This is a genomic window from Nostoc sp., assembly GCF_036917515.1.
Taxonomy (GTDB): Bacteria; Cyanobacteriota; Cyanobacteriia; order Cyanobacteriales; family Nostocaceae; genus Nostoc.
In genome coordinates, this window is the sequence record NZ_JBALDE010000051.1 from 57,672 (window position 1) to 104,456 (window position 46,785).

Below are 46,785 nucleotides of genomic sequence, written 5' to 3' on the forward strand. Positions count from 1 at the left end.
CATACCAGCCTCTTATTTCAGAATGGTGACGTTTTCCCCTGCTACGGGAAGATTTTGCCTGGAAATAACCTGATCAATCAAACCGTAGTTTTTTGCCTCTTCTGCTGACATAAAAAAGTCGCGCTCAGTATCTGTTTCAATTCTTTCTAAGGGTTGACCAGTATGGTGAGCCATTAACTGATTCAACTTAGCTTTAACGTAAAGAATTTCTCTAGCTTGAATTTCAATGTCAATGGCTTGACCTTGAGCGCCACCAAGTGGTTGGTGAATCATAATCCGGGAGTCGGGCAGAGACATTCTCTTGCCGGCAGCTCCTGCTGTCAACAAAAATGCCCCCATGCTCGCGGCTAATCCAAAACAGATGGTAACAACATCAGGGCGAATTTGCTGTATTGTATCATAGATTGCCATCCCTGCGTAGACCGAGCCGCCTGGAGAATTAACATACAGTTGGATATCTTTTTCTGAGTCTTCAGCGTCTAGGAATAACAACTGAGCCACAATTGAGTTGGCTACGGCATCGTCTATTGGCGTTCCTAAAAAGATAATCCGCTCTCGCAGCAGGCGGGAGTAGATGTCGAAAGCTCTTTCTCCCATGCCGGATTGCTCTATCACCATCGGTACGATGTTGCTAGGGCTGCTTAACTGGGAGTTAATGTTTATTCGACTTAAGTTGCTGATTGGGGAATTTCCCGACTGCGATTCAAGCATACAAGCTTTCTTTGACAATTATTTAGGACTAATGTTTCAGCAGCAGATGCTGCCTTTTACCGAATGAAATTTTTATAAGCTACGTGTTAACCATTATGCCTCATATAATTTCCTCTCGTGTAACACAGTATCAAGCTTGAGTGATAACGGGTGTCACTATTTGCCAAAAATTCATTAATTCTTTAATTCTTTTGACTTCATCCCTGAGTTATGGGGCATTGGGGAGCCAATCACATGGGCGGGTTTCCCGACTTGTGCGAACTGGTGTCATGGGGCATGGGGCATTGGTTATTTCTCCCTCTAATTCCTTATCTCCCTTAACTTACCCATTTCACCAGTACTTTAACTCAGAACTGGTGAACTCATGGCTGTGGGATTTTTTATTATCCTTCTGTAACTTCTGTAGAAATTTCGCTTCCTTCCTCTGTCTGAGGTGCATCACCATCAGCATCTAATTCTGCATCTTCTGTTTCTTCCGTAGGACTCAAAGAACCTTCAGGTACAAGTTCAACTGATGAGTGTTCTAAAAGCCAATCGATGATTTTTTCGGTTAACAGTTCGTTTTCCACAATTGAGCGCAGTTTATCTTCATCAACGTCTTGTTCTTCTGAGTATTGCTCCAAAAGTTCTGTGACTCTGGCTGCAATTTCTTCTGGTGTTACCTCAATAGATTCGCGTTTGCCAATTTCTCGCAAGGATAAGGAGCGTTTGATGCGTTCAATTGCTTCAGTACGCGATCGCTCCCGCAATTGCGGAATAATATCTTGAGTAAACAGCTTTCTCACATCCAATCCCTGCTGAGACAGCCGGATAGCTGTTTGCGTTAGCATTGCATCCACTTCTTGCTCAATCAAAGTTGCTGGTAAGTCAACTTCTACGTGCTTGAGTAGTTCCGTTAACAAGGCTTCCTGTTTATTGGTTTTTGTTTTGTCGTCCGCCTCTTTTTGATATTGCTCTACCAAAGAAGCACGAAACTCTTCTAAAGTTTCAAAATCGCTGATTTCCTGGGCTAAATCGTCATTTATTTCTGGTAGTTCCTTTTCCTTCAGTTCTTTGAGCGTCACGGTGAAAGTTGCCGCTTTTCCAGCTAACTCTTCATTAGCATAAGGCTCTGGAAACTGCGCCGCAATTTCTTTGGTTTCTTCCGGATTCATCCCCACTATTCCCGAAATAAAGCCTGGAATAAACTTATCTTCTTGCAACTCGACTTGAAAATCAGTTGCTTCAGCTCCGGGAATCGGTTCTAGTTGATCTGTTTCATCCTCGCCCTCAACTTTGGCGAATGAACCTTTAAAATCGACTACGGCAATATCGCCGATTTGAGCGGCACGTCCTTCCACAGGAATCAATGTCGCCAATTCTTGACGTTCCTTATCCAGTGTGTTCTCCACTCGTTCTAGATCGAACTTGACTTCTTCGGCCTTGGCTTGCAAATTAGTGTACTGCACTAGATTCACTTCTGGTTCTACATCCACAGCAGCCGAAATCGTCAGCGGTTTTCCAGGTTCATAATTATTAATCAAATCCTCAAAGGAAGAGCGCAATTGCGGCTGACCGATTGCCGGGATGGCTTCTTGTTTAACCGCTTGCTCAATGCCATCTTGAATTAGTTCTTCTAGCGCCGCTGCTTTGATTCGAGTTGTACCCAGCCGTTGTAGTAATATCGGCCGAGGCACCTTGCCTTTGCGAAACCCAGGAATATTGGCAGTACTCGCTAAGTTTTTAATGACCTGTTCGTAAGTTTGTTTGGTAATTTCCGGCGTAATCTCTATTTCCAGGCCAATTTGGCTGGCGGGAAGTTTTTCCTGGGTGACTTTCATGCTTCGTCTCTAGTTTTCTGGTATTTTATACTCCTAGTACACACAAAACGCAATAAAATAATTGTTTGCGTTTATGGCTTGATGTCTCTTAGGGGTAACGAAAGTTTGCCAAAAGGTCTTGTGACATCCAAGGATGGATGTTTGTCCTAGGGCAAACATCCAGTTTACTGCCAAATATCAAGGACTTGACATTTTACCTTCATAACAATTTGGTTAATGAGGCATTGGGATTAGGGGGGAGGTGACAGGTGATAGGGAATAAATCTGTAACCCATACCATATTCACTTCTTCACTCCCGACTCACTCTAAAACTTGGGAATTAATTATTCAGTAGGCTAACGTCGTGATATCCTGGTTCTCAAAGGGTGGTTAGTACCCCCAGGTTAAAGTTATAGTATTGAGTCTAGCTATTATGTAAGTTGTGTGTGGTACGAGAGCGCATCTGTTACTTAACCGCATAGCTCAGTTTTAAGTTGTGCTGGCTTTATTTAGATCCTAGTTTATTCATCATCTTGGTAACTAAGTTTGCAACCAATACATTTGTTTATTTAAAGGTAGGATGCTTAGTTAAACGCCTAAGTGCAGATATCTACATTCTTATGAGAAATGGCGGTTTGTTGTATAATATATAGTATAGTTATGGTTAAAATTGATGAAAAAAATAAATTACCGTTATTTTAAAATGCAACATCACTTAACTTATTAAACAAAAAAAATAAATGTATTAAATATATCAAATATAGACTAAATTAAAGAAAAATATAAACCTATTTAAAAATGTATTTCCAGACTGTGATCGCTATTTAAATAGAACCAAATTGTCAATTGTTCCAAAAAATTGCAGATAAAGTCTATTAAAGGAGGAAACAAGTTTGTCGAAATCCTATCGTTTAGCTATTTTAGGAGCGACTGGTGCAGTTGGCACAGAGTTGCTGGAATTATTAGAAAGTCGTAATTTTCCGGTTGCTGACTTGAAGTTATTGGCATCAGAGCGGAGTATCGGGCGATCGCTACGGTTTAAAGAAGAAAATATACCAATAGAGCAAGTTTGCGATCGCGCCTTTGAAAATGTAGATATAGTACTAGCTAGTGCGGGTGGTTCCACATCCAAAACTTGGACAGCAATTGCTGTGGAAAAGGGCGCAGTGGTAATTGACAACTCCAGTGCCTTTCGGATGAACCCGAAAGTTCCCTTAGTAGTACCAGAGGTAAATCCCCAAGCTGCAGCGAATCACCAAGGCATTATCGCTAATCCCAACTGCACAACGATTTTGATGGCTGTGGCAGTCTGGCCATTGCATAAAGTTAAACCCGTGCAACGCATCGTCGCTGCAACCTACCAATCAGCTAGTGGTGCTGGGGCTAGGGCAATGGCAGAAGTCAAAACCCAAACAAGCGCTATACTACAAGGACAGCCACCAGTTGCTGAAATATTGCCTTACCCATTGGCATTTAATTTATTCCCACATAACTCCCCATTAAACGATTTGGGTTACTGTGAGGAAGAAATGAAAATGGTCAACGAAACCCGAAAAATATTTGGCACGCAACAAATCAGAATCACTGCGACTTGTATACGGGTTCCCGTACTCCGCGCCCACTCAGAAGCGATTAATTTAGAATTTGAGACTCCCTTTAGTGTGAAGGAAGCCAGAGAAATTTTAAATTCCTCCCCTGGAGTAAAATTGGTAGAAGATTGGGGAACGAATCATTTTCCGATGCCAATAGAAGCAACAGGTCGAGATGAAGTTCTAGTGGGAAGAATTCGTCAGGATATTTCTCATCCTTGTGGCTTGGAATTATGGTTATGTGGCGACCAAATTCGCAAAGGTGCAGCATTAAATGCAGTACAAATCGCCGAATTATTAGTAGAGAAAAATCTACTCAAACCATTAGCTATTAGTCATTAGTCATTGTTCATTGATCGTGGGTCATTGGGAAAGTGACAAAGGACAAATAACAAATGACTAATGACACTTGAAAGCAATTTGCAGATAGGTTATTACAATAGAGAACCACCAAGATATAAAAACATGGGTAATTAGGAGTGAAAAAAGGGTGGGAGATTTTGGTAATGTTTTAACCGCTATGATTACGCCATTTAAAGCAGATGGTAGTGTCAACTATGATGTAGCGGCAGAACTGGCGGTGTATCTAGCTAACAACGGTACAGATACATTGGTGATGTGCGGCACAACCGGAGAATCCCCGACACTAAGTTGGGATGAGGAATACCAGTTGTTTGTCGAAGTATTGCAGTCTGTGGCCGGAAAAGCCAAGGTAATCGCAGGTTGTGGATCAAATTCTACCAAAGAAGCGATCGCAGCTACCCAAAAAGCGTCTAAGATAGGAGTACATGGTTCCTTACAAGTTGTTCCTTATTACAACAAACCGCCGCAAGCGGGACTGGAAGCGCACTTTCAGGCAATAGCACAAGCCTGTCCTGACTTACCGTTATTGTTATATAATGTCCCCGGTCGTACCGGACAAAACCTCCAGCCAGAAACAGTTGCCCGGTTAGCTGAGGTTAGCAATATTGTCGGGATTAAAGAATCCACTGGTAATATAGATCAGGCAAGCGAAATTCGTCGCTTGACACCAAAAGAATTTCATATCTATTCTGGTGATGATTACATGACTTTGCCCTTGTTAGCGATCGGGGCAAAGGGTGTGGTAAGTGTAGCTTCTCATCTGGTAGGAAACCAACTACAGCAGATGATTCAAGCTTTTAGTGCCGGAAAAATTGAGGTGGCCAGCGAGATTCATCTCCAACTATTTCCGTTGTTTAAAGCTCTATTTCTCACTTCAAATCCCATTCCAGTGAAAAAAGCACTGAAACTTCAAGGTTGGGAGGTTGGTTCAACTCGTCCGCCGCTATGTGAAGCTGATTTAGAAGTCAGTCAAAAGTTAGAAGCGGTTCTGAAAGAACTTAGTTTAATCTAGCCACCAGCTATTTAAATGCTGGTAGTATTCTCCTTGCCAAAGATACATATAAACAACGATAGTAATTGTTCATAAGTTGCAATTTAAAAACCTGTGCTAGGACTGATAGATATACTATAAATCCTTGAGTTTTACAGTTGATTTTATTGAATAAAAAATTGAAATCTTCGATTAAAACTTGATTACTTTGGGACTGACTTAATAGACAGATGGTGTTGTCTTAAATACAAGGAAAGTGAACTATCAACTTAATTAATCAAAAGTAACAATCTAAGGAGAAAATGGCTAAAAACGAAGCTAATAATTCCGCCTTGAAAATTATTCCTTTAGGCGGTTTGCATGAAATTGGTAAAAATACCTGTCTTTTTGAGTATGACGATGAAATTATCCTGTTAGATGCAGGATTAGCATTTCCGACAGAGGCGATGCATGGTGTCAATATTGTTTTACCAGATACAACCTATCTGCGGGAAAATCGCCACAAAATTAAAGGGATGATCGTTACTCATGGTCATGAAGACCATATTGGCGGGATTGCTTTTCATCTCAAGCAATTTGATATCCCAGTGATTTATGGACCCAGACTAGCAATGGCAATGCTAGAGGGTAAATTAGAAGAAGCAGGAGTTCGCGATCGCACACAAATCAGAACAGTTTTACCACGTGATGTAGTGCGGATTGGCAAAAACTTTTTAGTTGAATATATCCGTAATACCCACTCCATCGCTGATAGTTTCACTGTTGCTATTCATACTCCTCTGGGTGTAGTCATTCACACAGGGGATTTTAAAATTGACCATACCCCAGTGGATGGTGAAAAGTTTGATTTGCAACGCCTAGCAGAACATGGTGAAAAAGGCGTTCTTTGCTTGCTAAGTGATTCTACTAACTCAGAAGTTCCAGGATTTACACCTTCGGAACGTTCTGTTTATCCCAATCTGGAGAGAGTGTTTAGTCAAGCTCCTGGGCGATTATTTGTCACTACCTTTGCTTCTAGCGTCCATCGCATTAACATGATTTTGGATATCGCCAAGAAGCAGAACCGTGTAGTGACAGTTGTTGGGCGTTCCATGCTGAATTTGATTGCTCATGCCCGCAATTTAGGTTACATCAAGTGTGAAGATAATCTGCTGCAACCATTGCACGCTGTCCGTAATCTACCTGATGAAAGAGTACTGATTTTAACTACAGGTTCTCAGGGTGAATTGATGGCAGCAATGACCCGCATTGCCAACAAAGAACATCCTCACATTAAAATTCGCGAAGGAGATACGGTAGTATTCTCTGCTAACCCAATTCCCGGAAATACAATCGCTGTAGTCAACACTATTGATAAGTTGATGATTCAAGGGGCGAAAGTAGTCTATGGTCGAGATAAAGGAATTCACGTCTCCGGTCACGGCTGTCAAGAAGAACAAAAGCTGATGATTGCCCTAACTCGACCCAAATTCTTTGTGCCATTTCACGGCGAACATCGGATGCTGGTGAAGCATGCAGAAACGGCTCAGAGTATGGGCGTTCCCGCAGAAAACACGATCATTATTCAGAATGGTGATATTGTCGAATTGACAGAAGATGCTATTGGGGTCACTGGTAAAGTGCCATCTGGTATAGAACTAGTTGATACTACTAGTTCAGGTATGGTAAGTGCCAAAGTGTTGCAAGAACGGCAGCGTATGGCTTCAGAAGGCATTATCACGATCGCAGCTGCCATTGATTGGAATGGTAAACTGTTAGCAAAACCAGAAATCCACCTCCGGGGTGTAGTGACAAGTGTAGAGCTATCGCTCCTACAAACCTGGGTAAAACAACGTATCGAAGAAATCCTCTCTGTGCGCTGGACAGAATTTGCTCCTAGCGAAGGTGAAGCAGCAGATATAGACTGGGATGGATTGCAAGGAACTTTAGAACGAGAATTACAACGTTCTATCCGTCGGGAATTGCAATGTCAGCCATCTGTGACTTTGTTGATGCAAATCCCTGATGAGCCACCTGTAAAAGTTGCTGATGGCAGAAGACGGCGGACTCGGACTGCTACTCAGGTAGCATCATAGAGAATTTAAGATAAAAATCTCATACACAGAGAAGTTTACAGCTATTTTCAGATAAATAGACCACGCGGTAGGAGCGCAAGGCCTTGCGCCCTTACAACAAATGTGGCTCAAATACATGAAAACTGCAGTAAGCAGCGGCTTTCCTTCACGGCTCAAACTTTGATGGGCGCGAAGACACAGAATTTTTCTGAATGTCTTTGCGCTTCTTTTATCATGGGCATAGAATTTGCCTATAGTTCAATACGCTTGGGTTAAGGCTATACTTCTTTGTCGTCAATTTTTTTAACAAACCTTTCTAGGCGCAGAGAACACACAGAGAGGGGAGAAATGCTTAATTAAACTGTATTGCTTGGTGTGTTTCGATAACATCTTCCAGGATTTCATTAATCTCTTCAGGCTCAATCTCAAAAAAGCGGAAAATACCGCAACCATAGGGGAAAAGAGAAACTACAAGGATGCTGAGTGCCTTTTCAATTTGAAGGCGTGCGTACAACATACTGTCAGGAGGAATTGGGCTGTAGAGTACATAAACACCCATATCATCTAATTTTAATGCTTCAGACTATATCATTCTCAAATCGCACTGCCAACCTAAGTTTTGTGAATCGCTACTTTTACAGTATTTAGCCAGCAATGAACAGGACACACTTATGTGAGAAAGTGGGAACACGGAGAGCAAAAATGTCTTCTAGAATATTATTGATGTTTATACTTAGCAAAAATACTTTTGGAAAGACCTTATATTAAGTTCTGTAAATGTTACACTAAAACCTATCCAATGATGGATGTCTTTATTAAAATTTAAACTGTGTCAAGTTATGAACAAGATCGTAATATTACACTACCGATCCCCAGAAATTTGCGATTAACTTGACGTAGTAATAAATTAGGTTCTGACTTAAGTGGCTAATCAGGTATTACATTATATCGTAGTCAGAACGCGATTTTTCCGGGAAAGTTCGTTGCCACGTTGTATATATTCATCAAAAAGATGAATAGCCTCAATAACACAGAGGGTTAACCATGAAGGTATTTGACAATACCACAAAAAAAATTTTTCTGGCTAGCTGGGTATCAATCAATCAAGCAGAGACTATTGACCATAAAGTAACCCAGTTAAACCATTCTGCTTCCAAGCCTCACTGGAATATTCTCCAACCCCTACGGCAACGAGTAGAAAACATTCAAGTCCGCGATCGCCAACTAGCTCACCGCTTGTGCAAATTGATTCCATCTCAGTGCCCCTTTGAGCGCGATGTCAAATTATTTGGGAAAACTTTGTTTCACATCCCACCCATGTGCAAGCTCAACCCCTTATATGAAGAAGTGGTTGGTTTACGTTTCCGAGCGCTGTGCTATCTAGCCGATGAATGCGGCGAAGATGTATCTCAGTACTGCTGAGTGCTGTACGCTGAGGTAAAAGTGAGGAGTAAGGAGTAATGAATGCTGAATTTAAAATATAACTCCTAACTGCCTGCTATTTTTTTACTATTTTTTTACTATTTCTTTTGCCATTTTTGGATGGCATCCTGAGCATCTTCATAAGCGCCTGTCTCCTCTGGCACTAAAGCTGCGGTCGCAATTGCAGCATTACGTTCTCCTTCGGCAGCACGACGCTTTGCCAGGTCTAAAATTTTCTCGCTCCAGTTATTGATCGATTTTTGGGCAGTATCGAAGCCTGGTTGATCGGCTGGTACTTTCTTGGCAACTTCAATCGCCCGATTGTAGGTAGATGCCTGTTCGGGCTTAATTAAGGCATTAGCTGCATCTAAAAGAGTTTTGTTACTCACATACTGCTTACCCTCTAACCGCCACAGGTTAATTGCTGCTTGGGCTTTGGCGTAGGGGGCTTCATCTTTGGTGATTAATCGAGCAGCAGCAATAGCGCTGGCATACTGTCTTTGTTTAGCACGACCCTCTGCTAAATCTAAAATCATCTGGCTCCAAATGTTAATATTCTCCTGAGCTTGTTCGTACAGTGGTTCACCCGATTGAATTTTCCGGGCTGTAGCGATCGCCATGCTCAAATCGCTAGCTTGAGTTTGTCTGAGCGACATTTTTGCTAGGTCTAATACTGCTTGATTTCGTTTTTTTGACTGAGAACTAGAGGCTATTTGAGCGCTAGATTGATTGTTAAGTTTAACTGGTGAAGTGCGTAGGCGTAGCCCGTCGGAGACATCGCTTGGTAAATTCTCGACCTGGCGATCGCTAACAGTAGCATTAGGTGATGTGCTTGATATTTGCTTAATTCTAAAAGTTTCTTGATTACGCAGAAAAACTACGGCGATTAAACCTGCTACCAGCAAGCTGCCACCGCCCCATAAGATAAACTGTTTCCAAAAAGGAATGCTTGGCTGATTTGCTGGCAATCGAGAGACGTAACCTTTGGAGGAATTAGGGATAAATCTTCCTTTGGTATTCATTCCCAAGGAAGTTTCCGCCATTGGCTGGGAAACTAAGCTGCCACCTGCCTTTTGGACTTTTTGACCTTTCAACTGTTGGGAGGAGTTCACACTAGCTTCTCCCCGAGCTGCTGAAGTTTTAGAGGAATCGTCAAGGGGAGGAGCTGCCAGGGCAACAGCAAAAGATTCTTCTGGATAAATCATCGGTTCTGGCTGAAAATCACTTTCCATTGCCAATTTTGGCAAGATTACTTGCTGCCTTGATGGGATGATAGTGGCAGGGTTTTGGATAGGACGCCAGTGGTGGTGACATAATTTTGGCACAATCAAGCTTAGATAGCTTTCTAAATCTGCCAAGTTGCTGCCATTACCAGAACGTAAAGCTTCTAACAAAGCTGCTGTAAAAAATCCGTGACCTAGTTCGCTACTCTCATGGGAAAATTGCTCTGGTTGGCAAGACAAAATTGTCGCCAGTTGTAGCTCTTGGGCTAGTTCTATTGTTTCTTCACCAACAGGAGCATCCGCTTGAGTGCCAAAGGCGCGGTTGATATCGAGTAGTAGCAATACATTCAGATTGGCAAGTTGCAGACTTTGCATTAGCGATCGCAATTCTATGCCAGTCTCTTGTACGAGTTCGGGGTTGCCCTCTGCTGGCATTAAGTAATCTTTGCCCTTGTAATTGACTCCATAGCCGCTAAAGAATAACCACAGATAGTCTTCCGGTTGCCAACTTGTTGCTGCCAAATCTTCAAGTAGCAGCAAAATATTCTCCTTCGTCGGGTAAGTTGACCTATCCCCAATCGGCGGCGAAGTATCTGTCATCACTAAACAGTGCTTGGGGATAAAACCTGCCTCAGTCACCAAAAAATCTTCTAGTGCCTCAGCATCTGCTTGGGCACAACTTAAAGGTTGAAATAACTGATATTGATTGATACCAATCGCGATCGCCCAGTAATTTGCCATCCCGCTCTTTGTCAGTTATTGTTGTTTGCTGGTCTTAAAATCGCGGTTAGCTTCGCCAAAAAACAAAGCTAACCAATGTCTTATAGTTTAGGTGATTCTGATTGAATCTTAAGTTAAAATGTAATTTTTATTACGTTAGTAAGCCGGAAAATACTTTTACCTAATTTCAATAACAGATCATTACTAAGGAGATAGAAGGTCATGAGCAAAATTTCTGCTCACCTACCATCATCGCTCGTTCCCTTTTCAGTTATTAGCCAAATTGCCAGAAGAATCCGGATAATTCCTTTAGTAGTTTTGCTTATATCTACTGTTCCTGCGTGGTTTTTGATGGAAGCGATCGCACCGCAGGTTGTGCGAGCTTACACCGCTAGAGTCGATCTAGCTATTGACCGTCTGCCGGAAGAAAACTATGAAACCGTTCTCAGAAGGGCGGAAGCGGTCGCTAGGGCAGCGGCTCAAAGGAGCTTCGACCAAGATATCTTGGTGACAGATGTTTCCATCATCGTATCCGTACAAAATTATGGAGCGATCGCACCAGTTATGACATTAGATGTCAGTCGTCCTCAATGGCGATCGCGCCCTGATGCTCAAAGTTGGGCTACTTACTTCAAAACTGCGCGATCTCTACTTTTCTTTGAAAATAACTCTAATCAAGTTCCAGCAGCTAGCGCTGTGTCAACCCCAAAATGAGGGATTGAACTAGAAGTCTGAGCCAAAGCTTTCTTGGCTCGGAACCTTGGGGGACTCGCGTTCTTACGTCAGTCTTAACTCAACTTACTTATTCCTGACTCAACTGTTGTCTTTGGCGTCAGTGGATGGCCTAGAATAAGAAGGTTGTCAAAAATCGCGATATCTGCTGACATGGCTGTTCCTAAGAAGAAAACTTCCAAATCAAAACGAGATAAACGTCGAGCTACCTGGAGGCATAAAGCCGTCGTTGAAGCTCAAAAAGCCCTATCTCTGGGTAAGTCAATTTTAACTGGACGTTCTACATTTGTTTATCCAGCTGCTGAAGAAGAGGAAGAAGAATCATAATTTCTCAGTCAGGAAAAGCATGAACAGCACCAATAGGTTTGATTGCCAAACTTAACAATCAAACTTCTGATCACTTGATAAATGCTTTTTCTAAGCTTTCTTGATTGCATTATGAATCATACACACTCTACATAAGCTCATTAGATCGAAAAAAATTGGTAGTGAGTAATTGGAAATATCCATTACCCATTACCTATCATTCAAGAGTTTATATAAAGAGTAAAACATCTAGTCTGTTGGTAACTCAGCAAAAAAAGCTCATACACATCTTGAGAAAACTTATTTTTCTCTAACTATGATAGGAAAATTTTTTCAGAAACCAGGTAAAGAAGAAAGCGATCGCGTTCCTCCTGGGCAACATTTAGCTAAAGGTTTCCCGGTATTAACTTACGGTGAAACTCCCCAAGTCAGCACTGAAGAATGGGAGTTTCGAGTTTGGGGTTTAGCAAAATCTGCTACCCTTAGTTGGTCAGACTTTATGGCGCTACCTCAACACGAATTCACAGCTGACTTCCACTGTGTAACGCGCTGGTCTAAACTTGATGTCAAATGGATTGGCATTAAAGTTACAGATTTCATGAATCTGATTGAATTAGACCCGAAAGTAGCCCACATTATGGAACACTGCTATGGCGGCTATACTACCAATATTTCTATAGAAGATTTTCTGCGCGAAGAAAACTTCTTTGCTTTTAAAGTCTTTGGTGAAGACCTTCCATCTGAACACGGTGGGCCGATGCGTTTAGTTGTACCTCACCTCTATGCTTGGAAAAGTGCTAAGTGGATTAATGGTTTGGAATTTTTAGCTGCTGAAGAACTTGGTTTTTGGGAACGCAATGGCTACCATCGCCGTGGTGAACCTTGGGCTGAGGAGCGTTACAGCAAAGCTTTTGGATTTTAAGAGTTCACAAGGGAATAGGTTACAGTCAAGAAAAACTATACGCTATGACCTGTACCCTTTAACCTTTTTAACCCAGAAGTTTCTTTATGAGTGGCAATTTGCCTTGATATGGAGCGTATCGCCATTTTAAATCGAGCCAGAAGGAGTTTCGCAATACACTTTTGTTATGGGAAAAGGTATCAAAGCTAGCTTTGCCGTGATAGTTGCCGATACCGCTATCTCCCACTCCACCAAATGGTAAAGACGAGACACCAACCTGCATAACTGTGTCGTTAATACAAACTCCACCAGAGGAAGTTTCCTGTAAAACTTGCTTTTGCAGGTTTTTGTCTTGAGAAAATAAGTATAGTGCCAAGGGTTTGGGTCTAGAGTTAATCAAAGCGATCGCTTCTGCAATGTCAGTGTACTCAATCATCGGTAAAATGGGCCCAAAGATTTCTTCCTGCATTACAGAATCTTCTAGCGAGACATTATCAATCAGTGTTGGGGCGATATAACGTTCTGAAGGTTGATTTTCTCCACCGATGACAACTTCACCATCTTTGAGAAAACTCACCAATCTATCAAAGTGTTTTTGACTGATAATCCGGGCATAATCAGGACTATCTACAGGATTCTCACCATAAAATTCTTTTAAAGATTTTTCCAGCCCATCTATTAAATCTTTCTTGATTGTTTTATTAACTAAAAGATAGTCGGGAGCAATACAAGTTTGTCCAGCATTAATAAATTTGCCCCAAGTAATTCGTCTAACAGTGTGTTCAAGATTAATGTCAGTATCTACAATGCAAGGACTTTTGCCACCCAATTCTAAAGTCACTGGTGTGAGATATTTTGCTGCTGCTGCCATGATGATTTTGCCGACGGCTGTACCACCAGTAAAAAAGATATGGTCAAATTTTTCTTCTAGTAGTTTTTGACTGGCTTCCACGCCTCCTTCAATTACTGCAAGATAAGCAGGGTCAAAATGTTTGGCAATAATCTTAGCTATGATATCAGACGTATGAGAAGCAATTTCTGAAGGTTTGATAATTGCACAATTACCGGCTGCGATCGCACCTATTAAGGGTGAAATAATTAAGTTAAATGGATAGTTCCAAGGCCCAATAATTAAGACAACCCCTAACGGTTCTGGATAAATTCTCGCTGAGTAGGAAAAAAAATCCCAGGAAATTGCTGCTTTTTGGGGTTTCGCCCAGTTTTGAAGATGTTTAATAGCGTAATCAATATCCTTAATTACGCTGATTTCTGTAAGGTAAGTTTCTACTTCTGGTTTACGTAAATCTGCTTGTAATGCCTCGACTATTGACTGTTCGTGCTCAATGATTGCTTGCTTAAGATGTTTCAGTTGTTCAATGCGAAAAGTTACATCTTTAGTTTTACCTGTTTGAAAAAACTCTCGCTGATTCTGGATAATATTGCCAATATTAGATAGTTCAGTGGTAATCATTATTGTGTTCTCTTAAAAACTATTTATTCAAGAATGCTAATATTGTTATATCAACATATTTGGCTCGTAAATTTTTAGTGTTTGATTTGAGTGGAAGATTTTCTTGAAATTATCGGCAGCTAGTAGTAAGGTTGTAAATTATGAATTTTTATAATAAAAAGCTCTACAATTCATAATTTATAATTACTAATTTTCTCATACTTTGGTGGGTAGAAGCACACTAAATACACTACCTTTGCCTAACTCGGAATTAAGCAGAATAATGCCTTGATGTGCTTCGACAATTCGACGAGCAAGATACAGTCCTAAACCACTACCAGAACTCTTATGACTGCCTTGACGAAAGCGTTCAAAAATGGTGGCTTGTTCTTCAGAGGGAATACCTGGGCCAGTATCCGCTATCTCAATTCTAATGTAGTCAACGGGATTGGATTTTTCAAAGAACTGAGATTGATTACTTTTGTCGAACTGGCATTGAGAAGTAAGACGAATAGTAATAGATCCAGCTTCGGTAAATTTGATCGCATTTCCGATGAGATTGGTAAATAGACGATGCAGTTCCAAGCGATCGCCCATCACTGTGTTTGTGATTGACTCTTTAGTAACGTCCAAATTTAGGGACAGTGTTTTATCTTGAGCTAAGGGTGACAATTCTCCAATCACTTCATCTAGTAATTGACTTAGATTAACCGGTTGAAACGCTAAACTTTTGCGACCCGCTTCAAAACGATAAACTTCCAGTAAAGTATTCACCATAGAAAGCAGGTTGATATTGCTACGGGCCATGATGGCGATTACTTCCTGCATTTGCGTTGATAATGTTCCCAATGCACCTTGCTGAAATAGCATCAACATACGATCGGCGGCTACCAAGGGAGTGCGTAAATCGTGGGTGAGGCGGGAGACAAAATCTTCTCGCTGACGGGCAATTTCATCACGTTCATCCATACTATGCTTCAAACGTAGGAGCGATCGCACTCGTGCTAGCAATTCATCTACTGTTACAGGTTTGCGGATAAAATCATCAGCACCCAAGTCTAAACCGTGGGCAACGTTGGGTGCATCATGGGCAGTGATCAGCAGTATAGGGATATATTGCGGCAACTTCATCTCACCGCGAATGTGCTTGGTGACTTCGTACCCGTCCATACCTGGCATCATCAGATCCAGCAGAACTAAATCACAAGGAGAAGCTTTCAATTCTGCCAAGGCGGAAATCCCATTTTCTGCGGTGCTAATTGTGTAACCTTCTTCCTCCAAAATAGTTTTGATCAAAAACACGTTATCAGGAGAGTCATCAACAACCAGAATTTTGTCAGAGCGAGAAGATTGTGAAGTCATATAGATGCAAGGTATAGGGTAAAAGTAAATTTTTGTAAGACTAGCTGTATTTGTAACAATTTGTCTGCCAAGTTTTTTAGTAAGCCTCCCTACCTAAGAAGTATTTTTTACTATTAAATTATGGCTGGTAAAATTTTAGCTTTGGATACAGCAGATAGTGGAATGACTTATGTAGCCTTTGATGTATCGATTTTCGTAGGGAACTGGAGATATAATTGCGTAGGCGATCACATAAGAGTTAAGAGTGCCTTCTGAGTTACTTAGGACAACATACTTCTTATGGTAGAGCGAACTTTCCCGTATTTAGGATAGGTCCTGTTCAGCATTCTGCACAATTTGTTTTCAAAATTAGACCATAAAGGAAACTGTTGCCTCCTTCACAACTAGCCACTTGTGTCTGAATTGTTCTCTTTTGCTAGGCTCTGGCAGAGATTTTAGAGACGTTTTGAGCAAAATCCAATCTAGATAGAGTACAAAAATCTGCATTTTCAGAAAGTGGTTAAGGCGTTGGAAGCTTTTATCCGTCAACAGCCATACCCAGATTTTTTCCAGTAGTAGCTTTAGGATGACTTCAACAGATTTATTGAGAATCAGAGTAATTAATATTTCTAACATTGCGATCGCCTCTGTTGCTTGACTAAGTTCAATGTCGCAATTTTCTTTTGTGGTTATTTATTTGACTTATAGTGACTTAGATTGACTTGTCTTGACATATTCTTTCTTAGCCGCCAATCTCTGGAAACGCAAGTTAGACTGAACTTTAAGGCGATTTCACATTAGGTATATGTCGTTACCAACAGACTTCCTGACACAACTAGAGCAATACAGCGAATTGTCAAACCGAGAAAAGGCAGTCTTTTTGGAAATCTTTGGTAATGGCAAGAGTCGAGTTAAAGTTACACAAAGGCTTAACATCTCTGATAGCAATCTCAGCAGTTGTCTAACGGGAATTTACAAGAAGTTCAGTATCAGTGGCAATGGGCCTGTGAAAGAAACCCGCTTGCGAGAGTATCTCGAAAAGCGATATTCACAGCAGAAACCTTCTGATAGTTCAACTACTGATATTGCAGAGAATGACGTTGATGCCCTGGTTCAAGAAATCTGCGAAAAGGTGAAACTCAGCGTCAAAGAAAAGTGTGGAACTATGCGGGTGCTGGATATGCCCCAGCCAATTGAATTAACTGGAGAGCGAGGCATCTATACCAACGTCAACATTCTGGAGAAAATCACAGGACGCAGGCGACTGGATATCCCTGAACTGTTGCAAAACTGCGATCCAGAACACTTTGATCACTTTGGACTCAGCCGAGTAACAGAGAAGCGAGTATCGGGACTGGAAGTGGTGCAACGCTACAGTAAGCTAATGGTTTTGGGAAAACCCGGAGCAGGTAAGACTACATTTTTGAAGTATTTGGCGATGCAGTGCATTGAGGGGCAGTTTTTGACAAACCAAGTTCCTTTATTTATCACCCTGAAAGATTTTGCAGAAGCGCCTAGGCAGCTAGACATTCTGAAATATATTGCTCAACAATTGTCGCGTTGTGGAGTGAAGGATGCCAGCATTAGAACAGACCAAGTTTTGAGACAGGGTAAGGCATTGGTGTTGCTAGATGGGTTGGATGAAGTTCGTGAAGAGGATACAAAGCGTGTCTTACGGCAAATTCTGAATCTTTCTGAGCAGTTTCATACTAATCAGTTCATGATTACCTGTAGAATTGCTGCCAAAGAATATACCTTTGAACAGTTCACTGAGGTAGAAATGGCGGATTTTGACCAAGAGCAAATTGCCATTTTTGCCGAAAACTGGTTTCGCTTAAGTGACCCGATGAAAAGCCAACGCTTCATCCAAAAACTTAAGGAGAACAAGCCAGTTCTTGAACTTGCAACCAATCCATTGCTATTGACCCTGCTGTGTCTGGTATTTGGGGAAAGCGCAGATTTTCCAGCAAATCGCTCAGAACTTTATAAAGAGGGACTGGATGTCTTGCTAAAAAAATGGGATGCCAAACGTAATATTGAGCGGGATCAAATTTATAAAAACTTGTCATTACAGCGTAAGGAAGACTTGCTGAGTCAAATTGCCCTGACTACTTTTGAGCAGAAAAATTATTTCTTCAAGCAAAAAATAGTTGAGGCACACATTGCTGACTTTATCAGCAACTTACGCGATGCTGACCTAGATCCTGAAGTTTTAAGATTGGATAGCGAAGCTGGCTTGAAGTCAATTGAAGCACAGCATGGATTATTAGTGGAAAGAGCAAAGGGAATCTATTCTTTTTCACACTTGACCTTTCAGGAGTATTTTGCCGCTAGAGAGATTGTTGCCAATTCTGCTTGGGAAAACTTAGTAGAACATATTACGGAGATCCGCTGGCAGGAGGTCTTTTTGCTCACGGTGGGCATGATGCGGAAGGCGGATGATTTGCTGCGATTGATGAAGCAAAAGATTGACGCAATAGTAGAGGCTGATGAGAAATTACAACAATTTTTGTGGAGAGTGCATCAAAAATCTTTGTCAGTAAAATCTATTCATAAACCAGCAGCAGTAAGGGCTTTCTACTTTGAACATGCTCTTTTTTTTAGCTACTCTGTATTGGATTCTTTGGACTATGCTTTCGCCTGTCACCTTGGATTAAACTTCTGTGATCTTGGTTTTGAGCCACAGCTTGAGTTTGACTATGGTGTTGGTTTAGAGCCAGAGCTTGAGTTTGACTATATATTTACTGATGTTCTTTATTTTGCCAATGCTGCTCAAGATGAATTATTTGCTTATGCTCTTGCTCTTCCAGTTGATATAGAACCTAAATTCCGGCAATCACTTCAAAATCTTAAAGAGCAAATTCCTTACTTAGAGAGACAAGAAAAATGGAAGCAGGGCAAAGTAAACAAACTTAAAATATGGGAGAATAACTTGAGGAGTTTGTTTATGAAGTACCGAAACATATTTTATGAAGATGAATTTAGCGATAAACAATATGAACTAATATGGGATTACTACAATGCAAATGAATTACTATTAGACTGCATAAATAGTGATTGTTACATAAGCCGTGAAGCCAGGCGAGAAATTGAGGAGACTTTGCTTTTGCCAATGAATAAATTAAAAAACAAAAATTAGCGATTTAGGACAATGAGGAGATTTTTCTCTTGTCACTATATGTGGATGTGTAATCAAAATGGATAAGGTGTATAACATCTACTTAAAATAAGCAATAATACGCACTCTCAACCCATAACAAGTGATCGCATCCTCAAGTTCAAGCAAGCGATCGCACCTATTACACAATTTGCACTGGCTGAGTGTTAATTTATGTTAAACTAACCAATCTTACATCATTTGTAAACAATGTTGCATTTAGATATTTTGCAGTTGCTGCAATTATTGCGTCAGAAAGCCGGAGTTTGTATTGTTTGCAAAATGCAATTGTTAAATTTTTAATATTACTATCAATACCAATAATTGTAATTTTATTTAAAAAATCAATAATTTGTGTTTCTTCTTCTAAACTGAGACTCGGATAAGAGAGCAATTCAATCTTAGTAATCACTGAAATAAAATATTGTCCAAATGGTAATGGATTTACCAAGCGACCACCCAAAAAATACAAGACTACATTTGTATCTAAAAAAATCAAAGGTTGTGTCAACACTACTCATCCCTAATTTGCTGCTGATATTCCAAAGGGTCTTGAGTTAGTTGAATTACACCCGCATACTGGTTTAAATTAAACTCTTGTTTTTGTTGTGATTGATAGGCTACTAATATCTTCTCAATTTGCTGCCAGTCTTGATAATCAATCAACACTGCTACCGGACACATCGCTTCATCAGTCACAATTTTTTTCTTAAAAGTAACATGATTTTATACATCAAATGCAACGTTTAACTATTTGATCGTAACTCTAAAACAAAAAATTTATTAGGGCAATATTACTCTCGTTCTTAAAAACGATAAATCGCTCGGTCATGAATTAGAACAAAAAGTACCTCTGTGCCATTGGCAAAACTGTCGCAGGTTCACAAATTAGCAACTCACCATCTGCCCTGACTTGGTATGTTTCTGGATCAACTTCAATGTAGGGTAGTGCATCATTCAGCTTCATATCCCGCTTACTCAATTGGCGTGTCCCAGAAACTGCAACTGCTGCCTTCTGTAAACCTAACTGGCTAGGAATTTCTTTCTCGAAAGCTGCTTGGGAAACAAAAGTTAATGATGTAGCATGACGTGCCCCTGCAAAACTACCAAACATCGGTCGCATATACACTGGTTGCGGTGTGGGAATACTAGCGTTAGCATCGCCCATTTGCGACCATGCAATCATCCCGCCTTTAATCACTATCTCTGGCTTGACGCCAAAAAATGCCGGACGCCACAAACATAAATCTGCTAATTTTTCCTTTTCCACTGAACCCACATATTGAGCAATTCCGTGAGCGATCGCCGGATTAATCGTATACTTAGCAACATATCTTTTCGCTCTAAAATTGTCTGCTTTTTGCTCAATTCCTTGTGGGTTCAAAGTTCCGCGTTGCACCTTCATTTTATGAGATGTCTGCCAGGTGCGAATTATCACTTCGCCTACTCGTCCCATTGCCTGGGAATCAGAAGAAATCATGCTAAATGCGCCTAAGTCGTGCAAAATGTCCTCAGCAGCAATGGTTTCTCGGCGAATGCGAGACTCGGCAAAAGCGACATCTTCGGCGATCGCTGGGTCGAGGTGATGGCATACCATCAACATATCCAGGTGTTCATCTAAGGTGTTTAGGGTGTAAGGACGTGTGGGATTGGTGGAAGATGGCAGAACATTGGCTTGGCTGCAAACTTTGATGATATCTGGTGCGTGTCCGCCGCCTGCACCTTCGGTATGGTAGGTGTGGATGGTACGATTCTTGAAAGCTGCGATCGTATCTTCGACAAATCCGGCTTCGTTCAGGGTATCAGTATGAATTGCTACTTGCACATCATATTCATCGGCAATACTAAGGCAAGTATCAATTGCTGCGGGTGTGGTTCCCCAGTCTTCATGTAGTTTTAACCCCATTACGCCGGCGGCTACTTGTTCTACAAGTCCTTGGAATTGACTGGCGTTACCTTTACCCAAAAATCCTAAGTTGACGGGAAAAGCATCAGCAGCTTGTAGCATTCGGTAAATATTCCAAGGGCCGGGGGTGCAGGTAGTGGCATTTGTACCTGTAGCGGGGCCAGTACCGCCGCCGATCATGGTGGTAATCCCAGAAGCGATCGCCACTTCAATTTGTTGGGGGCAAATAAAATGAATATGGGCATCAATACCGCCAGCAGTGAGAATCATTCCTTCACCGGCTAAGGCTTCGGTTCCAGGGCCGATAATAATATCTACATTATTTTGAATATAAGGATTTCCGGCTTTACCAATTTTGAAAATTTTGCCATCTTTAATACCAATATCTGCTTTGACAATACCCCACCAATCGAGAATTAAGGCATTAGTAATGACTAAATCAACAGCACCATCAGCGTTAGAAATGGGGGATTGTCCCATTCCATCTCTGATAACTTTACCGCCGCCAAATTTCACTTCATCGCCATAGATGGTGAAATCTTGTTCAACTTCAATAAATAATTCTGTATCTGCAAGTCGGATGCGATCGCCTACTGTTGGGCCGTAGGTTTCGGCATAGGCGCGGCGATCCATTCTGTAACTCATATAAAATCCTTTTTTAAACGCAAAGGGACGCAGAGGTAAGTGCAGAGGTACGCGGAGATTTTTATAAGTTTCCGTTAATTTTGGCGTTAAAGCCGTAGACTTGGCGAGTACCAACGAGGGGCACTAGAGTTATTTCTTTTTCATCGCCTGGTTCAAACCGGACTGCGGTTCCAGCGGGGATATCCAAGCGCATTCCTCGCGCTTGTTCTTTGTCAAAGTTTAAGGCGGAATTGACTTCATAAAAGTGATAGTGGGAACCAACTTGTATGGGGCGATCGCCTGTATTTGAAACTCGCAATTTTATAGTTGGACGACCAACATTTAGTTCAATTTCACCTGCTGGTGTAATTATTTCTCCAGGAATCATAATAAATTCAAAATTAAAAAATTAACGAATGGGATTATGTACTGTCACTAACTTTGTACCATCAGGAAAAGTTGCTTCTACCTGTACTTCATGCACCATTTCTGATATCCCTTCCATGACATCATTCCGCGTTAAGAGAGTTGTACCATAACTCATCAATTCAGCTACAGTTTGCCCATCTCTTGCACCTTCTAAAATGGCAGCAGAAATATAAGCGATCGCTTCGGGATAATTCAGTTTTAAACCCCTTGCTTTACGTCTTTCTGCTAATAAAGCAGCAGTAAAAATTAATAACTTATCTTTTTCCTGCGGCGTAAGTTGCATGAATCTATACCTCTTGGCGTTCTTGGCGTCTTGGCGGCAGCCTGTGGCAAGCCGCTATACGTATACGTTTAAACCTGCCACACTCTTGGTATACAATTACCACGATTCAAAAAAGAAACTCGTAGCAATTGCCAAACATCAATAAACCAGTTTCTCACCTCAGATGTAGAAACACCGCGATATCGACACAATAATCCATGTTGTAATCTGGTAACACCTGCTTCTCCTGCCCCATGCCATAAATTTCGCGTTTTTTCGACAATTTCTGCGGAAACCGCACTACTAACCCAAACTAGACTACCTACAATTGGTTTTCCAGCCAAGCCGTGGGGACTGTGAAAAGTTTCTTCACTACCCCGTAACCATTGCCGATCAATCCATAGGGGAATACCTTGCTGCCATATTTCCGTGTGCGATCGCCATTCCCCTTGTAAGAATTTTTCTCCTCTAGCACTGCGACCAAATCGGGTAATTTCCCAGCCTAACCAACTAGCCCCGGTTGCTAATTCTACCCGTAAATCTTGCCGATAAATCGCGTCGTTAAATAAAATTGTCTCTTGGGGCAACCATTCTAAACAAGCACCAGCATCAACTTGCATCTGGATGGTTTGTCTAGCTTGTAAGCCATTACTGCGATATATCTTGCTTGCAGCCGCTGTAGTGATTAAGGCTTGGGTTTGGGATTGGAGGTGGATGTTAGAGGATAAGCGATCGCCTCCCACCATTCCCCCAGCTGTATGTAAAATTACGCTATGACAAACTTTTTCCCCTTCTGGATAGAATGGGCGTTGTACCTTCAGGGGTGCTTGTTGGTGATTGTAAATTAATTGGGTTTTACCCTGGCGAGCAGCATAAACTAAATTAAGCTTGCCATGCCAACCTTCTGCTATTTGTGAATTGCAGATCATTTATAAATTCAAGGTTAAAGTTCAGATAGTTTATATTTTTTTAATGCATTCTTTGCTCTTGACTTACAATTTATTATGACTTTTTCGCCAATATTACATAATCATCTAATGTATAGTGTAACTGATGCTTATGACCAAAATACCTTTTGAGTATTGGACTCATGTACAGTTGTTTTGGTAACTTTTCTCGAGCAAATTTACCAAATTCGGCAATGGGCAAAGGTGTTCTTAAACCTGTTGAGGTTAGATATCTATACCAGACCAACTCTAATCCCAATTCTGCCATAAATTTATGTACTACATTTTTTTCCTCTTGGTTTTCAACTTGGTGAACATCGTAAATTTTGAATAATTTTTTATCTTGCACAATTAGCAGAATATAACCTGATTTTTTCAAACTAATGGCAAATATTTGCTTGTAAGAATTATTAGCTTCAACCCTCTTGGCTTTATTTCTTCAGCTTCTTGACAAGTTGATGCTATAAGAGAACGACTATCGCTAGGATGAAAAGCTTGAATTACAATCCTATCAGCGATGGCTAGTTTGTCAATAAAAGCAGCTTCATCTGTTGGTAAAGTAGGAAGTAGAGGGGTAATTATGATAGAAATTTTAGGAAGAAAACCTTTATAATAATCAATACTTTGTTTAATTTTAGTGATAGCATTTAGTCTGACCTTAATACTGGGCGATCGCGGTTCAAAATTTTTTCTCACTAATTCGCTACCAGTAGGAATGCTCATATTAATTCGCAATCGCTTAAATCGTTGTAAATAATCAATATCTCTAGTAATAATTGGGCTACGAGTTTGAATTACCAAAGTTGGAGTAGGATAACCGTCAATCCTGACATCAAGCATTACTTCTAACAATCGACGAGTCAGTTGATGTTTAGACTCAAGTGGTTGATAAGGATCGGTAACGCTACTCATGTATATACTAGGAGGATTCTAGGGATTTTTTTCATACCATTTTTTTAATTCTTTCGCTAAAACTTCAGCAGAATTTTCCTTAAAAATTACCCATTTACCCCAGTCTTGGCGCATTTGAGCATTAGGGCTAAATGCAGCAGCATAGCAATAACTACAACCTATTAACATCCTCTGTAAAGATTTAGAGTGAAATCATAATTACCAATAAAACCAGTAGCTTTTGTTAAAAGTGATTTCGCATTTTGTGTATAAACATTGACATATCCAAACTTTTCTCGGACTAATTTGGTAGGAGTGCATTCGCAATAACCTTCATATTTTGGTTTTACCATGTGAATCCTGATATTTATTGAGAGTGAATTAACGCACTCTACTTCTTATACTTCTTATGATTCCCATTTTTATTTTTAAATTACTTCACCAAGGTGTACGCTAGTCCGATAGACCATATAGACAAAACCACTATCGTCACAAAAACACCGATATAATTCTTGAAAACTATCAAGAAGCTGTTCATATCCCAAACCTTCATGCGGAAGGTAAGAAACACTCATTGCTCGTCCAATAAGTCCAGTTAAATCTAACTGTTGTCTATAAGTAAAAGTATATTCGTGGATGTTAATAAAATAGGGAGTTACTAACAGTGGCTCTACCGACTGCATTCGAGATTCTGCTGGGTGATTATTAGATGCTTCGCGGACTATTCGGCTATATTCTGTAGTTAACGCATCTTCTCGATCACGATTATTCCACACCACAGCCAAGCGTGCTGATGGTTTTAAAATGCGGTGAAATTCCAATAAAGTTGGTTCGGGATTGAACCAGTGGAAAGCTTGAAAACAAGTAACTAAATCAACTGAATTATCAGGTAATTGGGTAGATTCGGCTGTTCCATCACGAAACTCTATTAAAGGATGTACTTGGGCAGCTTCTCGCATTGCTGCATTTGGTTCTATGGCGATGACATTAACTTTGCGTTCAGCTAACAATCGTGAAGCAATTCCTGTACCTGCACCAATATCTGCTGCTACGAGTTGTGAATTTTCACCTAATCCTTCCAAGATAATATCAATTGCATCTGCGGGATAGCTTGGTCGATATTTTACATAATCTTCTGCTCTGTCAGAAAATCGGTTGAGTGGGTTTAAGCTGTGTAAGGGGGTTTCAGGATTAATTTTGCTCATGGGTTTTGATATGAAAGTTGAAGTGCGTAGGCGTACCCTGTCGTAGACATCGCTGTAGTTCAGAAAAACGATATCATAACAATTAAACCGCTCTAAACAGTAACATCTACATAGTAATAAAGGGGGTTTTTATTCATTTTGATTAAGCTTATTCCTGCTGTTCTAACCAAGCTACTAAATCAGCAACTTCAGAAAAATCAAGCAAATCTTCTCCCAACTCCTCTAACTGTTCAGCAGATAAATTCCGAACCTGCTCAACTAATGATGCATCAATATCACCAAAACGTCGTTTAAGCTGACGACTAATCAATTTAAACGCTTCTTTTTGAACAATATCTTGATAAATTACAGATTCTTTCATAATATCCTCCCGCAAAAGTTGCCGAACCAAATCCTTTTCAAACCGCAAACCCGCCAGAATTTCTACACAACCCGCGATATTTTGTCGCTTCTCCTTATCTTGAATTGTAACTATTTGTTCAGCTACTTGTGCCAGTAAAGTTTGCGGTGAGTCAGTTCGCCTCAAACTTGCTAAAGGTAACAGCACCGGATTAACTAAGAACAGTGTTGAATCTTGCTCCCAAAGACGAATTAAGCGAAGGAAATTGCTTGAGTTTAGACAAATTACAAAAAGCAGCTAATTTTTGATAAAAGTAGCTGCTTTGACAGAGCAAAAATAGTAATAAATAAGCTATTTAAACGTAAAAAATTGATTGCATAAAAATAAAGTATCAACATCCAAGAATCTTGCCCAATGTAGGATAGAGTAGTCTAACAATCGTATTGTTCTTTCTACTTCGGGATGTATGTAGGGACTTCTTGATAATTGTTGTCTAAATTTAGTTGTAATAGATGTTAATTGACAAGTATCAGCACATCTCAAAAAAACAAGCTGATCTTTTATATCTGAACTTAGGCTTTTATCATTATCAACTGCATCACTAAAATCTTCTAGTCTTTGATCAATATTTTTCCTAGCATAACTTGCTTGTGTTTCTAAGATGTAATTCATGGTGAATATCATTAAATATTGATATTATAACTGTTATTTTTATACTGTTTATTCCCTAATAGAATATTTGTACTAGTATTTTTGCACTCTTTGTGTCCTAGCCTGCGGCAACGGCTTCATCAACCAAACGCGGTTCCAACAAAAAAACAGCCACCTCCACAAGGGAAGCAGCTGTTTTACAAATTATGTAACTACAAAGTATTAGTAATCGAAGTCGCCGCCACCAGCGCCAGCACCAGCAGGAGCGCTATCTTTAGGCTCAGGCTTGTCAACTATAATACATTCGGTTGTCAACACCATACCAGCGATAGAAGCAGCGTTTTGCAGAGCAGAACGAGTCACCTTAGCAGGGTCAACAATACCAGCGGCTAACAAATCGACGAATTCGTTTGTTGCAGCGTTGTAGCCAACATTGAATTCTTTCTCTTTCACGCGTTCAGCGATTACAGCACCATTCTGACCGGCGTTTTCAGCAATCCGCTTTAGAGGTGCAGGTAAGGCGCGAACGACAATCAACGCACCAATCAACTCTTCATCCTGAAGATTGCTCTTTGCCCAAGTTTCCAAGTCGGGAGCTAGGTGAGCCAGACTTGTACCACCGCCAGGAACGATACCTTCTTCTACAGCAGCTTTAGTAGCGTTGATAGCGTCTTCTAGGCGTAACTTCTTGTCTTTCATTTCGGTTTCGGTCGCTGCACCCACTTTCACGACAGCGACACCACCAGAGAGTTTAGCAAGACGCTCTTGCAGTTTCTCTTTGTCGTAAGAAGATTCGGTTTCATCGATTTGACGACGAATCTGTTCGACACGAGCCTTAACAGCAACTTCGTTACCTTCAGCAACAATTGTGGTGTTGTCCTTGGTGATGGTGATCCGGCGAGCTTTACCCAGGCCATCCAGCTTGGTGTTATCTAGCTTCAGACCAGCATCTTCGGTAACTAATTGACCACCAGTTAAAACAGCGATGTCTTCTAACATAGCTTTGCGGCGATCGCCAAAGCCAGGAGCCTTAACAGCAGCCACGTTGAGAACACCGCGCAAACGGTTTACTACCAAGGTTGCTAAAGCTTCTTTTTCAATATCTTCGGCGATAATCACCAAAGGACGACCAGCACGAGCTACTTGCTCTAATACTGGTACAAGGTCTTGTACCAAAGCGATTTTCTTATCGGTCAGCAGTAGGAAAGGTTCATCAAAAACCGCTTCCATCCGTTCAGCGTCGGTAGCGAAATAAGGAGAGATATAGCCTTTGTCAAAGCGCATCCCTTCAGTGATTTCCAACTCGGTGAACATAGATTTCCCTTCTTCTAGGGAAATTACGCCTTCTTTGCCCACCTTGTCCATTGCTTGGGCAATCATCTGACCAACTTCTTCGTCATTACCAGCCGAAATCGCACCAACTTGGGCAATGGCTTTGGAATCTTCCACTGGACGGGCGTGTTCGGCAATTTTGTCTACCAAGAAACCAGTAGCTTTGTCTATACCACGCTTGAGGGAAATTGCGTTAGCACCAGCTGCAACGTTCCGCAAGCCTTCTTTAACGATCGCATGAGCTAAAACGGTAGCAGTTGTAGTGCCATCGCCCGCAGCATCATTGGTCTTAGAAGCAGCTTGACGAATTAGAGCTACGCCTGTATTTTCAATGTGGTCTTCTAATTCGATTTCTTTAGCGATCGTTACACCGTCATTGACGATTTGCGGTGCGCCAAATTTCTTTTCTAGAACTACGTTACGACCTTTAGGGCCAAGGGTAACGGCTACAGACTCAGCCAGGATGTCAATGCCTCGCTCTAGAGCGCGACGGGCGTTTTCGTTGTAGATAATGCGCTTTGCCATAGATGTCTAAATTCCGGAAGTAAGTCAATTTTTTTTGAATTGGGCATTGGGCATGGAGCATTGGGCATGGGGTATTGTCTTTATCTTTGACATCCCCTGTTCCCTATTCCTTTTTCCCCACTAGATAACAACTGCTAAAATATCTTTTTCAGAAAGCAGTACATATTCTTCAGTGCCGAGCTTGATGTCAGTGCCAGCGTACTTAGAGTACAGCACCTTATCACCGACTTTAATTTCCAATTCCTGACGATTTCCATCGTCATTACGCTTGCCAGGGCCAAGGGCGACTACTTCCCCTACCTGGGGCTTTTCCTTGGCAGTATCGGGCAAATACAGACCACCTGCGGTCTTTTCCTCAGAGGCGCTCACTTTTATGAAAACGCGATCGCCTAAAGGTTTAACTGTAGAAACGCTTAGAGATAAAGCTGCCATAATTATTTTCTCCAGTTTAGCACTCTCAACTCCTGAGTGCTAATTTACCGAAAAATGGCGTCTAATGGCAAGAATTTCTTGAGTACGGGTTTCCGAACTAGAGGGTCATAGATGTACTTAAGTATAAATGCTTAATTATTTCTACCTTTCAGGTTTTGTTCTGTAAGTTACGAAGAGAGTAGGGAGTAAGGAGTAGGAAGGTATGAAAATTCTTTCCCACACTTGAGTCAACTTTATTTGCAAAGCTTGCAAATTGTTATAGAACTGTAATTAGGGAGCCGCTCGATGAGTAACAATACAGTGACAGCCATCCAGTCTAGCCATCAAATTCCTAAAACTACTAAATATCTCGAACATAAGACATTAAGTAATTGTGTAGAAAGTTTAGGACTTGCAAAAATTCAGCGACATATTTTTATTTGCGCTGACCAGGCAATTGCTGCTCAAAACGAGCTAGTCTGGAATTCTTCTGGGATTACTTAAAAAAGCGACTTAAAGATTTAAAATTTAATGAGCTGCACTAAAGTAATTCTATTTGCGTCTATAAAACTGAAGCCAACTGCTTGCGTGTTTCTTGTTCTAGACCCATAATGGTGATTTATCCTGATGGTGTCTGGTATCGCCAAGCAAACCCGGAAGTTACTCTGCGGACCATCCGAGAACACTGAATAGGCATAATGGCAGTTGAAAAATATGCGTTTTCAATCCATCTATTGCCAGAAACTTCCCTAGTTTCTTGTGAACATCTTATAGAGGTACCAAAGGATATGGTATAGCAGTAAGCTTTAAGAAAGAGCGGGTTGGTTTTGAGGTAGGGTCATCTTTAAGCCAATACTTACTTGTGAGTCAGAAGGACTATTATTTTATCAGTGCTTTTTATCCCGCCCCTTTCAAAGCGATATATAATAGCGCATTATAGATACTACTGCTATACGTATCCTTGCTGGACTTTTGCTATCGAGCTACTAGTCTATTGAAAGTGCTCGGCATTTTTGAGACTTCGAGACAGCAAAGGCAAGTTAAGTAGGAAAAAGGACAACATCTCGAATAACCCACCATAGAGGATAAATATTCAAGACTTTGATGGACCGAAGCGCGACAAGTGCCACTGCTATGAAAGAGCCCAGCATGAAAGATCACAAACGACTTCTATTGATTGATGATGACCCTAACCTCATCTTGCTGGTGAAGGATTACTTAGAATTCCGGGGATATGAAGTCATCACCGCTGAAAATGGACGTGAAGCTCTGGAAATTTTAGAGCAAGACGTTCCAGACATGATCATCTGCGATGTGATGATGCCGGAAATGGACGGATATACTTTTGTGGAACAAGTCCGGCAAAATGAACGTACCAGCTGGATTCCGGTTCTTTTCCTTTCAGCTAAAGGACAAAGTGCAGACCGAGTTAAAGGTCTGAACAAAGGTGCTGATGTTTATATGGTCAAGCCCTTTGAACCAGAAGAACTCGTAGCGCAAGTTGAATCCTCACTCAAACAAACTATCCGTTGGAAAGAACACCAAGCAAAAGGAGGCGAAAACGGTTCCCGTATCCAGGTTCCCTTCGATGTGCAATTAACCCCAACCGAACTGAAAGTAGTCCAGTTCGTTGCTAGGGGTTTAGCTAACCGGGAAATTGCTGAAGAACTAAATGTTAGTCAGCGCACGGTTGAAAGTCATGTGTCCAATATGTTGGGCAAAACCAATCTCCACAACCGTACTGAACTAGCGCGGTGGGCGATTGAAAATCAAATGGCATAACGAATTTTAGATTTTAGATTTTGGATTGATAATCTAAAATCCGTCTTGGAAAGTCTGATCGAAGGAAACCCTTGATCAGATTTTCCGTATAATTCCAAAATCGAAAATTGATTACCACCCATCTTCTTCAGGGTTGGATTGGTGCAAAACTTCTAGATCAAACTCATCCAGGTAAGTTAAGGCGCTTTCACTCTGGAAAACAGTACTTCACAGTTGTAGAGGGAAGCAACTATGTTATGATACGTTTGCGCTTACCTGGGCATCATCAATAATGACTATGATCTCATAGTAAGAAACCAGTCGTAAAATGACTGCTTCCTCACGCAAATCTTAGTAATGCGAACTTGGATACAAGTTTGGGTACGTCTAATATCTAAAATATTAGTATTAGATTTTACTTGTTTATTTAGAATTGCCATTCTAGCTTCCTACTCGAATTCTAGGATAAGGATTTTACTTTGTACAATTCTTTTAACACTAGCGTCACTTATCCCACGCAGGCAAGTAAGAAAGCATTTGCCCTTGCAAACCATTAAACTAGATGTAGTAAATGTGAATAATTGCTCATAATTCGGCACTTATAAGGTTAATTGTGATTTTATAGCGGTTTTCGAGCAAATTGAATATAGCTAATCTGTAGGGTTACAACAATTGTTGTAACCCTAATTTATTGTGTATAAGATTTAATACTGAAGTCCCAATTGCTATATATGTTACTTTATTAAAGTTTTAGGGAACTCTATTACTAGAACTTTGTAGATTTAGCCCTCTGTTTAAATATCAATAAAAATCGATTATTTAGGATATTTACTTCTGTGTAATGACCTATTGTATAAATCCCCATTGTCCAAAACCTGTTGACCCAGCGAATGCAAACGACCTTATTTGCCGTAATTGTGGTTCAGAAATACTGTTGCAAGGTCGCTATCGGGTAATCAAACAATTAGGACAAGGTGGCTTTGGTAACACTTTTGAAGTTGATGAGTGTGGGAAAACTAAAGTTTTAAAAGTGCTGACTGAGAATAATCCCAAAGCCATTGAATTATTTCAGCAGGAAGCAAGGGTTTTGAGTCAGCTAAACAGTGCGGGTATTCCCAAGGTAGAACCAAATGGTTATTTTACTGTTTTACCTAAAAATAGTTCTCTACCATTGCACTGTTTAGCAATGGAGAAAATTGAAGGCGTAAATTTAGAGCAGTGGATGGAATTTCGTAATTATCAACGTCTTTCTGAAGCTCAAGCTCTCAATTGGCTAAAACAACTTGTAGAAATTCTCGCTTTAGTACACGCTTATCAATATTTTCACCGTGATATTAAGCCTCAGAATATCATGCTGCGACCAAGTGGGCAGCTTGTCTTAATTGATTTTGGTGCAGTTCGACAAGTCACAACAACCATTTTGGCAGGAAATTCCCATACCAGAATTATTTCACAAGGCTATTCACCACCAGAGCAACAAAACGGTTATTCGGTACAGCAGTCAGACTTTTTTGCATTGGGACGGACTTTTATTTTTCTGCTCACAGGTAAGGAACCCCAGGATAAAGAAATTTATCACCCTCTGACTAATGAGTTGCACTGGCGAAAATCTGCACTCAATCTTTCTCCACTTTTGGCAGATTTAATCGACCATTTGATGGCTCCTACTGCAAATAATCGTCCTCAAAATACGCAAGTGATTTTGCAGAAATTGGACGGAATTGAAAAAGCATTACAAACGCCTAGAATACTATGGCAACAAACGGCAATTCAATCAAGCAATGGGTTTAAATCTGCTGCGTCATCTAGTTCTGTTGCTACTGTATCAGTTGGTGGAGCTAAATCAGTCAATGCCTCTTCTAGCCATACTCAGAAAAACCAAAAATTTTGGAAAGTTGTCATTGGTTTAGGACTGGGATATTTTGCTGTTGTTATTGCGGCTATTAATCAACCAAACACCAAAAATCCGGTTTCTGTTTCTCCTCTAGAAAATGTTCCGGTAGCTATTCCTAGTCCAGTTACCCAAATTCCTGAAATTTCATTAACTACTAACTCTCAACCTACAATAAGTCCTTTAACTTTGCCTACATCTGACAAAGTTGAAACCGAACAAGCTCAAATAGAGGAGATAGAAAAACAAAAACTTCAGGCTGCTTTAAAAGCGGAGGAAGAGAGACAAGCGGCTATTAGAAAAGAAGCTGCTGTTAGAACAGAAAAAGAGCAGTTAGAAGCTGTGGTAAAGGAAAGAAGAGAGATGAGGAAAGGAAGAGAGCAGTTAAATGCTGATATAAGGGAAAGGGCTTTAATAACACAAAAAAAGCAACAAGCCGATAAACAGCAACAGACAAAAAATAACCTTGAAAAAGCTAAACAAGTTTACTTGCAAACTAAGGAGCAACCAAAAACAACTGTAACAACCTCAAATCAACGGCAAGTACCACCTAAGCAACAAGTGACAACAGAACGACCAGAAAATACAGTAGATACAAATAATGATGGGGCTAATATCCCTAATCCTTGGGAATCTACATATCCCATACCTAAAGCTTCCGATGAATTAGAAAAAGTAATAAGAGAGGGAAATCAATGAGAAATTTCACAGTTCAAAGCTTAATCACTTTGCTAGTAACTAGCTCGGCTTTTTTGTTAACGCCAATGAGAAGTGATGCACAGGTAAATATGAATAGATTAGCTCAAGTTGTGAAAAGCTGCCAAGAAGATATGCTTTCCCCTGACTATTACAAACGAATGGGATTCTCTTCAGATCATATTTATTCTAATAACAAAACTCAAAATAAACAAAGAATCACATATTGTATAAATAGTCGATATCATTACTCCTTATTGTTGACTAAATATCCTTGGCTTGATTCAACAGGAGAAATACTCCCTGGATATCCTGGTTCTGTTCTTGTTGGATCTCTAGCAAAGTACTTTGAGGGTATTTATCATACTTCTATTTTAGACTGTATTGCCAATCAAGATTTATCAAGTGAAGAATGCCCTTTAGTTGCAAGGTTTATTGCTAACGGAACTGCTTTGAGGAACGGGCAATATTATAATGATTATACTGTTAATGTTTGTCCTTCTTGTGTTGTTGCCCATGATGAGGTATCAGGTTCACAACAAGAAATTTTTAAAGCTTTTGTTCAATGGTTTCTTACACTTGAAAAAACACAACGAAGAGAATTGATTTCTCTTTTAGGAGATGGCGATGAAGCTCGTGAATTAAGATTAGTGATAATAGGTGAAGCTAATACAGCCGAAAAAAAATATTTGGAAGTACGCCAAGGAGTTGAGGAGCAGGAACAGGAGCGGCGTAGACAAGAAGTACTTGGTAATTAGATGCTGTTTAAAAATCTTAACTTTAACTAATCGCTTTATAAAATACGCGGCTATACAAGTAAAACCCGCATAGCCTGCGGCAACGGCAAAGCCGAACGCGGGTTTCAAAGTTTTTATGAATTCGCCCAGACAGACTTGGTTTGTTTAGACGCTATTTCTAATTGTGTAGTTCTAAAATTCTCAAACTAAAATTCAGCACTTTGTGGTGTGCGGGGGAACGGAATTACATCACGAATATTTCCCATCCCCGTTATAAATTGTACGAGTCGTTCAAAACCCAACCCAAAACCAGCATGAGGAACAGTACCATAACGACGCAAATCAAGATACCACCACAAATCTTCTGGCTTTAATCCTTGCGCTATTACTCGGCGTTCTAAGACTTCTAAACGTTCTTCGCGCTGGGAACCACCGACAATTTCGCCAATTTTCGGTGCAAGAATATCCATTGCGCGGACGGTTTTTTCATCATCGTTCAAGCGCATATAAAAAGCTTTGATTTGCGCTGGATAATCTGTAACGATCGCAGGCTTTTTAAATAGTTGTTCAGCTAAGTAGCGTTCATGTTCTGATTGTAAATCTAAACCCCAACTCACAGGATATTCAAATTTGATATCAGATTTTTCTAAAAGTTTGATGGCTTCTGTATAAGTTAAGCGTTCAAACTGATTATTGATAATATTTTCGGCTGTTGCCAACACAGATTTATCAATGCGTTCATTGAAAAATTCCATATCTTCTGGGCAAGTTTCCAACACATATTTAAAAATGTGTTTGAGAAACGCCTCAGCTAAATCCATATCACCTTCTAAGTCACAAAAAGCCATTTCTGGCTCAACCATCCAAAATTCTGCTAAGTGGCGGGAGGTGTTGGAATTTTCTGCACGGAAGGTAGGGCCAAATGTGTAGACGTTAGAAAACGCCATCGCCATAACTTCCGCTTCCAACTGGCCGCTAACTGTTAAATATGTGGGTTTAGCAAAAAAGTCTTGGTTGTAATCTACTGCTTGGTTTTCTGTGTGCGGAATATTCTTTAAATCTAAACTGGTAACGCTAAAAAGTTCACCCGCGCCTTCGCAATCGCTAGCAGTGATGATCGGTGTGTGTACCCACAAAAAGCCTCTTTCGTGGAAAAATTGATGAATTGCTGTCGAACAAGCATTTCTGACGCGAAAAACTGCACCAAAGGAATTGGTACGCGATCGCAAATGTCCAATGGTTCGCAGAAACTCAAAGGAATGGCGTTTCTTTTGCAGGGGATATGTATCGGGATCAGCTTCTCCGTAAACTTTCACCGTCTCGGCTTTCAACTCAATTCGCTGTCCTTTTCCAAGAGAAGCCACTAATACCCCTGTCACTTCGACAGCAGCACCCGTATTCAATTTTTTCAAGATAGCTTCGTAATCTGGCAAATCCTGATTAATCACGACTTGCAAATTAGCTAGTGATGAGCCGTCATTGACTTCAATAAAAGCAAACCCTTTGGACTCGCGCTTTGTCCGCACCCAGCCTTGCACTTGGAGGGACTCATCAGGTTGGCCACTTCGCAATATTTCTGCAATCCGTCGATTTACCATATTTATCCAGCATAAGACTTTAATATCCAGCCTATGATAACGCCCATTCCACCAAAGCGGACGACTTGCCAGAAAGGTTTTTTGAGGCTACGCCAAGAAAATAGCTGGCTTTCTAAGCTTAGTTCTAGCATTTCCAACTGCCGTTGAATTTGCCCTAACTCTGCTTTGATTTCTGGTGTCTGAGATTTATTGTGCTTTAGTTGATCGCGGCGCTGTTGCCATTGTGCCTGTTGCTGGCGATCGCGTTGCACTTGATCGTAACGTTCTCTCAACGATAGGAGCGATCGCTCTACTTCCTTTAATTCTTGTTCAAAATCTGGCTCGGGATTTTCTGCTGACGGCTGTGATTGTTTAGACGGCTTCATTTACAAGTAGTAAACTAAGATTAAATATTAATCAATTGTCATTAGTCATTAGTCATTTGTCATTAGTAATTTTTCAAAGGACAAAGGACAAAATACAAAGGACTCATAATTATGTCTCAATCTACTCAACTGCCTAAAACCAGTCAACTGAATCAACTTAGTACTCTGGAACTAGCTCAAGCTCTCATGGAAAGGCTAACTATTTCCTCTAACGATTGGCATCGCCTCAAGTCTAACCGCAATTCCCGCGCTAATGAACAAGTGGCAGCAGCAATTGTGTATCTTTTAAAGAATCAGCCAGAAGAAGCTCAAGCTAGATTACAACAAGCAGTTGGTTGGTTAGATCGTTCCATTTCTGCCCCTCCCTGTCCGACTCATGGAAAAAGTTAGAAGTTAAGAGTTAGGAGTTATGAATTATTATTCAACTCCTAACTACCTTACCGCCGCAAAGATAATCCCCGGCGATTTTCCATTTGTTTACAAAGTCTCAATTCTGTGCCTTTACGGTTCCACTCTACCTGATCAAAAATTTGATGCAGAAGACATAAACCACGACCATTTTCTGACTCATCTGGTGGAAGATAGTCTGTTGGTTCTTGATTACTAGTTGATGAAGGAGTAAAGCCACTACCCTGGTCTGATATTATCCACCAATATTGATTATCGATTACGGAAAAACGAACTACAACTGTTTTACTCGGATCGAGATTATTACCATGTTTAGCTGCGTTGACTAGGGCTTCTTGAAGTCCTAGCCGCAGTTCTGCTTGTAATCTTGCTGGAATTTCTGCCAACAATAAGTCTAATATAGGACAAAGGTAGAGGGTTGAGGCAAAACTAATAGTGCCCCAATAACGTCCAACTGGACGGAGTGAAATAGTAATCACAAGAGAAACCCCATAGCTTTCAGTTAGCTAGACATCAGTTTGCTATTACAGGCACCCTGATAAAACTTGAGGTGGTCATGCTGCCTTCAAACTTGCGTCTTTAAAACTAAATTTTGAAAATGCTAGGGAGCATTGGTTCTACAGTCTGAATTGAGATTGTTTCGCTATACATCGGCTGGAATAAGTTTGATAATCAAGCCAGCAAATTAAAAATATGCTGTTAATTTTAGAGAGTACTGGCATACTCTAATTGGTTACCGATTTATAATTCACACAATCTTCTTCATATTTTTTAGAACCTATACTACTTGAATTTATTTAAACAAAATGAATTTTTATTTTTCGCTTAATTCAATTTTAGCATCTTTAGTATGCACTAAACTAAAAATTTCAAAATTCAGTTTTTTGAAGGAATTACTAACCTTGTCAACAATGTGATAGCACAAGAAAGGCGGCAGCTTCAACATGAGCAGTTTGAGGAAAAAAATCAGCAGGTTGTACCCGTGTAATGGTATATTGCCCATCTTGACAAAGCAATTTCAGGTCGCGGGCGAGGGTAGCTACTTTACAGCTGACGTAAACGATTCTATATGGTTTCAATTGCCGTAAAGTATCTATGACTGCGCGATCGCACCCTTTACGTGGCGGATCGAGTATTACTACTTCTGGTATTGTGCCCATTTGGGGAAGCAATTTCTCTACTGCCCCGACTTGGAATGTCACATTATCAATTCCGTTCCGGTGGGCATTTAAAATAGCTTGTTCTACTGCTGCTGGTTGCACTTCTAATCCTGTAGCAATACGTACTTTTTTGGCGAGGGGTAAAGTTAAAGTCCCAATACCACAGTAAGCATCAACCAAGAACTCCTGCCCTTGAAGATTGAGTTCTGATTGAATTATCTGCAATAGTGCTTCTGCGGTTTCTGTATACACTTGGAAAAATGTATCTGGGCGTACTTGAAATTCCAGTCCAGCAAAATATTCACGCAGGTGGGGTACTCCAGCGATGCAACGGGTTTCTGATCCAAAGATAGCATTTGTGCGATCACTATTGCGATTGAGCGACACTCCCATTAACTGCGGATAGCGCTTTAACCATTCCTGGGCTTGGGTTTCAATTCCTGATAAATTCCAGTCCTTTACTACCAAAGTCAGCAACATTTCTCCGGTGTATCGGCCAATGCGTAAACCAAGATGGCGAATTTGTCCTTGATGACGCTGTTCGTCATAGATTCGCCAACCTCGTTGTTGGATATCCTGCTTAACTTCAGCAAGTAAGGGATTTAATCGCGCATCTTGGACTGGACATTGATTTAAATTAATTAATTGGTGACTACCTTTTTGATAGTAACCAGCTTGTACTTGTCCTGTTGCCGATGTACCCAAAGGATATGTAGATTTATTACGGTAAGCTAAAGCAGAAGGGGCGGCGAGTACTGGATCTACTGGTGGTTGGACAAAGCCGCCAATGCGTTCTAAGGCTTGGATAACTTGATTTTGCTTGGCTACTAGCTGGTAATCATAATTAATATGCTGCCACTGGCAACCACCGCACTTATCCGCCACAATACAACTAGGTCTAATCCGGTGGGCGGATGGTGACAATAGCTGCTGGAGCTTACCGTGGGCGTATTTTGGTTTAACATGAACTAAGCGAACAATGGCGCGATCGCCTGGGACAGTCTCTGGGACAAACACCACACGTTCGTCAGCACGTCCCACACCATCGCCTGTATCACTCAGATTAGCGATCGTCACTTCAATTAATTCACCCTGCTGCCAAATTATTTTTGTCATTTGTCATTGGTCATTGGTCGTTGGTCATTGGGATCAGGGGAGAGGTGATAGATAGGGAATAATCTATTACCCGTCACCTGTCATCTATTCCCCCTTCTTCACTCCCCACTATCTCCAAATAGATAAATTCAATACATAAGTAACTCCGATCCCTTCACTTGTGTACCTCAGACTCGCTAAACTAACAGATAATATTTCAGGTGATTTCAATAATCATGACTGTAATTAGCCAAGTTATTCTCAAAGCTGACGACGAACTGCGTTATCCCAGCAGTGGCGAACTTAAAAATATCAAAGACTTTCTGCAAACCGGCGTACAAAGGACACGGATTGCCGCTACCTTAGCCGAAAACGAAAAAAAGATAGTTCAGGAAGCAACCAAACAACTTTGGCAGAAGCGTCCTGACTTTATCTCCCCCGGAGGTAATGCTTATGGTGAACGCCAACGCTCTTTATGTATCCGTGATTTTGGCTGGTACTTACGCCTAATTACCTATGGTGTACTTGCCGGTGACAAAGAGCCAATTGAAAAAATCGGTTTGATTGGTGTGCGGGAAATGTATAATTCATTGGGTGTTCCCGTGCCTGGAATGGTAGAAGCGATTAATTCCCTCAAAACAGCCTCCCTTAGCTTACTGAGTACGGAAGACGCTGCTGAAGCATCACCTTACTTTGATTACATCATTCAAGCGATGTCTTAATACAAAGTGTGTGCTGGTTCTAGGAATATACTTTCGGTCTACTAAAGTGAGTGCGAGGTATTAGCACTCGATAGGCATAAAATCCCCAATTTGATCTTACCTTCCCCACATTTGGTAGTGGCTGTGGCAAAATCTCTGTCAAGTTACCAACCAGTTGTGGGGAAATTTTATAGGCATGGGTATGAGGCACTGAGTGCCTAGTGTCCGTCTTATAGAGAAGTATTGGGCATATCTTCGACTTCCCTCGGCTTCTCTACGAGACGCTACGCGAACACTCAGCACAAGTCGCTTAGGGCAAGTGGGCATATAACTAATGACTAATGACAAATACAAAAAACCGACAGTCTTTGATTAAGGCTGTCGGCTATTAAGTGTGTTCCCTATTAATGACTCGGCTAGAGTTCAGTTGTCATTAATTATGCCTAGTTACCAATCGCTGAGAGACGATCATAATCATCGATATGTGTGATTCTCGTCACTTGATTGTTACATCTAAACTGCATATACCCGAGTAATCTCTGAATGGACACTAGATTCACGTAAGTAAAGGAGCTAGAAATTTCACCAAGATTAAAAAATCAAGTTATCTTAAAGATTAAAGCATTTGGTGTGCTAATGATCTTCATCTTGTCTACCTCATTGTCGGAATAATCCTGTTGAGTGCATTCTGAGGTTTTACTACCCCTCTATCCAAAAAACAATTTTGCTTGTAAAAAAGGCTGTACAAGCATCTTCTGCCAATATTTACCAAGTTGGAAATATAAGTATTTAGTTAGAGTTTAAATTGAAGAGCGATCGCGCTTCAATCTACAGGAAAGTAAAAGTGCGTAGCTTGCCGCCGTAGGCATCGTCTTTTGCAACATAAATTAATTAGCATCCCAAAATACTTTTAACGCCATTCACCAACTCAGCCACTAATTCAAATAATGCGGTCGTTGTAAGCGCGATAAGCTAGAGTTAGCAGCAGAAGTGATTCACAACTGGCAAAAACCTAGCTTGGGGTAACGATGGCAACAGAACAAAAGCACAGAAATTATTTATCAGAAGAAGAATTATCTGCATTTCTGGAACTGCACTTACAGGGCAAGTAAATCGATAGAATAATGCTCTGTCCCCCCAGAGTGCATTACTTCCATGACTGCAACCTCAAAACCAGCCTTTTCCCCCCAAGAAATTGCTGCTGAAGGTATCAAACCAGAAGAATACGCAGAAATTGTCCGTCGGCTAGACCGTCATCCCAATAAAGCTGAACTGGGAATGTTTGGCGTGATGTGGTCAGAGCATTGCTGTTATAAAAATTCTCGACCTCTACTCAAACAATTTCCCACTAATGGTCCCCGCATCCTCGTAGGGCCTGGTGAAAATGCTGGTATTGTAGACTTGGGTGACGGACTCCAACTAGCTTTTAAGATTGAATCTCACAACCATCCCTCAGCGGTCGAACCCTTTCAAGGAGCTGCAACGGGAGTCGGAGGTATTCTCAGAGATATTTTTACAATGGGTGCGCGTCCCATTGCCCTGTTAAACTCGTTACGCTTTGGTTCTCTTAAAGATCCCAAAACCCAACGACTGTTTAGCGGTGTGGTAGCAGGAATCTCTCATTATGGTAACTGTGTGGGAGTACCCACCGTTGGCGGCGAAGTTTACTTTGACTCTGCTTACTCTGGAAATCCTCTGGTGAACGTTATGGCACTAGGATTGATGGAAACGCCAGAAATCGTCAAATCTGGAGCATCTGGCTTAGGCAATCCCGTGCTGTATGTTGGTTCTACCACTGGGCGCGACGGTATGGGAGGCGCGAGTTTTGCTAGTGCAGAATTGAGCGATCAATCCATAGATGATCGCCCTGCTGTACAAGTAGGCGATCCCTTTTTAGAAAAGTCGTTAATTGAAGCTTGTCTGGAGGCATTTAAGACGGGTGCAGTTGTCGCCGCCCAAGATATGGGAGCAGCGGGAATCACCTGTTCTACCTCAGAGATGGCGGCAAAAGGCGGTGTGGGAATTGAACTAGATTTAGATAAAATTCCCGTCAGAGAAATAGGGATGGTTCCTTATGAATACCTGCTTTCGGAATCTCAAGAACGAATGCTGTTTGTTGCTCATCAAGGGCGCGAGCAGGAATTAATTGACATTTTTCATCGGTGGGGACTTCAAGCCGTTGTCGCTGGTATAGTCATCGCTGATCCGATTGTGCGAATTCTCTTTCAGGGTGAAGTAGCAGCAGAAATTCCCGCTGAAGCTTTGGCGGAGAATACCCCACTGTATAACCGAGAGTTGTTGGCACAAGCACCAGAATATGCGCGTCAAGCTTGGGAATGGACTGCTGACTCCCTACCTGCTTCTACAACTGCTGGAATAGAACTTCAAGGAGGACTGCAAAGTTGGAATGATATTCTCTTAACTTTGCTCGATACACCGACGATCGCTTCTAAAAATTGGGTATATCGTCAGTATGACCATCAAGTACAAAATAATACAGTCATGCTGCCAGGTGGTGCAGATGCAGCTGTTGTCCGTTTGCGCCTCCTGGAAGAGGACAAGGGGACAAGGGGACAAGGAGGACAAGGAGATAAGGCAACCCTTAAAGCCCAATCCGGTGTTGCTGCCACTGTAGATTGTAATCCTCGTTATGTTTATCTTGACCCTTACGAAGGAGCTAAGGCAGTGGTGGCAGAAGCTGCACGCAATCTTAGCTGTGTGGGTGCAGAACCTCTAGCAGTAACGGATAACTTGAATTTTGGCTCTCCAGAAAAACCCATTGGTTACTGGCAATTGGCAGAAGCTTGTCGCGGTTTGGCGGAAGGTTGCCGAGAATTGGCGACACCAGTCACGGGCGGAAATGTCTCTTTGTACAATGAAACTCTCGATTCTCAAGGCATCCCCCAACCCATTTATCCCACTCCTGTTGTCGGTATGGTGGGCTTGATTCCCGATATAACCAAAATTTGTGGTCAAGGTTGGCAAGCATCTGGCGATGTGATTTATCTTCTCGGATTACCTCTGACATCTAAAATCAGTTTGGGAGCATCTGAATATTTAGCCACTATCCACAATACTGTTGCCGGAAAACCACCACGGGTAGATTTTGACTTGGAACGCCGCGTCCAGAAAGTTTGTCGTGAAGGAATTCGTAATGGTTGGGTACGTTCAGCCCATGATTCTGCTGAGGGAGGAGTGGCGATCGCTTTAGCAGAATGTTGTCTTGCTGGCAATCTTGGTGTCGAAATCAATTTAGAAATAGCACCAACACAGTTAAACCACCTCGACGAGGTGTTGTTTGCCGAAGGTGGTGCCAGAATTTTAGTTTCTGTAGCATCAGCACAACAAGAAATTTGGGAATCATATTTACAGGAACATCTGAGTCAAGAATGGCAAAAACTGGGTGTAGTTGGTAATTTTGAGACGGGTTTGGGGGTTTTCACCACTGATAACCAAACCTTAATCAAAGTTAGTATCGAAGATATGAACGATCGCTATTTCCATGCGATCGCCAGACGTCTCACCATCCATACCACTATTTCTGAGTGCTAAATATTTAGACTTTAGTCATAACTATTAGCGTCAGTGAGCAAATTTACGGTAGTGTTTTAATGGATGGTTAAAGATTTGTTAAGAATTCCCTAGCCATCTATATAATCCCAGTGACTGACTACCAATTTTAGATTTTGAATTTGAGATTTGGGATTAGGAGCGTTGCTTCTAATTCTTATCTTGTTCTTACTGGGCAAAACAAATCTCAAATAGCCATTCTTAAATTCCAAGCCGCATCCTTACTACGGTGCGATCGATCCAAAATCGTCAATTTCAAATCCAAGGTTGATTGACCCCCCATCAGGAGCAAAGCTAGCATGATTTCTATTCATTCTGTCACTTCGGATGAATACCCCGACCAGACCAACAACCCAATCAATAGTCATGAAAATCAGCCTGACAAGCCAGAAGAAGCTTGTGGTGTTTTCGGCATCTACGCCCCAGGAGAAAACGTTGCTAAACTGACCTACTTTGGATTGTATGCCCTCCAGCATCGGGGTCAAGAATCAGCTGGTATTGCCACCTTTGAGGGTACACAAGTACATCTTTACAAAGATATGGGCTTGGTGTCTCAAGTTTTTAATGAATCTATCTTGGATCGATTGCCTGGTAGTCTTGCTGTTGGTCACACTCGTTATTCCACCACAGGTTCTAGCCGCAAAGCTAATGCCCAACCCGCAGTATTAGAAACCCGTTTAGGTTCATTAGCCCTTGCACACAATGGGAATTTAGTCAATACTGTACAACTACGTCAAGAGTTGCTTGAGAATAAATGTAACTTAGTCACAACAACAGACTCAGAAATGATCGCTTTTGCGATCGCCGAAGCCATAGATGCGGGCACTGATTGGCTAGAAGGTGCAATTCAAGCATTTCACCGTTGCCAAGGAGCCTTTAGTTTAGTTATTGGTACTCCCATCGGCGTTATGGGTGTTCGTGACCCTAATGGAATCCGCCCCTTAGTAATCGGGACTTTGGCTGGTAATCCAGTCCGTTACGTTTTGGCTTCCGAGACTTGTGGTTTAGACATCATTGGAGCCGAATACCTGCGAGACGTAGAACCAGGTGAATTAGTTTGGATTACTGAAGAAGGTTTAGCTTCTTATCATTGGAGTAAACAGTCCCAGCGGAAATTGTGTATCTTTGAAATGATTTACTTTGCCCGCCCTGATAGCGTCATGCACAACGAGAGTTTGTACAGCTATCGAATGCGATTAGGACACCAGCTAGCTAAAGAATCTATTGTAGATGCCGATATTGTCTTTGGTGTTCCTGATTCTGGTATACCTGCTGCTATTGGATTTTCCCAAGCGTCTGGTGTTCCTTACGGCGAAGGACTGATTAAAAATCGCTATGTTGGGAGAACCTTCATTCAACCAACCCAAACCATGCGGGAATCGGGTCTACGGATGAAACTCAACCCCCTCAAAGATGTACTGGCAGGGAAACGAGTGATTATTGTAGATGACTCGATTGTACGCGGTACTACCAGCCGTAAACTAGTTAAAACCTTACGTGACGCAGGTGCAGTAGAGGTACACATGCGAATTTCTTCTCCACCTGTAACTCATCCCTGCTTCTATGGCATCGATACCGATTCTCAGGATCAGCTGATTGCTGCTACCAAGTCAGTAGCAGAAATTGCCAAGCAACTGGAAGTAGACAGCCTTGCCTATCTGAGTTGGGAGGGAATGCTAGAAGCGACACGAGAAGACACCAATAGTTTCTGTTCTGCCTGCTTCACCGGAGATTATCCCGTGGCTATTCCTGAGCAAGTGAAACGTTCTAAACTGATCTTAGAAAAAGCAGTGGTGTAGAGGTTGAGGGATTAGGGAGATGAGGAGACAAACCCGCACTCAGACTTCTCGCTCCTGCTCTTGAGAGGCTTTAAATTCTTCTCATTCTCTAGTCTACGGTGTACACACAAGTCCTAAAATTCTTGCTTGGTAAGATACAAGTTTTTTCTCGTTCCTATACTCCGCATGAGAATGCATTCATGTGGCTGCTGACTCAATGTCTGACTGGAAGCAGAGCCTCTAATCAGCCATTCCTATGCTTTGCATGGGAACGAGAGACACTCCAGGCGAAACTCTTACCAAATCCGAATCAAGTTGATGAATAGGGCAATTCATTGCCCATTTACCTTTAATAACTCAACTCAATTGTTCAAACTTAAATTTCCCTTTAATAAACTTATTAAAGTATTGACCATCAGACGGTGCGTTTTCTAAGCCTTCCTTTACACTAAGAGGTACTTTGAAATACTCATAAACACTTCCATTGTCAAATTCAATAGTTAGTGTTTGAGTTGTTGGATCATAACGAAATTCTTTAATCAGGCTGCTGGGAGGCTTGAGTAGGGGAAAGGCGATCGCATCTCGAATACTGGCACAATCGGTTAATAACATCACTAACCGATCAATCCCAATCCCTAAACCACCTGTAGGTGGCAAACCGTATTCCAAAGCGGTGAGAAAGTCTTCATCTACACCTTGAGCTTCTAAATCACCAGCAGCTTTCCGCGCCGCTTGAGCTTCTAAGCGTTCTCTTTGCTCAATGGGATCGGTAAGTTCTGAGAAGCTATTCCCAGTTTCTCGCCCGACTATAAATAACTCAAATCGTTCTACCAAACCAGGTACAGAACGGTGAGGTTTTGCTAGGGGCGAAATTTCTACAGGGTAATCAATTACAAAGGTAGGTTGAATTAAATTAGCTTCTACCTTCTCTTCAAAGGCTAAATTTAGTAACTTACCAATTGATTGGGCTTCATCTACACCAGGAATACCAACATTTTTACTTGCTATTTTTGCTTCTTCCAAACTTTGGAACGAATTAAAATCCAAGCCTGTAAATTCTTTAACTAAATCGTGCATTGTTATCCGTCGCCAAGGTGGTGTTAAATCTATCGATTCCCCTTGGTAGGTAATTTGTAATGTGCCGAGTACCTCTTGGGTAACAGTGGTAATAATCTCTTCAGTCAACGCCATCATATCGTTGTAGTCGGCGTAGGCTTGGTAAATTTCAATCGTTGTAAATTCGGGATTGTGTCGAGTCGAAATTCCCTCATTGCGGAAAACTCGCCCCAATTCAAACACCTTTTCAAAACCACCCACAATCAGCCGTTTGAGATGAAGTTCTGTGGCAATTCGCAAATACAACTCCATTTCTAAAGTGTTGTGGTAGGTGATAAATGGACGTGCATCTGCACCCCCAGTCTCACTTTGTAAAACCGGTGTTTCAATTTCCAGAAAATCTCGCTGTTCCAAATAACGGCGAATACTAGCAGTAATTTGAGCGCGACGGCGGAAAGTTTGCCGCACTTCCGGGTTTACAATTAAGTCAACGTAGCGCTGACGGTAGCGCTTGGCAACATCCGTTAATCCATGCCACTTGTCGGGTAGCGGCAACAGGGATTTAGTAAGGATAGTATATTGTTTAACGTAGACAGATAACTCGCCCTTTTCAGTCCGTTTAATAGTACCTTTGGCTCCTAATATGTCACCTGCATCTGTAAGTTGCTTCAGGTGATTGAAGGCATCAGCATCAATATCTGCCATACCTTCTTGGATGCGATTTTTATCCAAATAAAGCTGAATTGTACCGGTTTCATCTTGCAGGGTGAAAAAAGCCAATTTACCGAAAACGCGACGCGCCATAATGCGTCCGGCTATGGCAACTTCTAAATCAACTTCTTCACCACTGGATAAATTGGCAAACTTTTCTTGCAACTGCGCTGCATGATGGGTGGATTCCCAACGATAAGCGTAAGGATTAGTCCCTAGCTGCTTGAGTTGTTCTACTTTCTCCAGCCTCGCGGCTCGGATATCTTCTTCCGACATGGTAACGAACTTTCAGGGGGCAAGATTAATTATAGATGCTGCCAAAGTTGAGAGTAAGGGATAATCGCCTAAAAGTGATCTGCTTAGGCTAGCAAAAACCGCAGCGCTAAAGGAAATACACAATGACACAAACTAGAGTGCGTCTGTCACACGTATTGATTGATTTTCAAACGAACGGTCACGCACTTCTCCCAAACGGTGGAAGAAGACCGCTCTCGACAACGAGTTTTTCAATTCTCCCTTGTTAAGTTCGCTTGTAGCTTGACGTCACAACTGAAGACTTTGCGACCAATAGAGAGCGAACAATGTCCTCTCAATTCTTCCCACTTTTGGCAGAGCGATGCCTGCGACGGGCTACGCCTACGCTAATTTGTTTTGACGAGGATATGACGCTAACTTACGCGTGATCGGGGAAGCCGTGACTGTTCTTTTTAATACGAAAGTAGCCAGTCGGAGAATATCATCCCAGCAAGCAGCAATCAATTTGACATTAATTTTCTCACCCAAAAGTGACGCCGAGCAAAAAAGTATTTTTACAAAAAATCCAATCGGTAATGGCTGGAGCCTTTACTTCACAATGGTTCTAGCACTTGAATTAACTACGAGCGCGTACAATTTTCCCGTTTTTGGTGCGACACGATGGCGCACGAAGGGCTGGAAGCCCCTATATATAAAGCTTCCAAAAGATGAGCGAGGAAC

43 protein-coding genes and 2 pseudogenes (1 of these 45 cut by a window edge) are annotated in these 46,785 nt (G+C 41.3%); 17 read left to right on the top strand and 28 right to left on the bottom strand.

The annotated features are described in order from the left end of the window. The 3 genes from clpX to tig form a co-directional block, all read right to left on the bottom strand. Positions 1-3: the start of an ATP-dependent protease ATP-binding subunit ClpX gene (clpX, locus tag V7K89_RS06345; RefSeq protein WP_292775233.1), read on the bottom strand. It extends 1,338 nt beyond the left edge of the window; the window shows 3 of its 1,341 coding nt (coding positions 1-3); the start codon lies at positions 1-3; the stop codon falls past the left edge of the window. A gap of 9 nt (positions 4-12) precedes the next feature. Next, positions 13-711, bottom strand: coding sequence for an ATP-dependent Clp endopeptidase proteolytic subunit ClpP (gene clpP, locus V7K89_RS06350; protein WP_335185388.1), 699 nt, complete (start codon positions 709-711; stop codon positions 13-15). Positions 712-1,094: 383 nt separating this feature from the next. Next, complete coding sequence (gene tig / locus V7K89_RS06355; RefSeq protein ID WP_335185390.1) at positions 1,095-2,531, bottom strand: trigger factor; 1,437 nt, start codon at positions 2,529-2,531, stop codon at positions 1,095-1,097. Positions 2,532-3,404: 873 nt separating this feature from the next. Between tig and V7K89_RS06360 the strand changes: the two genes are divergently transcribed. The 3 genes from V7K89_RS06360 (at position 3,405) to V7K89_RS06370 (ending at position 7,529) form a co-directional block, all read left to right on the top strand. Then, a complete protein-coding gene (locus V7K89_RS06360; RefSeq protein WP_335185392.1) occupies positions 3,405-4,442 on the top strand; it encodes an aspartate-semialdehyde dehydrogenase in 1,038 nt (345 codons plus the stop codon). Between the two features lie 148 nt (positions 4,443-4,590). After that, positions 4,591-5,475 carry a 4-hydroxy-tetrahydrodipicolinate synthase gene (gene dapA, locus V7K89_RS06365; RefSeq protein WP_335185394.1) on the top strand — a complete coding sequence of 295 codons (885 nt, stop codon included), beginning with the start codon at positions 4,591-4,593 and terminating at the stop codon, positions 5,473-5,475. A gap of 281 nt (positions 5,476-5,756) precedes the next feature. Continuing rightward, the gene (locus V7K89_RS06370; RefSeq protein ID WP_335185396.1) at positions 5,757-7,529 is read left to right on the top strand and encodes a ribonuclease J; all 1,773 of its coding nucleotides are present in this window, start codon (positions 5,757-5,759) and stop codon (positions 7,527-7,529) included. A 331-nt stretch (positions 7,530-7,860) separates the two neighbouring features. Here the strand turns inward: V7K89_RS06370 and V7K89_RS06375 are convergent, their stop codons facing one another. Continuing rightward, positions 7,861-8,067 (bottom strand): hypothetical protein, encoded by a 207-nt coding sequence (locus V7K89_RS06375; RefSeq protein WP_335185398.1) that lies wholly within the window; start codon positions 8,065-8,067, stop codon positions 7,861-7,863. A gap of 485 nt (positions 8,068-8,552) precedes the next feature. On the opposite strand from V7K89_RS06375, the gene V7K89_RS06380 reads away from it, so the two are divergent. Next, positions 8,553-8,930: a Mo-dependent nitrogenase C-terminal domain-containing protein gene (locus V7K89_RS06380; protein ID WP_334911100.1), complete on the top strand. Its 378-nt coding sequence runs from the start codon at positions 8,553-8,555 to the stop codon at positions 8,928-8,930. Positions 8,931-9,028: 98 nt separating this feature from the next. Here the strand turns inward: V7K89_RS06380 and V7K89_RS06385 are convergent, their stop codons facing one another. Next, complete coding sequence (locus V7K89_RS06385) at positions 9,029-10,894, bottom strand: caspase family protein (protein WP_335185400.1); 1,866 nt, start codon at positions 10,892-10,894, stop codon at positions 9,029-9,031. Between the two features lie 201 nt (positions 10,895-11,095). Here V7K89_RS06385 and V7K89_RS06390 point away from each other — a divergent pair, with 201 nt between their 5' ends. The 3 genes from V7K89_RS06390 to V7K89_RS06400 all read left to right on the top strand — a co-directional run bounded on the left by V7K89_RS06390 (position 11,096) and on the right by V7K89_RS06400 (position 12,833). After that, on the top strand, positions 11,096-11,587 hold the full coding sequence (locus tag V7K89_RS06390; protein ID WP_335185402.1) for a hypothetical protein: 492 nt from the start codon (positions 11,096-11,098) through the stop codon (positions 11,585-11,587). Between the two features lie 171 nt (positions 11,588-11,758). Beyond that, on the top strand, positions 11,759-11,932 hold the full coding sequence (gene rpmF / locus V7K89_RS06395; RefSeq protein ID WP_094328804.1) for a 50S ribosomal protein L32: 174 nt from the start codon (positions 11,759-11,761) through the stop codon (positions 11,930-11,932). A gap of 295 nt (positions 11,933-12,227) precedes the next feature. Further along, positions 12,228-12,833 carry a sulfite oxidase-like oxidoreductase gene (locus V7K89_RS06400; protein ID WP_335185404.1) on the top strand — a complete coding sequence of 202 codons (606 nt, stop codon included), beginning with the start codon at positions 12,228-12,230 and terminating at the stop codon, positions 12,831-12,833. Positions 12,834-12,900: 67 nt separating this feature from the next. On the opposite strand, the gene V7K89_RS06405 is transcribed toward V7K89_RS06400, so the two are convergent. The 3 genes from V7K89_RS06405 to V7K89_RS06415 form a co-directional block, all read right to left on the bottom strand. Then, the gene (locus V7K89_RS06405) at positions 12,901-14,283 is read right to left on the bottom strand and encodes an aldehyde dehydrogenase (RefSeq protein ID WP_335185406.1); all 1,383 of its coding nucleotides are present in this window, start codon (positions 14,281-14,283) and stop codon (positions 12,901-12,903) included. A gap of 195 nt (positions 14,284-14,478) precedes the next feature. After that, the gene (locus V7K89_RS06410) at positions 14,479-15,624 is read right to left on the bottom strand and encodes a hybrid sensor histidine kinase/response regulator (protein WP_335185408.1); all 1,146 of its coding nucleotides are present in this window, start codon (positions 15,622-15,624) and stop codon (positions 14,479-14,481) included. A gap of 348 nt (positions 15,625-15,972) precedes the next feature. After that, entirely contained in the window at positions 15,973-16,239 is a 267-nt protein-coding gene (locus tag V7K89_RS06415) for a hypothetical protein (RefSeq protein WP_335185410.1), read from the bottom strand. 169 nt (positions 16,240-16,408) lie between these two features. Between V7K89_RS06415 and V7K89_RS06420 the strand changes: the two genes are divergently transcribed. After that, entirely contained in the window at positions 16,409-18,742 is a 2,334-nt protein-coding gene (locus tag V7K89_RS06420; RefSeq protein ID WP_335185412.1) for an NACHT domain-containing protein, read from the top strand. A gap of 190 nt (positions 18,743-18,932) precedes the next feature. On the opposite strand, the gene V7K89_RS06425 is transcribed toward V7K89_RS06420, so the two are convergent. The 14 genes and pseudogenes from V7K89_RS06425 to groES form a co-directional block, all read right to left on the bottom strand. Beyond that, positions 18,933-19,274 (bottom strand): type II toxin-antitoxin system VapC family toxin, encoded by a 342-nt coding sequence (locus V7K89_RS06425; protein ID WP_335185414.1) that lies wholly within the window; start codon positions 19,272-19,274, stop codon positions 18,933-18,935. Further along, on the bottom strand, positions 19,274-19,459 hold the full coding sequence (locus tag V7K89_RS06430) for a hypothetical protein (RefSeq protein ID WP_335185416.1): 186 nt from the start codon (positions 19,457-19,459) through the stop codon (positions 19,274-19,276). Before V7K89_RS06430 ends, V7K89_RS06425 begins: the two co-directional genes overlap by 1 nt. Positions 19,460-19,595: 136 nt before the next feature. Continuing rightward, complete coding sequence (gene ureC, locus V7K89_RS06435; protein WP_335185465.1) at positions 19,596-21,299, bottom strand: urease subunit alpha; 1,704 nt, start codon at positions 21,297-21,299, stop codon at positions 19,596-19,598. A 73-nt stretch (positions 21,300-21,372) separates the two neighbouring features. After that, positions 21,373-21,678, bottom strand: a complete 306-nt coding sequence (locus V7K89_RS06440; RefSeq protein ID WP_335185418.1) for an urease subunit beta — start codon at positions 21,676-21,678, stop codon at positions 21,373-21,375. Positions 21,679-21,699: 21 nt separating this feature from the next. Beyond that, positions 21,700-22,002 (bottom strand): urease subunit gamma, encoded by a 303-nt coding sequence (ureA, locus tag V7K89_RS06445; RefSeq protein WP_335185420.1) that lies wholly within the window; start codon positions 22,000-22,002, stop codon positions 21,700-21,702. A 68-nt stretch (positions 22,003-22,070) separates the two neighbouring features. Continuing rightward, complete coding sequence (locus V7K89_RS06450) at positions 22,071-22,910, bottom strand: urease accessory protein UreD (RefSeq protein WP_335185422.1); 840 nt, start codon at positions 22,908-22,910, stop codon at positions 22,071-22,073. 73 nt (positions 22,911-22,983) lie between these two features. Then, positions 22,984-23,307, bottom strand: a complete 324-nt coding sequence (locus V7K89_RS06455; protein ID WP_335185424.1) for a hypothetical protein — start codon at positions 23,305-23,307, stop codon at positions 22,984-22,986. Continuing rightward, entirely contained in the window at positions 23,304-23,840 is a 537-nt protein-coding gene (locus V7K89_RS06460; protein ID WP_335185426.1) for a hypothetical protein, read from the bottom strand. The genes V7K89_RS06455 and V7K89_RS06460 overlap by 4 nt, the downstream gene beginning before the upstream one ends. An 18-nt stretch (positions 23,841-23,858) precedes the next feature. Then, entirely contained in the window at positions 23,859-24,008 is a 150-nt protein-coding gene (locus V7K89_RS06465; RefSeq protein ID WP_335185428.1) for a hypothetical protein, read from the bottom strand. A gap of 239 nt (positions 24,009-24,247) precedes the next feature. Then, the gene (locus V7K89_RS06470) at positions 24,248-25,024 is read right to left on the bottom strand and encodes a class I SAM-dependent methyltransferase (protein ID WP_335185430.1); all 777 of its coding nucleotides are present in this window, start codon (positions 25,022-25,024) and stop codon (positions 24,248-24,250) included. A 148-nt stretch (positions 25,025-25,172) separates the two neighbouring features. Then, positions 25,173-25,622: pseudogene (locus V7K89_RS06475) on the bottom strand (DUF4351 domain-containing protein); the annotation flags it as partial. Between the two features lie 93 nt (positions 25,623-25,715). Further along, positions 25,716-26,036, bottom strand: a complete 321-nt coding sequence (locus V7K89_RS06480; protein WP_335185432.1) for a hypothetical protein — start codon at positions 26,034-26,036, stop codon at positions 25,716-25,718. Between the two features lie 201 nt (positions 26,037-26,237). Further along, on the bottom strand, positions 26,238-27,872 hold the full coding sequence (gene groL, locus V7K89_RS06485) for a chaperonin GroEL (protein ID WP_335185434.1): 1,635 nt from the start codon (positions 27,870-27,872) through the stop codon (positions 26,238-26,240). 120 nt (positions 27,873-27,992) lie between these two features. Then, on the bottom strand, positions 27,993-28,304 hold the full coding sequence (groES, locus tag V7K89_RS06490) for a co-chaperone GroES (RefSeq protein WP_335185436.1): 312 nt from the start codon (positions 28,302-28,304) through the stop codon (positions 27,993-27,995). 285 nt (positions 28,305-28,589) lie between these two features. On the opposite strand from groES, the gene V7K89_RS06495 reads away from it, so the two are divergent. From V7K89_RS06495 to V7K89_RS06510, 4 genes are all read left to right on the top strand, one after another. Then, positions 28,590-28,787, top strand: a complete 198-nt coding sequence (locus V7K89_RS06495) for a hypothetical protein (protein WP_335185438.1) — start codon at positions 28,590-28,592, stop codon at positions 28,785-28,787. A 600-nt stretch (positions 28,788-29,387) separates the two neighbouring features. Further along, positions 29,388-30,065, top strand: coding sequence for a response regulator transcription factor (locus V7K89_RS06500; protein ID WP_012407592.1), 678 nt, complete (start codon positions 29,388-29,390; stop codon positions 30,063-30,065). An 820-nt stretch (positions 30,066-30,885) separates the two neighbouring features. Beyond that, entirely contained in the window at positions 30,886-32,634 is a 1,749-nt protein-coding gene (locus V7K89_RS06505) for a serine/threonine protein kinase (protein WP_335185440.1), read from the top strand. Continuing rightward, positions 32,631-33,389 (top strand): hypothetical protein, encoded by a 759-nt coding sequence (locus tag V7K89_RS06510; protein ID WP_335185442.1) that lies wholly within the window; start codon positions 32,631-32,633, stop codon positions 33,387-33,389. Before V7K89_RS06505 ends, V7K89_RS06510 begins: the two co-directional genes overlap by 4 nt. Positions 33,390-33,574: 185 nt before the next feature. Here V7K89_RS06510 and asnS read toward each other — a convergent pair whose 3' ends face one another. Together asnS and V7K89_RS06520 are read right to left on the bottom strand one after the other, a co-directional pair. Beyond that, positions 33,575-34,966, bottom strand: a complete 1,392-nt coding sequence (gene asnS, locus V7K89_RS06515) for an asparagine--tRNA ligase (protein ID WP_335185444.1) — start codon at positions 34,964-34,966, stop codon at positions 33,575-33,577. A gap of 2 nt (positions 34,967-34,968) precedes the next feature. Beyond that, positions 34,969-35,331 (bottom strand): hypothetical protein, encoded by a 363-nt coding sequence (locus V7K89_RS06520; RefSeq protein WP_335185446.1) that lies wholly within the window; start codon positions 35,329-35,331, stop codon positions 34,969-34,971. A 111-nt stretch (positions 35,332-35,442) separates the two neighbouring features. Here V7K89_RS06520 and V7K89_RS06525 point away from each other — a divergent pair, with 111 nt between their 5' ends. Then, positions 35,443-35,721, top strand: coding sequence for a DUF6439 family protein (locus tag V7K89_RS06525; protein ID WP_335185448.1), 279 nt, complete (start codon positions 35,443-35,445; stop codon positions 35,719-35,721). 47 nt (positions 35,722-35,768) lie between these two features. Here V7K89_RS06525 and V7K89_RS06530 read toward each other — a convergent pair whose 3' ends face one another. Continuing rightward, positions 35,769-36,218, bottom strand: a complete 450-nt coding sequence (locus V7K89_RS06530) for an ATP-binding protein (RefSeq protein WP_335045086.1) — start codon at positions 36,216-36,218, stop codon at positions 35,769-35,771. 426 nt (positions 36,219-36,644) lie between these two features. Next, positions 36,645-38,015, bottom strand: coding sequence for a 23S rRNA (uracil(1939)-C(5))-methyltransferase RlmD (gene rlmD, locus V7K89_RS06535; RefSeq protein ID WP_335185450.1), 1,371 nt, complete (start codon positions 38,013-38,015; stop codon positions 36,645-36,647). A gap of 215 nt (positions 38,016-38,230) precedes the next feature. Between rlmD and V7K89_RS06540 the strand changes: the two genes are divergently transcribed. The 3 genes from V7K89_RS06540 (at position 38,231) to purF (ending at position 44,064) form a co-directional block, all read left to right on the top strand. After that, positions 38,231-38,716, top strand: a complete 486-nt coding sequence (locus V7K89_RS06540) for an allophycocyanin subunit alpha-B (protein WP_334911151.1) — start codon at positions 38,231-38,233, stop codon at positions 38,714-38,716. 1,134 nt (positions 38,717-39,850) lie between these two features. Then, positions 39,851-42,247, top strand: a complete 2,397-nt coding sequence (gene purL, locus V7K89_RS06545; RefSeq protein ID WP_335185453.1) for a phosphoribosylformylglycinamidine synthase subunit PurL — start codon at positions 39,851-39,853, stop codon at positions 42,245-42,247. Between the two features lie 317 nt (positions 42,248-42,564). After that, positions 42,565-44,064, top strand: coding sequence for an amidophosphoribosyltransferase (purF, locus tag V7K89_RS06550; protein ID WP_335185455.1), 1,500 nt, complete (start codon positions 42,565-42,567; stop codon positions 44,062-44,064). 336 nt (positions 44,065-44,400) lie between these two features. On the opposite strand, the gene lysS is transcribed toward purF, so the two are convergent. Then, complete coding sequence (gene lysS, locus V7K89_RS06555; protein WP_335185457.1) at positions 44,401-46,086, bottom strand: lysine--tRNA ligase; 1,686 nt, start codon at positions 46,084-46,086, stop codon at positions 44,401-44,403. A 144-nt stretch (positions 46,087-46,230) separates the two neighbouring features. After that, positions 46,231-46,596, bottom strand: a pseudogene (locus V7K89_RS06560) (Tn3 family transposase); the annotation flags it as partial. On the opposite strand from V7K89_RS06560, the gene V7K89_RS06565 reads away from it, so the two are divergent. Beyond that, a partial coding sequence (locus V7K89_RS06565) for a hypothetical protein (RefSeq protein WP_335185459.1) occupies positions 46,505-46,785 on the top strand: 281 nt, incomplete at its 3' end. The pseudogene V7K89_RS06560 and the gene V7K89_RS06565 overlap by 92 nt on opposite strands.

Excerpts from the sequence above, each read along its gene's own strand:
- V7K89_RS06375 (WP_335185398.1), bottom strand. The coding sequence starts at position 8,067 with ATGGGTGTTTATGTACTCTACAGCCCAATTCCTCCTGACAGTATGTTG.
- V7K89_RS06440 (WP_335185418.1), bottom strand. The coding sequence starts at position 21,678 with ATGATTCCTGGAGAAATAATTACACCAGCAGGTGAAATTGAACTAAAT.
- V7K89_RS06520 (WP_335185446.1), bottom strand. The coding sequence starts at position 35,331 with ATGAAGCCGTCTAAACAATCACAGCCGTCAGCAGAAAATCCCGAGCCA.
- V7K89_RS06540 (WP_334911151.1), top strand. The coding sequence starts at position 38,231 with ATGACTGTAATTAGCCAAGTTATTCTCAAAGCTGACGACGAACTGCGT.
- groL (WP_335185434.1), bottom strand. The coding sequence starts at position 27,872 with ATGGCAAAGCGCATTATCTACAACGAAAACGCCCGTCGCGCTCTAGAG.
- ureA (WP_335185420.1), bottom strand. The coding sequence starts at position 22,002 with ATGCAACTTACGCCGCAGGAAAAAGATAAGTTATTAATTTTTACTGCT.
- V7K89_RS06495 (WP_335185438.1), top strand. The coding sequence starts at position 28,590 with ATGAGTAACAATACAGTGACAGCCATCCAGTCTAGCCATCAAATTCCT.
- V7K89_RS06390 (WP_335185402.1), top strand. The coding sequence starts at position 11,096 with ATGAGCAAAATTTCTGCTCACCTACCATCATCGCTCGTTCCCTTTTCA.
- V7K89_RS06410 (WP_335185408.1), bottom strand. The coding sequence starts at position 15,624 with ATGACTTCACAATCTTCTCGCTCTGACAAAATTCTGGTTGTTGATGAC.
- V7K89_RS06505 (WP_335185440.1), top strand. The coding sequence starts at position 30,886 with ATGACCTATTGTATAAATCCCCATTGTCCAAAACCTGTTGACCCAGCG.
- V7K89_RS06415 (WP_335185410.1), bottom strand. The coding sequence starts at position 16,239 with ATGTTAGAAATATTAATTACTCTGATTCTCAATAAATCTGTTGAAGTC.
- V7K89_RS06400 (WP_335185404.1), top strand. The coding sequence starts at position 12,228 with ATGATAGGAAAATTTTTTCAGAAACCAGGTAAAGAAGAAAGCGATCGC.
- V7K89_RS06450 (WP_335185422.1), bottom strand. The coding sequence starts at position 22,910 with ATGATCTGCAATTCACAAATAGCAGAAGGTTGGCATGGCAAGCTTAAT.
- V7K89_RS06500 (WP_012407592.1), top strand. The coding sequence starts at position 29,388 with ATGGACCGAAGCGCGACAAGTGCCACTGCTATGAAAGAGCCCAGCATG.
- V7K89_RS06525 (WP_335185448.1), top strand. The coding sequence starts at position 35,443 with ATGTCTCAATCTACTCAACTGCCTAAAACCAGTCAACTGAATCAACTT.
- ureC (WP_335185465.1), bottom strand. The coding sequence starts at position 21,299 with ATGGATCGCCGCGCCTATGCCGAAACCTACGGCCCAACAGTAGGCGAT.
- groES (WP_335185436.1), bottom strand. The coding sequence starts at position 28,304 with ATGGCAGCTTTATCTCTAAGCGTTTCTACAGTTAAACCTTTAGGCGAT.
- V7K89_RS06420 (WP_335185412.1), top strand. The coding sequence starts at position 16,409 with ATGTCGTTACCAACAGACTTCCTGACACAACTAGAGCAATACAGCGAA.
- V7K89_RS06385 (WP_335185400.1), bottom strand. The coding sequence starts at position 10,894 with ATGGCAAATTACTGGGCGATCGCGATTGGTATCAATCAATATCAGTTA.
- purF (WP_335185455.1), top strand. The coding sequence starts at position 42,565 with ATGATTTCTATTCATTCTGTCACTTCGGATGAATACCCCGACCAGACC.
- V7K89_RS06370 (WP_335185396.1), top strand. The coding sequence starts at position 5,757 with ATGGCTAAAAACGAAGCTAATAATTCCGCCTTGAAAATTATTCCTTTA.
- lysS (WP_335185457.1), bottom strand. The coding sequence starts at position 46,086 with ATGTCGGAAGAAGATATCCGAGCCGCGAGGCTGGAGAAAGTAGAACAA.
- V7K89_RS06470 (WP_335185430.1), bottom strand. The coding sequence starts at position 25,024 with ATGAGCAAAATTAATCCTGAAACCCCCTTACACAGCTTAAACCCACTC.
- V7K89_RS06380 (WP_334911100.1), top strand. The coding sequence starts at position 8,553 with ATGAAGGTATTTGACAATACCACAAAAAAAATTTTTCTGGCTAGCTGG.
- V7K89_RS06405 (WP_335185406.1), bottom strand. The coding sequence starts at position 14,283 with ATGATTACCACTGAACTATCTAATATTGGCAATATTATCCAGAATCAG.
- clpP (WP_335185388.1), bottom strand. The coding sequence starts at position 711 with ATGCTTGAATCGCAGTCGGGAAATTCCCCAATCAGCAACTTAAGTCGA.
- purL (WP_335185453.1), top strand. The coding sequence starts at position 39,851 with ATGACTGCAACCTCAAAACCAGCCTTTTCCCCCCAAGAAATTGCTGCT.
- rpmF (WP_094328804.1), top strand. The coding sequence starts at position 11,759 with ATGGCTGTTCCTAAGAAGAAAACTTCCAAATCAAAACGAGATAAACGT.
- V7K89_RS06480 (WP_335185432.1), bottom strand. The coding sequence starts at position 26,036 with ATGAATTACATCTTAGAAACACAAGCAAGTTATGCTAGGAAAAATATT.
- V7K89_RS06510 (WP_335185442.1), top strand. The coding sequence starts at position 32,631 with ATGAGAAATTTCACAGTTCAAAGCTTAATCACTTTGCTAGTAACTAGC.
- V7K89_RS06460 (WP_335185426.1), bottom strand. The coding sequence starts at position 23,840 with ATGAGTAGCGTTACCGATCCTTATCAACCACTTGAGTCTAAACATCAA.
- tig (WP_335185390.1), bottom strand. The coding sequence starts at position 2,531 with ATGAAAGTCACCCAGGAAAAACTTCCCGCCAGCCAAATTGGCCTGGAA.
- V7K89_RS06465 (WP_335185428.1), bottom strand. The coding sequence starts at position 24,008 with ATGTTAATAGGTTGTAGTTATTGCTATGCTGCTGCATTTAGCCCTAAT.
- rlmD (WP_335185450.1), bottom strand. The coding sequence starts at position 38,015 with ATGACAAAAATAATTTGGCAGCAGGGTGAATTAATTGAAGTGACGATC.
- asnS (WP_335185444.1), bottom strand. The coding sequence starts at position 34,966 with ATGGTAAATCGACGGATTGCAGAAATATTGCGAAGTGGCCAACCTGAT.